The organism is Nocardia sp. NPDC004604, from assembly GCF_040609795.1.
GTDB lineage: Bacteria > Actinomycetota > Actinomycetes > Mycobacteriales > Mycobacteriaceae > Nocardia.
In genome coordinates this window covers 1-56,351 of record NZ_JBEXLC010000043.1, presented here as the reverse complement: position 1 = coordinate 56,351, position 56,351 = coordinate 1, and the positions used below count along the sequence as shown (strand labels likewise).

Sequence of the window (56,351 nt, the reverse complement as noted above, 5' to 3'; positions counted from 1 at the left end):
TGAAGCGCAGCATGGTGAACGCGCCGTCGGCCAATGCCGGTCCACCGACGTGGTCGGGCAGCACCTGCACGGTGATATGCGGCTCCTCCGCGATGCGCAGCACCTGTTCCAGTTGATCCCGCCACACCGTGGACCCGCCGATGGGCCGACGCAACGCTGCCTCTTCGACGATCAGCCACAGCTGCGGCGGGTTCGGGCGGCGCAGGATCTCCTGACGTCGCATGCGCAGCACGACCCGCCGCTCGATCCCCTCCGCCGATTCCGCCGGATGTGCGAGTGCAAGTAAAGCCCGCGCATAGTCGGCGGTCTGCAACAGCTCCGGCACCGCTCTCGGCTCGTAGCAGCGAATCAGCTTGGCGGCCTGTTCGAGTCCGAGATAGGTGTCGAACCACTTGGGCAGCCAGTCGCTGTCGCGATGCCACCAGCCGGAGGCATTCGCCTGGCGCGCGAGCTCCTTGAACTCCTCGCGCTCAACCGGATCGGTGACCCCGTAGAGCGTGAGCAGATCGACCAGATCGCGTTCCCGGAATCCGGTGCGGCCCAACTCGAGTCGGCTGATCTTGGAATGTGAACCGCGGATCGCCTCCCCCGCGTCCTCACGGGAGATGTCACGGGCCTCGCGCAGCCGTCGCATCCGACTGCCGAGCATCATCCGCAGGACGGTGGGCCCGCCGTCGGTGGCCGGGTTGTTACCGGAGAATGAATGTCGCACTTCCGAAGCACGCATGATGCGAGTCTGCCATGAATTCGCCATGACTCTCTAGAACCAAAATGCCCCATTTCCACAAACATTCGCACATCGGCAAGTACATCCGGCGACACTCAGCGCAGCAGCACCTCGGCCATGGCCCGCCCGAACAGCTTGCGCCCATCGCAGGTCGCGGTCAGCGCGATGGTCGCCGCGCGCCGCACCGGATCCAGCGCCTTGATCCGGCCGCGGAACTCGATCTCGCTATTGTGCGTGGCCGATACCGGTGCGAAGCCGGAGAACCGCACCCCATAGTCGATGATCGCGGCCGGATCGCCGAGCCAGTCCGTCAGATAGCTGGCGCCGAGGCCCATGGTGAGCAAGCCGTGCGATACCACATCGGGCAGCCCTGCCGCGTCCGCGACGCGGTCGCTGTAGTGAATCGGATTCGAATCACCCGATACCCCAGCGTAATTCACCAGATCACCGCGCGAGAGCGGGACGACTCGGGCAGGCAGTTCGGCGCCGACGGTGAGCTCGTCGAATTCCGGCATCGTGCACGGCACCCGAACCTGCGTCTCGTCCACCGCAAACCCGGACGGCTCCTCGTCGGAGCATTCGATCATGCCGCTCTCCACGGCCTGCGACTGCGAGTGCCCTGGCGCATTCCGCTCGGTCAGCGCCTGACCGGTCATGATGACACCGTCGACCGCCGTCACCAGCTCGGTTGCCATCCGTGTGCCGGTCTGCGCGACCACGGTGGCGTGCGCGGTCTGCAGCAGTTCCCGGTGCTGGTTGGTGAGGACAGTCCTGATGACCAGGAAGTCCATATCGCCGAACTGCCGGAACGATTCCAGATAGGAGTCGCAGCGCAGGCGGTCACCGGACATCAGCGGCCGGTGCACCCTGATGCTCTGCTCGGTATGCAGCATCTGGCTGATGTCGTAACCGGTCAACACCGAATCGAACATCTTGCGCTGGAGCAGCAGCCACACGATCGCGGAGAAGGTCGGCGGCGCGATCAACGCGTCGTAGCCGAGGTCCAACGCCGCGCCCTCGTTCCAATGCGCGGGGTGAAAATCCCGCACCGAGCGGGCGAATTCCCGAATTTTCTCGCGGCCGACCTCATAGTGATCGACCATTCGGTAGTGGCGCCCCACCAACGCACTTGCCTGTTCGGATCCGGTCAAAACCATCATGTGTGATAAATCGCTGACACGGCGGCCGGTGTAACGCGGGGCACCCCTTCGCCAGCAGATCCTTAGTTTTGACCATTGGCTCCGCATTCATCGGGCGCCGGCTGCCCCTGCAGACGCTCGTCCAGCCAGAGCATGGCCTCCGGATACCCGACACCACCTGCGATGATGTGCTCACCGAGCACACTGCGGTACACCGCAGCCACCCCAAGGCCGCACTGTTCCAGGTACAGGTTGCGAGCGCCCTCGGCCGGGATCCAGAATTCCTGTTCGCCGTTGTAGATATAGAGCGGTGTAGCCGACTTGATGCCCGCCATCCGCGTCACCGCATAGATATCCGCGGCGACCTCGGAGTGCAATGGATCGGGAATGTTCGCGGCGATATCGATGGGCAGCATGAGCACACCGACCGCGCCGAAGCCGCTCCCACACAGGTCTTTGAGCGGTGAGGTGGCGGCCCACCGCGCCAGATTGTTCATCCGGGCCAGGATCTCCGGGCGTTCCCGGCCCACACCGAAGGTCGCCGCCATGAAGACCCCGGAAGCCAGGTTGCCGTTCATACTGCGGGCGAGAATCTCGTAATCGGCGGGCACGCCACCCAGCGCCGCGCCGACGATCGATTCGGATAATTCCGGCGCGTAGCTATCGATCAGTTTCACCGCCCCGTGCGTGGCGATGGCGCCGCCGGAGTATCCGGTCATGGCGAAGCGACTGTCGCCGAATTCGTCCGGTCGCAGTTCGCGCACCGCCCGAATGGCGTCCAGCACGGCGTGTCCGGCGACATAGGGCTCGGCATAGGCCATCCAGGGCCCCTCATGATCCGGGATCAGCACGGCGTACCCGCGCAGTGCCGCCAATTGCGTCGTCGGCGGGATGAAGTCGGTCATGTTGGTATTGCGCGACCAGCCGTGGGCCAGGGTGTAGCCGGGCGTGCAGTCCCGGCCGAGGCCGTCGATCGGCAGATTGTTCACCACGACCGGTCTGGTACTGGGACCGGACCAGGTGCTGGCCGGAATGATCAAAGTCGCTGTCGCATAGGATGGCGCGCCACGCGAATCGGACGTGCGGTACTTCAGCAGCAGCGCCTGCCGGATCGGCACCAGCACCAGCGGCGCGGCCGTCGCGCTGATATCGCGGACCTCCACCACCTGCCCCGCGGCGAAGCTGTCCAGATCCACTGGCCAGGCGTCGAAGATCGGATCGCCGATGGCGCTGGGCAGCGCGGCCTGACGCAATGCCGCCAGCGCCGGGGAGACCGTCGTGGCCTCCACCATCGGGCCGGAAGGCAGCGGTGCCGCGGCGATCGGCGGTGGCGGGATGATGGCATCGATCCACTGTTGCAGATCGGGCAGGATCTGACCGGCATCCGCCGGGATCGGCAGTGCGGGTACGGCTGGTGGTTCGGCAGCTGCTTCCCCTGTCGCAGTCGAACACACCAGCAATAGCGCGAAGAGGATGACACGCAAACAACTCATTGACACACGTCCCAGGGTGCAACGTCGGGTTCCCTGGCACCCGGCTATATGGGTGCCTCCGACGCCGAAAGCCCCTGGCCCCGAGGCCAGACCGTCAGGCTAACCGACCATATTCGGCCGGAGACCCCACTGTGCCCGAGTTGTGTGTGACACGTCTCCGAATCGCAACAATCCGAGCCGAATCCGCTTGTCCAGCAAGACAGATCCGACTCCGTGGTGATCCGGCCGTCCGCCGGAGCACCAATTCATATGTGCATCAACAGTTGCTCGGTGCCGCCTCCCCTCGGAATCGCGCATCAAGCCATGTCAGCGCCGCGGGGATACCGAGCACCGCGGCGGTCAGATGATCGGGGACCGGAATCTGTTCGGACTGCACCCGGGCACCGGCCGCGCACCAGCGCTTATCGGTATGCACCACCGCATCGACCGGAATGAGTCCATCGATCGGCGAGTGCCATTCAAAGACGGGCGTTTTCGGCACACCGTCGTAGAGCTCGAGGCTGTTCTCCTCAACCACCGCGCGTGCGGTGGAATCGCTGATCATCGAGGTCGACTTCGCGAAGTCCAGGGCGCCGCGGCCCGCGCCCGCGGCCAGAATGTCATTGGTGCAGCTGTTGGCGATCTGGGCACGTGCGGCCAGGCCGCGGTCGTTGAGTTGATCGCTGATCGGGAAGCGGTCCGGATACTCCCGTTCCAGGCCGAGTCCGGCCGCCAAGGCGAGCCCGAAGACCGGATGCGAGTTCAGGCCGAGGGTCTCCAGCATCGTCACCAGATTCATTGGCACACCGCCCATCGCGGCTCCGGCGATATCCAGTTCCGGCGCGTACTTCGGCGCCAGCGCGGCCGCCCATGCGGTGGCCATGCCGCCGCCGGAGTAGCCGACCATGGCGACCGGACTCTTGCGCACCTGTAATTCGTTGACCTGTTTCGCCGCCCGGATACCGTCGAGGGTGATCATGCCGCCCAATTTGGCTGCGCCATAGGCGAAATTCGGACCGAGATGGTCCGGCAGCGCGACGCTCCAGCCGCGGGAGAGCAGCACATTCCAGCCCGGCGCCTCCCGGACGATGAGATTCGGATCGCCGGTGTAGAGCACCCGCGATACCGAACACTCGGCCCCGAGGCCGTTGATGATGTGCTGGTAGGAGAGCAGGGGTCCGTCGGCGGCATGCGCTTTCGGGGTGAGCACCGTGGTGGTTGCCGCGATCGGCTGCCCCTCGGAGCTGGTGGACCGGAACCGCACCACGGTCACGGTGGTGTCCGGGAAGATCGCCAGCGGCGGCATCACCCGCGTCGCGAGCACGTCACCGGGCTTCTTATCGGCCAGATCCGGCGACGTCGCGTAGAAGGGGTCGGGATCCGGGGTGGGATACAGGGGTGTGGTGTGGGCGGTCCCGGCCACCGCGATCACCATCAGCAGACCGGTCGCCAGCGCGGTGAACGCGCGCAACGGTCTACGTAGGGCCTGTCTCATCGACGCGTGCCTCCAGAGTGGGTCCAACGTTGCGAATATCCTCGACGGCCACGGCCGGGAAGGGTAGAGGCCGCGCCAATCCTATTGGTAAGTCACAAGTTCCGGGGGTGTGCGTTGTGATCGATGTGCAGTCGCATTCGTGACTGTCTCCCATAACTTGGTGTCGTGTCTGTGACATGTCCAGCTGATCGTCGGGAGCATAGCCCACACCATGGTCGGCGGCTTACCGTCAGTGCTATCGACACGACGGGTCGGGTCCGAAGGAGACGGTGGCATGGACGGCACTGCGCAGAACTCGACTGGACAGCGCGCGACCGAGCAGGACTCCGGTGCGCGAAATCCGGTGTATTCGACGAATATCCAGGAATCGCCGACGCGGCGGATCACCGTCTACTTCGACGGTCCGACGCCCGAGGACGCGCTCATCCTGGAGTACGCGGCCACCCGCGCCGAGGCCTGGGAATTCACTTCGGCAGCACTGCACGACGGCCTGACCGTGACGGTGGACGGCAAGGTACGACCGGGATTGCGCCGCCTGCCGTGCCGATCACTGTGGCACTGAAGGTATTACGCCAGCACACGGTGCAGGAAGGCGAGTGCGTCCGGTAGCGCCTCGGCCGCCGCGCTCAGATGATCACCCGGATAGACGCCGACCTGGAGATCGGCACCGGAGGATCGCAGATCGGCGATCAGCTCGAGGCTCAATGGAGCCGGGACCTCCAGATCGGTCAGCCCCTGACCGAGGAACAGGGGCACGGTCTGCCCCTCGGTCGGAATCCGCAGCATCGAGCGCACCGCCGATTCCAATGCCGGCCCCGCCAACTGCCTGCTCAGCATCTGTCCGATCGCGATATCGCGCACCAGCGCATCGGCGGCGTCGACACATTCGGACTCCACGATCCGCAGCACCTGCTCGCCGATCGGCGTCAGATAGCTGTCGATATCGAGTTCGGGTGCGGTAGCGCGCAATCCGGCCAGAAACAGCCCGAAATACGTGGTGGTCTTGCGCAATGGCAGCCGCGGCACCCACGGCCCGGCCGCGGTCAGCCCGTACTCCAGATTCGACGGTGCGCCGGTGGCCAACGCGCCGCGCAACGCCAACTCCGGAGCGTCGGCGGGTGCGAGCGCCGCGGTGAACAGCGCGGTCTGGCCGCCCTGCGACTGCCCGAAGACCGCCCAGCGGGCGCCGAGTGCCGGTGTCACCGCGCGCGCCGCCCGCACGCCGTCGATCACGCTGCGCGCCTGCGAGGGACCGTCCAGGTACGGATGCGTGCCGGGCGTGCCGAGTCCGACGTAGTCGGAGATCACCACGGCGAATCCGGCGGCCAGCAGTGCCGGATAGACCGTCGCCAGATAGAACTCGCGCGGCCGCAGCGTAAACGCGCACTGGTCGGCAATGCCGACGCTGCCGTGCGCATAGGCCACGATCGGCCAGCCGCCCGGGGGCGGTGGACCGGGCGGCAGGTAGATCGCGGCGGTGCTCTGCATCGGTCCGCGCGGCCCGCGTGACCAATACGTGATCCGCTGCGCCAGTGCCGCACCACGCACCCACAGCGCGCCGGATAACTCCGCGGTCTCGGTGACCACGCCGGGAGCGTCGCGCCCCTGCGCGATCGCCGACCCGGCCGAAGCCACCGTCATCGCGACCAATGCCGCACCGACCACCCTGCGAGCCCGCACCATCGACCGACTATCGCCAGCCCCGCCACCGCCGACAAGACACCACAATCGATGGCCCCGATCCCGGTACGGCTGTTGCGCCGCCGCGCTATGACTACGCTCGGTTGGCATACCACCATGCGGAAGGACCGACAGTGACCCAGCGCAAGGCCGATCGGATGCCAGCGGTGCGATCGGTCGCCGTGCTGCTGTGCTGCGGCACGCTCGCCAGCACCCTTGGCGCATGTGGTTCCGATGAATCACCGCCGGTCAGCGCAGCGGCCACACCGACAATGGTCACCACCGCGGCGGCGACGACCACTACCCTGGCCGCAGTGCCGAGTGTGGATCCCTACGCCGATATGCCGCTCATCGACCACACCACCTGGACCGAGGGCGTGGACGGACCACGCCTGCTGGTCTTCCCGACCCAGGCCGGGCGGCACGAAACCTTCCCCGATACCGAGGAACGGGCGTGGCAGGAGGTGCTCACGCTGGCCCCCGACGCCGATACTCCCGGCATGCGCGATCAGTTCGTCTGCCATTGGGTCTGGGCCCGCATGGTGCAGCCGAACAAGGAGAGCTGGAATCTGGAACCCTGGCGTCCGGTGGTGGGCTATCAGGCCACCGTCCAGGCCTCGTGCAATCCCGGTGGACCCGAACGATGAGAAAGGAACCAGCTATGCGCGTCGTCATCGCGGGCGGACACGGCAAGATCGCACTGCTGCTCGGTGAACTCCTCGCCGGGCGCGGCGACGAGGTCGACAGCCTGATCCGCAATCCCGAGCACGCGGCCGAGGTCGCCGCCACCGGCGCCCGACCGGTCGTCTTCGATCTCGAGCACAGCACCGTCTCCGAACTCGCCGCCGTCGTAAAGGATTCCGACGCTGTGGTTTTCGCGGCCGGTGCGGGCGCCGGCAGCGGTATCGCCCGCAAATACACGGTGGACAAGGGCGGTTCGGTCCTGTTGGCCGATGCCGCCGAAGCGGCCGGTATCCGCCGGTTCGTGCAGATCTCCAGCATGGGCGCCGGACAGCCGCCCGCGCCCGGCACCGATGAGGTCTGGGCCGCCTACATCGACGCCAAGACCCAGGCGGAGGACGATCTGCGCGCCCGCGATCTGGATTGGACGATTCTGCGGCCGGGCCGCCTGCTCGATACGGCGGCGACCGATCGGGTCACGCTGGGCCCGCCGCCGCTGCCCTACGGCAGCATCGCACGCGCCGATGTCGCCGCCGTACTCGCCGAGATTCTGCACGCGCCGTCGACCGCGCACGCCACGCTGGAGCTCATCGCGGGCGACACACCGGTGTCGTCAGCGATCTCCGCGACCGGTAGCCAGTCGGTCGCCGAAGGCGGTGCCGCAGTTACCGATTGACATTTTTCGCCGCTGGATTGGAGAACATTACCGTGTTCAGCCGCATCACTTCCCTGAAGCTTCGACCCGGATCTCGTGGTGAATTCCTCGCCGCAGTGAACCGCAGTGCCACCGCATCCGTGCGTGAGGAACCCGGTTGCCTGCGATTCGATGTATGCGCTGACCGCGTCGATCCGCACCGGTTTTTCCTCTACCAGGTCTATATCGATGAGGAGGCGGCCGAAGCGCACCGTTTCACCGAACATTTCCTGGCCTGGCGCTGCGCGGTGGAGCGATATGTGGAGCCTGGCACTCAGGTGCACTACAGCACCGATGTGGTGATCAATGCGAAATGATCGCGCGAAATTCGCTACCGTCCGCGTCGGTTCGCGGATGATTAGCAGATGCGAAAACCCAACTGCGAATGCACAATCGATCGTGCAGATGTGCTTGCATCTGAAAGGCACACCGACCTAAACTCAGTCCCGCAAGGCATTACAAGGGGACAACTAGGGGAGGCCGCGTGGGTGAACCAAGGGCCAATGTCGCCAGGGGTTTGCTGTCGCCAGACGTCAGGGGCGTTCTAATGGACCAACCACTTCCCGGCGGCCGGCTCGGAATCGCCGAAGCCGCACTGGCCGACCAGCCAGCGAACGGTATAACAACTATGAGCACACCGTCGACCCGAAGCGGACAGCGCAGTACCGCATACTCGCGCGAAACCGCAGTCGCTTTCGTCATCGATGCCGTCGAGTCCACCGGTGCGGCCACTCGACACGATTTCGATATCGACCGGATCGTCACCACCGCGCACGCGATGGCCGACGACTGGGATCTCGAGGCCCTGCAGCCCGCCACCTTCTGGCGCATCGCCTCCAGCTTCATCAAGCAGTGACCACACGGCATCCGAAGTTCTAGCGGCCCAATCGAATTACGTCACGGTTCGGGTGGCGATGCCCACTGCGAAGCATAGGCCCGCAGCGCAATCTTCGCCTCTCGCAACAGATTCGGGTCACCATCGGGATCGCATCGGAATGCTTCTTGCATGACCGCATCGCCCATCAGATGTGCGGCGCGGCACGCGATATCGAGTCCCTCGGTATCGGCGACGGCGCCCTGCGCGAGCATAACCTCGCGCAGTGTCACCGCCATTCGGCGTTTGTGCTCACGATCAGCGGCCCGTGCCGCCTCGTTGAAGTCCTTGCCGAACCACAGCGCACGGAAGCCGGGCTCGTCTCGGTACACCTGTGCGAACGCGTCCACCAGGACGCCGATCGGATCGGCCCACCGTTCGCGGCGCGCGATCTCGATCAGCAGCGCCGCCTTGGCCTCCAGCTGCTCGAGATACACCGCGGCGAGGGTTTCGATCACGGCCTCGCGATCCGGCAGGTACTGATACAGCGATCCGACCGAAATCCGTGCCTCCGCAGCCACTCTGATCATTGTCAACGCCCCGACGCCCTCGGTAGCGATCAGTCGATCGGCCACCTCCAGCACACGTGCCAGTCGCTCCCGGCTGCGCGCCTGAATCGGTACGCGGCGCAAGCCCGCTTCGGGTAGTGCCCGGACCGGCACTGTCACCTCCGAGATAATGTGAATCCAATTCAGGTTTCGGTAGGGTATCCGGATGACCACCCTTGCGCCAAACGAACGCGCCCAGGTCACCGCGGCCTGTCTGCGCCTGGCCGAGCACGGACTGCTGATCGGCACCGCGGGCAATGTGAGCCTGCGCTTCGGCGATCTGGTCGCCATTACCGCGACCGGCGCTGTACTCGCCCAGGCAACCGTCGACGATGTGACTGTGGTCGACCTGACGGGCACCGTGGTTGCGGGTCGCTATGCGCCGACCTCCGAATTGGGTTTGCACCTCGACATTTATCGCACCTATACGACGCAAGCGATCGTGCACACACATGCGCCGAAGGCCACCGCCATCGCCTGTGTGTTGGACGAACTGCCGGTCATCCACTACCAGCAGCTGCTGCTCGGCGGTTCGACACGAGTCGCGCCATTTCACCCCTTCGGCACCCCGGAACTCGCCGATGCGGTGCGAGAGGCGTTGCGGGGCAAGCAATCCGCATTGATGGCCAATCACGGCGCGGTCACCCTCGGCGGATCGCTGGACCAGGCGGTCGAATCCGCGCTGCTGCTGGAGTGGGTCTGTGCGCTGTATCTGGACGCCATGGCGATCGGCAAGCCGCGCGAGCTCTCCGAGCAGCAGCAGGCCGCGATCGTCGAGATAGCACTTCGCACCGGATACGGCACCCGCAAGCCACTGAAGAAGGATATCGAATGAAGGTAATCGCCTTGGGCACACAGGTTTTGGACATTCTCGTGCGCCCCGTCGCGGCCATACCGGAGGGACAGCAGACCGCACTGGTCGAGGATATTCGCATCACCGCGGCGGGCACGGCCGCAGGCACCGCGGTGACATTGGCCAAACTCGGCGCGAGCGTGCGGACCGCGGGTGCGATCGGCACCGACACCTCCGGCGATATTCTGCTCGCACTGCTCGCCAAGCCGGGTATCGACACGGAACTGTTGGTGCGCAAGGAAAGTCAGCGCACCTCCTCGTCGGTGCTGCCGATCCGGCCCGACGGCGCACGTCCGAGTCTGCATCTGCTCGGCGCCAACCCGTTGTTCACCCTCGACGACGTCGACTGGGACGCCCTCACCGCCACCGACCATCTGCACCTGGGCGGTCCGGAGCTGATCGGCGCGACCAATGCCGCGCGAATCCTGCAGTACGCCAAGGAGAACGGCGTGACCACGTCGGTCGATCTCATCGCGCCCGGTGCACTCGGCAGCCTCGAAGCCATTGCCGCCGCACTCCCCTACACCGACTACCTGCTACCGAATGACGAACAGGTACTCGGCTTCACCGGCAGTACCGATCTCCGGGCGGGCGCGACGGCGCTGCAGGACGCGGGCGCAACGGTTCTCGCGATCACTCGGGGCGCCGAGGGGACCCTGCTCGTCGATCCCGACGGGCATCAGGACATTCCCGCCTTCGCCATCGATGTTGTCGACACCACCGGTTGCGGCGACGCCTTCTCCGCCGGGTTCATCCGGGCCGTCGCATTGGGCCGCTCATTGCGAGATGCCGCGGTCCTCGGCAATGCGGTCGCCGCACTGGTAGCTCAGGGACTGGGCAGTGACCACGGCGATTTCGATCTCGCGGCCGCGGACGCGTTCGCAGCAGCGAACCCTACCCGCGCTACCGACCCGAGCCAGTCGGGTCGGTAGGCGAGGGTTCGTTCCGAATCACCACTGCCGCAAGGGCGGTCAAGCCTTCTTGGCGTACTCGGCGAGGATTTTCAGCGACTCACCCGGCGACTCGGCTTGGACACTCAAGCGGTCCATGACCGAGAGGTACAGCGCGAGATCCTGCCGTCGATCCAGGTACAGCGCGCTGGTCAGGTGTTCGAGGTAGACGATATCGGGCAGCTCGGATTCGGCGAAACGCAAGATGCTGAACGAACTTCCCGCAGCGGCATGCTCGCCCGCCGAATACGGCAACACCTGCACGGTGACATTCGGCAATTGCGCGAGCTCGATGAGGTGCTCCATCTGCTCGCGGTGCACCCGCGAACCACCGACCGGCCGATGCAGCGCGGCCTCATCGATGATCGCCCAGACCGTCGGCGGATCGACGCGTCGCAGCACCTCTTGCCGCTTGATGCGGACCTGGACCCGCCGATCCATATCGGCGTCCTCGTACCCGAGTGACATTACCGCCCTGGCATATTCGGGCGTCTGCAAGAGTCCGGGTACCAGATGCGCCTCATAGGTACGGATCTTGGTGGCCGCCTGCTCCAGGCCCAGGTAGGTGCCGAACCAGGACGGCAGCAGATCGCTGTAGCGATGCCACCAGCCTGGCTCGTTCGCCTGCCTGGCCAGATCGAGGAATCGCTCGCGTTCCTCGGGGTCGGACACGCCGTACAGGGTCAGTAGGTCGCGGATATCGCGTTCCTTGAAACCGGTGCGGCCCAACTCGAGACGACTGATCTTGGCGTGTGATCCGCGGATGGCGTCACCTGCGGCCTCTCGGGTGATGCCCTTCTTCACCCGGAGGTCACGCAACTGCCCGCCCAGCGCGATCCGCAATACGGTCGGACCACGTTCCACTACAACCGATTGCACACGACCGTCGTCATCGGGTTCTGCGATCATGAAGTCATCTCCGATACTCGGGTTTGACCACAGTGTGTCACAAACACCACGTTTAGAAACACACCGCACCGATCGCCAATGTTACCGCTCAGCTAGTCAGGTCGTCGAACTCCCCGGCCTTCGCGCCGCGCACGAATGCGTCGATCTCCGGTCGGGTATAGAACAGGATGCCACCTTCCGGGTCGCGTGAATTGCGAACGGCGATAGAACCATCGGATGCCTCCGCTACCTCGACGCAATTACCGCCGGACGGACCGCTGAAGGAGCTCTTGCGCCAAGCGCTCGTGATCTTGCGTGAACCGGTGTCCAACATCTTCCCCACTCCTCGGGCTACTTCCAGTGTGAGATGTGCGCTCGAGCGGCCTTACAGATGTGCGCTCAAACGTTCTTGCATTTGCACCTACATCTGCAAGATAGCACGGCCCTCCCGGTGGCGGGATGGCAGAATTCAGACCTGCCGGTCCGCTACGTGACCACTGTTCGGCGGGTTACGCGAGTGCCGTATGCGCCATTCAGCGGAGCGCCATCCGTCTACCCCCCGTGCCACGCCACGCGGATGGCAGGGACTCCTTGGTACGTAATGGATTCCGCGTGACACCGGACGCGGACCACGTCGGCGAACCACTCGAACCACCCGGTCGAGCAGACACGAATCTTGTACTGTCGCAGTGCACATCGGATGTGCCAGCCATGCGCGACACCCGCCCGCCGGAGCAATCCGGTCAACGCTTATCCGCTCGCCGAGGAGTCCACCCCATGCCCGAAGTTCACAATCCGCTCATCCGAACCGACATCCCGCATTCCGCGCGCATCTGGAACTACTGGATGGGCGGCAAGGACTACTACGAAATCGATCGGATCGCCGGTGACGCGGGCATCGAGGTGGATCCCGACATCACCACCATGGCGGTGCAGTCGCGCCAGTTCCTCATTCGCGCGGTCCGCTATCTGGCGAGCGTGGGCATCCGTCAGTTCCTCGATATCGGCACCGGGCTGCCGACCATGCAGAACACCCATGAGGTCGCCCAGAGCGTCGCGCCGGAATCGAAAGTCGTTTACGTCGATAACGATCCGCTGGTGCTGGCCACCGCGCGGGCGCTGCTCACCAGCACCACCCCAGAGGGCGTAACCACCTACGTCGACGCCGACTTCCACGATCCGGAGCTGATCGTCTCCGACGCCAGGAACGTGCTCAATTTCAATGAGCCGATCGCGGTGATGTTCATGGGCGTGCTCGGTCACGCCAAGAGCTACGAGGACCTGCTCCGCATCGTGCACACCGTGCTCGCCGCGGTGCCGTCGGGCAGTTTCCTGGTCATGTGGGACGGCACCGATGACAGCAAGGACTACGTCACGCTGTGTGAGAACTACACCGGCACCGGCGGCGTTCCCTATGTTCCCCGCCCCCAGGCCGAAATCCGTGCCGTATTCGACGGTTTGGAACTGGTGGAGCCCGGATTCGCCTCCATCACCCAGTGGCGTGCCGATGCCACCGAGGTCGGCGAGATCCGGCCGATCTCGGCCTATGGCGCGGTCGCCCGCAAGCCCTGAAGCACAAGTGGGACAACGGCGGTCGTCGGCCAACCAGCCGTCGACCGCCGTTCATATTTCTGTCGGTCGTTCGTACAAATGTACTTGCATCTGCAAGTGCTGACGGCCTAAACTCGGAGCCAGCATCGGGGAGGTACGCAGGGAGTTCGCGCCAGCGTCACCACATTCAACCTCCCCACCGGCAGACGCGAGGGGCGGTCGAGATGAGTACGCCATTCCGAACTCCCGACGGGGCTACGATCTCCGGCGGTGGGATCGACACCCTGCGGCAGTGCTCGGCGCCCGATTACGCGCCACTCGATTGTGCGGTCGAACCGCGCGGCCTCACCTACCGACAGGCCCGCGAGATCCTGCATTTGCACGAGGTCCACGGGCCGCAATGCCGCCAGTGGCTGGCCGCCGCCGCCTACCTCTCGGCCGGACTCGACGACGAATAGCCCTCGGCGCCCACAGCTCCGCAAACGGCCAGCCCCAAATCGCTTCACCCACAGCGATGTTCGTGCAGATGTACTTGCATCTGCACAACACATGACTCTAAACTCGTGCGCGACAAGGGAGTTTCGCACCCGGGAGCCCGTGCCGTAGTCGCCACCGGGACCTCCCGGCGTCAGAGGCACAGGGGCATTCGCATGAATCCACCACACGCTGCGGGTCGACTCGGGATCGCCGATGTCGCCGCCGCCTATGGCACCGAAGCGCTGCAACGGCGCATCGCCGAGCTACGCGCGAGCGGCAAGCACTATGCCGCCAGAGCAATCGAACGCGAAATCCGTAGCGGCGCAGTGGTAGACGAGCTGGCTCTGCACAACCACCAAGGCGCCGCTTAGATTTCGCGGGCCCGCCCTACAATCCGCCGCCCCCGCCGATGAACCAGGGGTTGAACGTGCACACCAGATCCGGATGCGCATCCGGATCGAGCGCTCGCAGGGCAATGGATGCCGCGCGCGGCGAGTACATCATCGTCAGATGATCCGACATGTCCTGCGCACAGCCATCCTGCAGCGTGATGTTGTGCACCGTGGCGTCGGGGCCCGCCGTCAGGAAGGTCAGCTCATAGGGATTGCTGACCTCGTCGTGCTGCGAGCCGACGACCGTGTACTCGACACCGGGCACAGTATCCCCCGCCTGATTCAGCTTGGCGTAGAACGGTGACCCGATCGCCTGCTCGATATTCGCGTGGCCGACGAACAGCTCGTTGAACCCCAGGATATCGACACCCAAATTATTGATCGCCCGTCCCAGGGTGGCCATTCCGAGCAGGGTGGTGCCGTGGTGGGTGGAGCCGAAGGTGACCATCCGTGCCACCTTGCCAACTCCCCCTTCGAATTTCAGATACTGATCGGCCACGGGGCCGCCCTGGGAGTGCGCGACGATATCGACCTGGTCGACCCCGGTCGCGGCCCGCACCCGATCGATGAATTCGCCGAGCTGCTTTGCCGAATCCTCCATGTAGCCAACGCCATTGCGCCCGGGCAGGATCGCACCGAACCCGCCGCCCTCGAGCAGATTCGCCTGTCCATAGTTCAGTGCGAAGACACAGAAGCCCGCACGCACCAGCTGTGGCGCCAGGTACGCGAAGCTGTCATAGGCGTTGAGCCAGGTGCCGTGCGCCAGCACCACCGGACGCGGATGTTGTTGTGTGGGATGGCAGCTCCAGTCGTTCGCACCCGGCGGCGAGGCATCCGGATGCAGGACCCCATAGCCGAATGCGGCGAGATAGACCGCGACCTCCGGCCCCGCGCTCACCGGAACCGACGCCCGGCTCCCCGCCGAACCCGAGCTGCTGCCGGTGCCAGCGAAAGCCACCGGGGTACGCCCACCCGCCGATGCGCCGGGCGCCGCACTGATGAAATCGGCGAGGGCCTGTTCGGTCGGCGCGATATCCGGATCGGCGCCAGCGGGGCCGGGGCCGAACCCGACCGCGAGGAGCGCGGCGCTCCCGATCACCGCGCACGACAGCGCCTTACGTCGCAATCTCCGATGGTTACGTCGTGTCATTGTTCGCACCTTCCATGGCTACCCGACACTGGGCACAGCGGCGCAGGCGAACCGTTCGCAAACACCGAGCCATGGGCAAACGTTAAGACGGCTGGTCACGGGATTTCAGCGACTCGGTGTGGTGCTGGAGCTTCCCACCACGGCACATGCTCCGCTTATGAGCAATGCACAACTACGCGGGCCGACAAGAGATCTCGCATATCCTTTCCCGGGTTCATAACCTTTTCGTATAGTGATGCAACGATTCGGGCGCAGATCTATCACGCCCGATGTGGCACTGGAGCGACGCCTATGACCTTCTCCGCGCTGGATCTGTCCGTCGAAGATGCGGACCCCGTCCTAGAGATCGGCGGGCAGCCCGCGTCGATTCCCCTGATGAATACCGACCGTGTTGCCTCGCGGATGGTCGGGTACTTCGCGACCTGCATGGCACCGTGTCGCACGCTGCCCGGCGAGCAGTTGCGCGGCGACGTCACCAAGCTGACCCGCAGCTGTCTGGCACTGGCCGCCGAAATGTTCGACAAGCGCATGGTTCCCGGCAACGAGCAGCTCGGGGAGGTGCGCGAGGCGGCGGCGCAGTGGGCCCGTGAGGCGGTGCCGCTCGGCACCATTTTGCGCGCCTATCACGAGGGACTGCGCATCGCGTTCGGGCTGGTGACCGCGCGCGCCAAGGCCGACGATATCGCGGAACTGCTCGTCGCCACCGACCTCATGCTCGAACTGCTCGAGGCGATCACCGTGGCGGTCTCGGATGCCTATGTCGAGGAACAGCATCTGGTCGCCAGGGAGCACCAGACCGCGACCCAGACCCTGGCCTCGGCACTGTTGAGTGGGCGCGGCAGTTCCGCGCTCGCCCGCCAGGCGGGTATCCCGATCGCCGACGCGTATCAGGTGGTGGCGCTATCAATTCCCGAACATCCCGACGAACGCGATCCACGGGTCGACAGCCAGGTCGCCGCCCGCAGGAAGCTACGCAGGCTGCAATCGGAACTTGCCGTCGCCTTCGATTCCCGCGTACTCGCCCTGCTGAGCACCAGGGGCGGCACGCTCCTCGTCCCGGTCGAGGACGACGCGACGGTTCTGACCGCCGAAACACTGGATCGACTGGCCAAATCTGCCGAGGTTCCGCTCACCGCCACCGTCGTCACCGGCCAGACCGATGAGATCCCGGAGGCCGCGGACCAGGCCCATGAGCTACTCAATCTGGTGCGGGTCGGCGGACGCAATCCGGGCCTGTATCAGATGACCGACCTGGCCGTGGAGTACCAACTCACCCGTGGCGGCCCCGCCACCCGGCGCATCGCCACCATTCTGGACCCGCTCGACGCCCATCCCGAACTCTTCGACACTATGCGCGCATACCTCGGTAACGATATGAACCGCCAGCTCACCGCGCGCCAGCTGTATGTCCACCCGAATACCGTCGACTACCGGCTGCGCCGCATCGCCCAGCTGACCTCCGTCGACCTGGCCACCTCCGCCGGGATCTCCCAGGCGGCTATCGCCCTGCTGGCCCGCGATCTCGACCGGAGCGTGGCCCGGCGGCTGTAAATCCCCGCCTGATGCGGATTCGTGCTGGTCACGAGATCACGAACGAGTCATCCTGATAGGTGCCACGACATCTGGATGGTGGATTATGCAAATAGCGGAGATCTTGCGCAGGAAGGGCAGCGACGTAGCCACCGTCGCGCCCGAAACCACCGTGCGAACCCTGCTCGGCACGCTCGCCGAACACAATATCGGGGCGGTGGTGGTATCGCCGGACGGCAGCCGGATCACCGGCATTGTCTCCGAGCGCGATGTGGTGCGCAGCTTGCACGCGCGTGGCGCCGCTCTGCTCGACACCCCGGTTTCGGAAATCATGACCGTCGATGTGCGCACCTGCGCGCCCGACGATCTGGTCGACGGGTTGCGCAGCACCATGACCGAGCACCGCGTCCGGCATCTGCCGGTGGTCCACGACGGCCGTCTCGTCGGCATCGTCAGCATCGGCGATGTCGTCAAGAGCGCGATCTCCGAACTGGCCACCGAACGCCAGCATCTGGTGGAGTACGTGCAGGGACAATACTGAAGGGCCGTGCGTACCTGCGACTTCCGAAAGGCGTTGGCTACGAGAAACATTCGAAGTCATCATCGAAAGTGCGTATCGTTGGTGGCGTCCAGCGCGGTTCTCGGAAGGGAGTGGCACGTTGCGGTCACCTGCGTCTGGGACGGACCTAACCCGACCATCCACCACCCGAGCGGTCTCCACCCCACCGATATCGGCACCACTGCCTCCCACTACCGCCGCCATGCGCGGACTCTTTCCGGCACTGGCCGAATCCACCGAGGTCTATCTCGATAGCGCGGCCACCACACAGAAGCCACTGCCGGTCATCGAGACCATCCACCGCTACCACACCTCTCGCACGGCCAATGCCGGTCGCGGTACCTACCCGTGGGCCACCAACCTGACCACCCGCCTGGCCCGCGTCCGCGACCACACGGCGGCCTTCCTCGGTGCGGCGACGCCCGATGAGGTGGTTTTCACCGGCGGCGCGACCGCCGCACTCAATGCGGTCGCGCTGTCCTGGGGCCTGGCCGAACTCGACGACGGCGACGAAATCCTCTACAGCCCACGCGATCACGCCTCGAACGTCCATCCGTGGCACCATCTGCGGCAGGTGCTCGCCCGCTTCGGGCGTCGCATCGAACTGGTCTCCTATCGGGTGACCGAACTGGGCGAAGCCGATACCGCCGACATCCTGGCCAAGATCACCCCGCGCACTCGGCTGATCACCACCAGCCATCTGCACCATGTCTTCGGCGGGCTCACCACACTGGAGGAATTGCGCGGTCTGATCGACCCCGAAATCCTGCTGTGCTTCGACTGCAGTCAGAGCGGCGGGCATCTGCCGGTGAACGTCGCCGAGCTCGGCGCGGACTTCGCGGTCTTCGCGGCGCACAAGATGTTCGGTGCGCCGGGTACCGGAATCCTGTACTGCCACCGCAGAGTTCACGATCGGCTATTGCCGTTCCTACCGGGCGGCAATTCCGGGGTCGACCTCACCGACACCGGATTGGCCTCGGCCGGAATGCCAGAACTGCTCGAGGGCGGTACCCAGAACATTCCGGGCATCCTGGCCCTCGGCAGCGCATTGGAGGTGCTGGAGTCGCTGGATGTCGGCGTCATCGCCGCGCACAATCGCGCACTGACATTGCGGCTGATCGACAATCTCCGTCCGGTACCGGGGCTGGAATTCCTGCCGGGGCCCGCGCACGCACCGTGCGCGATCGGCTACGGCATCGTGTCCTTCACACTCGCGGGCATTTCCGCGACGGATCTCGGATTCGTGTTGAGCGAGTTGGGTTTTCTGGTTCGCACCGGCCTACACTGCACGCCCGGGGTTGACGCCGACAGCACGGACTCGGTCCGAGTCAGCACGCACATCTACAACACCCTCGACGAGATCGACCGCTTCACGACATGCGTCACGACGATTGCCGAGGAGGTCATGTGAAAATGGACGACACCCCGCGCTATGACAGGCGGGCCGCGTCCCGGGTGCTGGCGGGACTCACCGAACCTGGGTTGTTCACTACCCCCATCTCGATTCCTTCCGTTCGACATATCGAATACACCTGCGCCGCACTGCATCCCGAGCCCAATAGCCACCTGACCTACTCACAGCGGCTGTACCTGCAGAACTTCATGCGCCCATGTCAGCCGCATCAGGTCACCAGTGCGACACACCGCATCGCCTGGACCGATAGCGACGGCATCCCCAATACCGGGCATTTCCGTGCCGACGGCCTCGGCCCGCTGGTACCGATCGCAATGCGCGAAGCGGTCCTGCTGCTGTGGCATACCCTGGCCGCGAATTCCGCACTGGCACAACGCGTCGACCGCCTCGGCCCGCGCGAGCACGCGGCGCTCGACGGCACCACCACCGATCACGATCCGATCGAGATCCTGCGGGTGGGCATCGAGGCCGCCGGGCGCGCGCTGGCACAGCATGCACTGGTCGCCCGCCAGACGCCGTATCGCAGTGCGAGCGAATTCGCCAGGGGCATACACGATTCCGGCATTTTTGCAGCGGTCGCCACGCGCTGGTATTGGGAGTTGCAGGCCTCCACCTACCGGCGCGGGATGATTCCGGTGACCCTGGCGGCCCAGCCCGACGGCACCGTGCGCTACACCGCCGACACCGCGGCCACGCTGCGCGCGATGAAGGACGCCACCATCGAGGATGCGCACACCGTCATGCGGCGCGCCACCCGGGTGGAGGGACTGAGTGTGTCGGCAGCCATCGCCAAGTACCACGACGACCTCGATTTGATTTCCCGGCAGTACGCGCTGCTGCCACCGAATACCCGGCCCGCATGTCTGGCCGCCATGCCCCACCATCTCGGTGGCGGGCACTACACCCTGCTTCCGGTCGTGGTCGACCAATTCGTCGCGATCTTCACACAGCTCGTCGATCAGATCCGGATCACCGAGGTGAGCGCCGATCTCGACGAACGCACCGCCGATGCGCCCGCGACCGCCGAGGATCAGATCTTTTATGTCCCGGATATGAGCTGCCAGCACTGTGTCCGCACCATCACCGGTGCGCTGGAGACGATGGGCGTCAAGGTGCTCGAGATCGATTTGCCCAGTAAACGGGTGGTCGCCGAATTCCGAAGTCCGCGCAATCGCGCCCGCGCGTTCGAATCGATCCGCGACGGCGGCTACAACCCGGTGGCCGAGAAGCCGACGCATGCCGCGTTGGATTCGTCGCGGTCGCAGCCCACGGAAACCGCGGTATGACGGCACCGCTACCGGCGCTACCCGCGAAGATCCATCCGCTGGTGCGCGCCTTTCTCGATACCCGCGAGGCCGTCGAAGAGACGCTGATTCGCTTCGGATCCCCGATCCACCTGGTATTTCCGCAGGTCTATGCGGAGAACCTGAAACGGTTGCGCGCCGTACTCGACCGCAGGGGTGCACGCTATCGAATCTGCTACGCGCACAAGGTGAATCAGTCCCGCGCCTTCGTGCGCACCGCCGAACACGCTGGCATCGCGATCGACGTCGCCTCCCCGCACGAACTCACCAGTGCCATCGGCGCCGGATTCGGGCCGATGCGCATCGAGGTGACCGGGCCGAAGGGTGAAGCGTTCCTGCGCGATCTGATCGATTGCGGGGTCACCATCAATGTCGACAACCTGTGGGAGCTGCGCCGAATCACCGAGTTGGCCGGTGACCGCGCGCGAGTTTCCGTGCTGCTGCGGGTTTCCGGCTTCGACGAATCATCGGTGAGCCGATTCGGTGTGCCGTTGGCGCATATGGATCGCGCATTCGATCTACTGTCGGCCAACCGCCGACGAATCGCGTTCCTGGGCTTCGCCTTTCATATCGATTCCGGCGAGCCCGCGGAACGTGTCCGTGCCATCGACGCCTGCCTGGCCCTGGTCGAACGCGCATACGAGCACGGGCTCGCCCCCTCGGTATTGAATATCGGCGGTGGCTTCCGGCAGGTGTTCACCGCCGACGCGGATCGGTTCGACGAGTATGTGCGCGCGCTGCGCGAATCGCTGCTCGGCCGTGGGGAACCGATGAGCTGGTCGAACAATACCTTCGGCTATCACGTCGATGACGGTGCGGTGCACGGGATTCCGGTCTTCCACAAGTATGCGAACACGGTACCCGCGACGCGGATGCTCGATGATCTGCTCGGCGCGCCGTTGGAGCGGCACGGCGGCCGCACCGTCGCCCAGGTGGCTGGGGACAATATGCTCGATATCTGGCTGGAGCCGGGTAAGGCGCTGGTGGACCATGCCGGGGTAACGGTGGCGCGGGTGGAGTTCGTCAAGGAACTTGCCGACGGCACGGTGCTGGTCAACCTCGATCTCAGCCGCGATCAGGTAACCCCGGCCGATCAGGAGGTCATGATCGATCCGCTGGTCCTGCCCAGCATCGCGCATATGCCGAGCAGTGCACCCGGTCGTGACGGCACCGTGGCGGGCGATGGTGTGACACCATTGCGCAGTGCCGCCGACACCACGCCCGCGCTGCGTCCCGCACCCGAATCCGGCCCTGTCGGTGTGTATTTCGCCGGACGCCTCTGTCTGGAGCGCGATCTGATCACCAACCACAAGGTGTGGCTGCCCGAGCGCCCGCGCCAAGGCGATCTCGTGGTGTTTCCGAATACCGCCGCCTACCACATGGATCTGTCCGCGGCATCGGCCTCGATGCATCCGCTGCCCGCGAAACTCGCTGTCGTACACCGCTCCGGCAGTTTCCAGGTGTACCGCGATGCCGACTACGAACCGCTCATCCCGGTCGGCCTACCACCGCCGCGCCGCACACCCCCGCGCGGTCCACGCCGTCCACCGCTGCCGCGCCGACCCTCCGGAGCGCCGTAATGCGCTATGACCACATCACCGATTTGATCGGCAATACGCCGCTGCTGCGCTTGGATCCGGCCGTGCACGGACTCGACAATGTCGAGCTGTACGCGAAACTGGAGTCGCACAATCCCTTCGGCTCGGTCAAGGACCGGGTGGCCTGGGGAATGATCCGCGACGATCTCGACGACATCCGCGCGAGCGGACAGACACTCATCGAGGCGTCCAGCGGCAATACCGCCAAGGCACTGCGGATACTCGGCGCGGTACACGGCATCGGCCTGCGCGCGGTGACCAACCGGATCAAGGTCGCCGAGGTGCGCGATCTCCTGCAGTTGTTCGGCACCGAGATCGTGGAATTGCCCGGCCTGTCCGAATGTCCGGATCCGACCACGCCCAATGACGTGTACTCGGCGATCGAGGCGACCATGGCCAGGGATCCGGACGCCTACTATCACCCCTCGCAGTACACCAACGAGAAGAATATCGAGGCACATCACCACGGCACCGGCCGCGAGATCCACGAGGACCTCGCCGCCGATGGCATCACCGGGGTCGACTATCTCATCGGCGGACTCGGCACCACCGGCTCCACCCGTGGCGCGGCCACCTACCTGCGCAAGCACAATCCCGAACTGCGCACCATCGCGGTCGTTTCCGATCGCTCGGACTTCATACCCGGCATCCGCTCGGAGAGCGAAATGTGGGATGTCGGGCTGTTCCAGCCCGACTTCTACGACCGTATCGTCACCATCGACTCGGCCCGCGCGGTGGACGCCACCCTCGCACTCGCCACCGGCCACGGCATCCTCGCCGGTCCGACCAGTGGCGCGAGCTATGCGGCCGCACTGGAAACCCTTGCTGGGCAAGCCGTTTCGGCGCGGGAGCCGGTGGTCGCGGTATTCATCGTCTGCGATCGGCTGGAACCGTACCTGTCCTACCTCAAGAAGCGCAGACCGGAACTGTTCGACCGCACCGACCGCCGCCACGCACCCAGCGCCGCCGACCTCGCCGCTACCCCGGCCCTGACCCCACACGAGCTGGCCGAACTGGATCGGACCGACCGTCCCACCCTCGTGGATACGCGTGGCGCGATGGCCTACCGCATCGGCCACGTGCCGGGTGCGATCAATATCCGCGACGATCAACTCGACGATATGTTCGCCCACGGCATACCGTTCCCCCGCTCGCGGCCGCTGGTCTTCGTCTGTCCGGTCGGCGAACTATCGCTGCGCTTCGCGGCGATCGCCCGGCAGGCCGGATTCGACGCCAGCAGTCTCGGCGGCGGCATTGTCGCATGGCGCGATGCCGGATTCGCCCTGGAACGCGGCGGCTGAACCCGGTCATGACGGTCAGGCATTAATGTGGGCGGGTGCAGACAGGCCAGGAATCAGACGACGATGCCGGTCCCCGGATCTGGGGTGGAACCACGCTCACCGAGCGCAGGGAGACCCGCCGCGCCGCACTGCTCGAGGCCGCGCTCGATCTGATCGGCGAATCCGGTGCGAGCGGGGTCACCATGCGCGCGGTATGTCGGCGCGCCAATCTCACCGACCGGTACTTCTACGAGAGCTTCGCCAGCCGCGACGAACTGCTGGACGTGCTCTATCGCCAGGTCGCCGACGAATTCCTGGAGCCGATGACCGCGTTCGCGGCCGCGGATCCCTCCCGCGACCGAGAACTGTCCGAGATCCTGGTCGACAAGGTGCTCGCCGATCCGCGCAAGTCGCGGCTGTTCCTGGTCGAGCCGTATTCGAGCACCGGCCTCGGCCAGACCACCATCGCGGTAATGCCGGTCTTCACCCGGCTCATGCAGGATCATCTCTTCGCCCATATCGAGGATCCGGTGCGGCGCAGATTGGCCGCCCTCACCATGGCCAGCGGTAATGCGGGCATGTTCTCGGCCTGGTTGAACGGCTCGCTGCGCGCCACGCGGGAACAGGTGATCGACCACTGCGTGGCGACCATCGCCGCCTACCGCAGCATCTATTGACGGCGGCTCGGCGAAAGGCTGGCCTCCTCTCGCCCCGCTGCCAGGATGCGGGCCAGATCCTCGGGAGTCGGCATGCGGGTCGTGATGCCGACGGCGGTGCGGCCGGTGTTGCCGAGTGGGGCGCGGTCGAGCATGCTGCCGAGCCCGGCGAGCAGCAGCCGCACCATCTGGCCCAGGGCCTCCGTCCGGTCACGACAGCGCACGGCGAGCCGCAGCATGTGCCAGTGCGCGCGAGTATGCGGCCAGGCCCACGCCTGCGACAGGATGTGGGCACGTTCCAGGGCGTGCCACATGGCATCGACGTCGGTGGCGGTGTGAGCGCGGTCGAGTTCGGCCTCGAAGGCAGCGCGGACGCTGGGCGGCATCGGTGACAAGGTTGTCCTCCATGGGTGATGTGTGCGCTGCCAGATTCCCGCGCGCGGACCTCGGTCGGCTTGTACAAACCTGCTGCGCATATGCTCAGCCGGGAAATTCGGTGATCCAGTGCAGGCGAGCGAATTCCGACGGAGCACCGCCGAATACGCTTCGGCACACCCGATTCAGATGCGAGCTGTCGGCGAATCCGGCACCGTGTGCGGCCTCGGTCAAAGTGCAGCCGGTCGCGACCAGTTCCACGGCGCACTGCATCCGCAGCCAGCGAACGTAGGACCGGAACGGAAGTCCCACCTCGGCCGTGAACAGGTGCAGCAGACGGCTTTCGGACAGTCCGACCGCACGTGCCAACTCCGCCGTCCGCACGGACCCGCCGTCGAGTCGATCCGGAAGGAGTGCGAGGACCCGGGTGATCGCGGGATGGCGAACCGAGTCCTCCGGTGGTAGCCCCGGATCGAGTATTCCTCGAAACCAGCCTGCCGCCGTGGACAATTCGGTGGCCGCCCGTGACCAACCGACCACGCTGTCGGCGGGGTCTACGAGCCGGGCCAACCGCACGCCCATCGTCGATTCCGAGTCCAGATGGCACAGATATCCCGCCGCGGCGCCCTGCACGATCGCGTGCGGAACATCGGGCGGAATTACGGCCGCACGGCATGCCAAACGGTCCCCTGTCGCGTCTTCCAGCACGATGTCCGCCGACGACAAGATCACGTGGACCGAATGGTGCGCATGCAGACCGGAAGTGCCGAGTTCACCGGTGACCGCCAACATCCCGGGCCGTAGCAACGCCGTCCCCGCCCAGCACCGATCGTCGTCACTCATGCCCGACAGTCTCCACCATCGCCGCTGACAGCGCGGTGGGCTCGGTCGCCGCATTTGCCAGATGAGCCGGGCGGGTGTTTACTAGCGGACGCAAGGTGCCGATCGTTCGCTGAGGCTCCTTCACGGATATAGGCCAGCGACCCCGAACGTCGAGAGACGCCCCGGGTCAGGACAGGTCTCCCCGGCTTAAGGGGTGACCCCGATTGGCTCCCGACGTGCTCGGGTTCACGCCGTGAAGTGCCAAAGGTCTTACGAGGAGGGGTACTCACCGGCATATTCGCCGGGTTCCCTGCAGGCTCCGTGACGATGACGTACCGCGCTCGGCTCTGCCGTGCGCCGGATCGGTGGAAGGAGGTGGGCCGGATGACCGGCAGTGATAGTCCCGAACCCCGATTAGCCAAATATTCACTCGGCGACACCTCCACGGCGGAATCCACCACGGGATGAGCCCGTAGCCTGCTGTTCGATGGTGCGCTCGACCTGATCAGGGAGGCGTGATGTCAACGGTAGAGATGATCCTGCGATTGCTGGCCGGTGTCGGTTTCGGCGCGGTGATCGGATTCGAACGGCAGTACCGGGCCAGGATGGCGGGGCTGCGCACCAATGCGCTCGTCGCCGCGGGCGCGACGCTATTCGTGCTGCTGTCGGCGCACGGCTTTCACGGCGGTGACGCCGACCCGACCCGGGTGGCCGCGCAGATCGTCTCCGGCATCGGTTTCCTCGGCGCCGGTGTGATCATCCGCGACGGTTTGAATGTGCGCGGGCTCAATACCGCTGCGACACTGTGGTGTTCAGCCGCGGTCGGCGCGCTCGCCGGTGCGGGCATGTTCACCACCGCGGCCGCGGGCACGATCGCGGTCATGCTGGTCAACATCGCGCTGCGGGCCGCCGGACGTGCGGTGGACCGTCAGCCCGATGCCGCCGCTGAACAACTCGCGTCCTATGTCTTCGTCGCGGTGACCAACGACGAGCAGGAGGCCCATGTGCGGGCGCTGCTCGTACAGGCCCTGACCCGCACCGACTTCCGGCTCGTCTCGGTGGCCAGCGCAAATACCGATACGTCCGGCCGGGTGGAGGTCCGCGCCGAACTGACCGGCGATCAGCGCGATGACCGCCAGATGGAATCGGCGGTGAGCAGGCTCAGCCTGGAACCGTCGGTCACCAGCGTCGGCTGGCATATCTCGGTCGACGACTCGGCGGAGGAGGCGCGGGCATGACCATATTGCGCGCCTACCCCTCGCGGGACGCTCTCGATCGGCCACGCAGTCGGGCGGCCGATGTGCTGGTGTTCGTCGGTGCGGCGGTGTTGATCTGGGCAGTCGTGCGGATCTCGACGACAATTGCGGTACCGTTCGACGAAACAACCGCTCCGGCAACGGTATCCACCGATGCGCACGAGCTGCCGTACTACGCGGCCCGATCACTGCTTCGGATGTTCGCCGCGCTCGCGCTGTCCATTGTCTTCACCTTCGGGTACGCAACCGCCGCGGCGCGGCTACGGCGCACCCGTGCGGTATTGCTGCCCGCGCTCGACATACTCCAGTCGGTGCCGATTCTCGGATTCCTGTCCATCACCGTCTCCGGGTTCATCGCCCTGTTCCCGGGATCGGAACTGGGTCTGGAAGCCGCCGCCATTTTCGCGATCTTCACCTCGCAGGCGTGGAATATGACCTTCGCGTTCTACCACAGCCTGGTATCGCAGCCGCGCGAGCTGGATGAGGCGTCGCGGAATCTGAGATTGTCACGCTGGCAACGGTTCTGGCGCGTCGATGTGCCCAGCGGCATGATCCCGCTGGTCTGGAACGGCATGATGAGTTTCGGCGGCGGATGGTTCTTCCTGGTCGCCGCCGAGGCGATCAGCGTGAACAACCGCCAGTACGCCCTGCCCGGCATCGGCTCATATGTGGCGACCGCGACCGCGGACAGCCAGCTCGGAAAGGTGTTCACCGCCATCGGCGTCATGATCGCCATGGTCGTCGGGGTGAACTTCTTCTTCTGGCGGCCATTGGTGGCCTGGGCCGAGCGCTTCCGGGTCGAAGACTCCGAGGCCGCCGAGGCGCCGCGCAGCATCGTGTTGAATCTGCTGCGGCGTTCGCAAATTCCAGGGCTGTTCGGCCGGGTCTTCGGACCGCTTGTCGCACCGCTGGATCGGGCGATGAGCAGCTTGGGGCTGGCCGAATATCCGCTGCACACTTCGGTTTCCCGACGCCGGGCCGGTGATGTGGTATTCGCGGCGGTGGTGCTGGCCGCGATCACCTACGGCGGGTATCGGGTGGTCGATTACATCGAATCCACCGCGGGTTTCGGCGAGGTGGCGCACGCGTTCGGCTTGGGCTTGCTCACCCTGTTGCGCGTCATCGTGCTGCTCGTCATCGCGACCGCGGTCTGGGTGCCGATCGGTGTCTGGATCGGCCTCAACCCCAAGGTGTCCCGGATCGCCCAGCCGATCGTGCAGGTGCTCGCCAGCTTCCCGGCCAACTTCCTGTTCCCGCTCTTCACGGCCGTGCTCGTGTGGAGCGGTGCGAGCCTGAACTGGGCGGGCACCATTCTGATGGCGCTCGGCGCTCAGTGGTACATCCTGTTCAATGTCATCGCCGGAGCCAGTGCGGTCCCTAACGACCTGCGCGAGGCGGCCGCGAATCTGCAACTGCCACGGGCACTCTGGTGGCGCAGGCTGATCCTGCCCGCCATCTTCCCGAGCTATGTGACCGGCGCGATCACCGCGGCGGGCGGGGCATGGAACGCGTCGATCGTCGCCGAGATGGTGCAGTACGGATCGACCACACTGTTCGCGGCCGGGCTCGGTTCGTATATCAAACAGGCGACCGAAGTCGGCGATTCACCGCGCATCCTGATCGGTGTGCTGGTCATGAGCATCTACGTCGTCGGCATCAACCGGCTGTTCTGGCGGCGACTGTACGCCCTTGCCGAACGGCGGTATTCGCTGTGACCTCTCGCCCGCTCGACCCGACAGGAGCTCGATCATGACCACGTCGACCAGCACCGGCGAAGTGCTGCTGGATATCTCGGGTGTCAGCAAGTACTTCACCGGCGCCGCAGGTGATGAGCTGCGCGTACTGGACGGCATCGATCTGCGGCTGTACAGCGGTGAGATCGTCGCACTGCTCGGCCGTTCCGGTTCGGGCAAGTCGACGCTGCTGCGTATCATCGCCGGACTCATCGCACCGACCAGCGGCCGCGTTCGGTACCGGGGCCGCGAACTCAATGGCGCCAATCCCGGTGCGGCACTGGTCTTCCAGTCCTTCGCGCTAATGCCATGGCTCACGGTGCAGGACAATGTGGAACTCGGGCTCGCCGCCCGCGATGTGGCTCCGGCCGAGCGCCACAGGCGGGCGCTGGCTGCCATCGATATGATCGGTCTGGACGGGTTCGAAACCGCCTATCCCAAGGAACTTTCCGGTGGTATGCGCCAACGCGTCGGGTTCGCCAGAGCCCTGGTCCTCGAACCCGACCTGCTGCTGATGGACGAACCCTTCTCGGCCCTGGACGTGCTGACCGCGGAAAACCTGCGCACTGAACTCGTAAACCTTTGGGCCACTGACGATTTCCCTACCAAATCGGTCTGCATCGTCACCCACAATATCGAAGAGGCGGTGCTGCTCGCCGACCGCGTCGTCGTGCTCGGCGCCAATCCGGGGCGCATCATCACCGAAATCTCGGTGCCCCAGCCGCGTCCCCGCGATCGGCGCACCGCGGGTTTCGAGACGCTGGTCGAGGAGATCTACGGCCTGCTCACCGGACGCGAGACCGAACCCGCCGTGCCAGCACCGGATATCGCAACACCCACCGCGCGCCCATTGCCCGATGCCTCGGTCGGCGGTCTCGCCGGTCTGGTGGAACTCGTCTACGCCAATAGCGGTCGCGCGGACCTGCCCGCTGTCGCCGATGAGCTCAACTTCGAAATCGATGACCTGCTCCCCCTCGTCGACGCCGCGACCATGCTCGGCTTCAGCACGGTCGAGTCCGGTGATGTCCTGCTCACCGATATCGGCAGCCGGTTCACCACCGCCGATATCCAGGAGAGCAAGCGGATCTTCGCCGATCAGGCCCGGCACCGCGCGCCGCTGGTGCGCACCATCTGCAAGGGGCTGGCGGGCAGTCGCGATGGCACCCTGCGCGCCGGATTCATTCTGGATCTGCTGCGCCGCGGCTTCGGTCCAGAAGACGCACGCCGCCAATTGGATATCGCCATCGACTGGGGTCGCTACGCCGAGTTGTACAACTACGACACCGATTCCGATCGGATCACCGCCGACCCGGCCGCACAGATCTTCACATCGCGGTCGGCATGATGCGTCGAATATGCTGCGGCACTGGCTCTTTCACTACTGCACCGGAGCGAAGACCAATTCGAACCCGCCGATGCGCGGGGGTTCCGGTAGTAATCGGACGAAAAACAACGACAATGGCTTGACCAGCGGTGATGGCCCTGGAGTGTTGTGGCTGGCTCGAGTCGCACGCGGCCGTTGCGGTCAGGCGGGTTCGAGGTGGCGGTAGATGGTTTTGCGAGAGACGCCGAAGGTTTCGACGATCTGGGCGACGGTGTATTTGCGGTTGCCGTGGTCACGTTCGTCGTACGTCTCGCGGGCCTCGAGCGCTTACTCTGTCACCCGAGCCCCCAGTACTTGACCCTGCCACCGTGTGAGGGTCAACACTCGAAAGAGTCATGTTCACCATCGGAGACTTCGCCAGGCATGGACGCGTTTCTATCCGCATGCTCAGGCACTACGACGCCATCGGTCTACTGCGCCCCGCGCACGTGGACCAGTCCAGCAGCTACCGCTTCTACGAGGCGGCGCAGCTGTCCCGGCTCAACCGGATCGTCGCGCTGAAGGACCTCGGCTTCACACTGCAGCAGGTGCAGAGGATCCTCGACGAGGACATCAGCACCGAAGAGTTGCGTGGGATGTTGCGACTGCGACGCGCCGAGCTGGAAGCGGCCCTGGCGGAGGCGGCGTCGGGCCTGGCCCAGGTCGAGGCGAGGCTCCGGTCGATCGAGAATGAGGGTTCCATGCCCCAGGAAGACGTCGTCATCAGGCAACTGCCCGCGGTCCGCCTGGCTGAGCTGAGCGCAACGGCCACGAGCTTCAGCCCTGACGAGACCGGCCCGCTTATCGGCCGACTCTTCGACGAGCTGCGCCGACGGCTCAACTCGGCCGGAGTCGCTCCGACCGGCCCCCGCACCGTCTACTTCGAGACCCCTGACGAAGGCGACTACGGGATCGTCGTGCACGTCGGCCTCCCTGTCCCGGCGGGAGTCACCGAGGACGCGGACCTCCAGATCGTCTCACTGCCCCCGGTGGAACGCGCCGCCACGATCGTGCACCGCGGCATGACGCACAGCTTTCTGAGCACCAGCCAGCTGCTCGTCCGCTGGGTCGATGCGCACGGCTACCGGTTCGACGGGCATGCGCGGGAGGTCACGCTCAACTCCTCGGAGAATCCGGACGAGTCGGTGGCCGAGCTGCAGGCACCAATCGTCACGACCTGACCTCGGCTGCTGCCATGTCGCCACCGTCAAGCTGGCTTGCCCAACCCGGCGCTAACCGGGCCCCGGAACGCTCCCGCAGATCACCTACGGTCACCATGCGACCTGGGCCTTGCGGGGAACTGGCCGACAGTTGAATAGGCGAGCCCAACCAGCGCGCACAACGCCACCGACAAACCCAGCCGCTCCGGCGGGCCACGCCCGCAGCCCGGCGTCAGAAAGCGATGTCAGCCGGAGTGAACTGAAGTGCCGGAACAACTCCACGCGGCTGATATCCGGGAACTCGCGCAGCCGCGCCAACCCCTCGGCCGCGAACACCTGCATCGCCACGAAACCCAACCTCCAGCACGCCGACCAACCTCATCGGCAGCCAAGCCGAGCACCAATCACGATGCCCCGCAGGACAAACCAGGAGCGCGCTATCTCAGCTGGTCAAGCCATTGTCGTTGTTTTTCGTCCGATTACTGCGAGGACCCCGCACAGCACCGCACCGTCGGTGAGCGCCACACTGTCGATGATGCGCTCGCCGCCGTGGACCGACCGGCCGCCAGATCTCGCAGCCCAGATTCTTTGCGCGTGCGGAACTGTTGCACGTCACAGACTCCGTCGGCCACCGCGATCCGGTAGCCAACGCCGACTTGGGCGAGTACCGACCGGGTAACGAGACCCCGTAACGCCAAAGCGCCCCGCTACCCGCCGGATCGAGCCCGCCAATACTCCAGGTTGCTGCGCGTGAGCAGGGTGTGCGGATGGTCGCGGCCCAGGACACGGATCTGATCGGCTAGCAGCGGCTCGTATTCGGCGATGGCCGCGCCGATATCGCCCGCCTCACCGTGACAGCCCGCCAGACAGTTGCGCGTGTGCAGGGTGTCCGGATGATCCGGTCCGAGAATGCGCAACTGATCGGTCAGTAGGGTCGCGTATTCGGTAATGGCCCTGGTTGTCTCGCCGCTTTCCCGGCGCCAGCGCGCCATGCTGATGCGGGTCCGCAGGGTCTGGGTATCATCCGGGCCGAGGATGCGGATCTGGTCGACGAGCAGCAGCTCGAATTCGGTGAAGGCGCGGACCAGTTCACCGGCCATGGCACGGGAACGCGCGAGATGCAGTCGGGTGCGCAGGGTTTGCGGATCGACCGGACCGAGAATGCGTTCCTGATCGGCGATCAGCAGTTCGAACTCGATGACCGCACGGCGCAGGCTGCCGCGTTCACTGCGCCAGTAGGCCAGGCTGTTTCGGGCGCGCAGCGTCCAGGGGTGGTCGGTGCCGAGGATGCGGGTGTGATCGATGACGAGTCGTTCGAATTCGGCGACGGCCCGCTCCAATTGGCCGATATGTCCACGCCAGTCGGCGATGTCATAGCGGGTGGTGACGGTATCGAGGTCATCGGCGCCGAGTATCCGAGTCTGGTCGCGGGCCAGCTCCTCCAGTTCGGCGACGGCGGCGGCGACGTCGCCACTGCGGCCTCGGCAATTCGCGAGATGGTTGCGCACCAGCAGCGTGACGCGATGATCGGGTCCCATGGCGGCGGTGAAGCTCGGCAGCCAGGCCGCCCAGAGATCCCGATTGTCCACCACGCGTGTGGTTTCCAATGATTCGAGATAGCCGAAGGCGGCGGCCGCATCGCCATAGGCCAGGTAGTGGCGGACCGCCGAGCCGCGGGCATATGCGGATACCCGATCGCTGGTGCCCGCTTCGATGGCCGCGATCACCGCCCGGTGCGCATCGTCGCTGTGTACGCCGAGCCGGTCGCATTCATCGGCGAGCCCCGGCATCAAGGCGGCGTGGGTTATGCCGAGCGATTCATCGTCGGTGCCCGGCAGACTCCGGATCACCAGCACACCCAAACCCGCTGTGAGATCACGGATTCCGGCGATACTCGCATCGGCCCCGAGTTCGCGCATGGCCGCGTCCAGCAGTTCCAGCGGCAGTACCGGTCCTACCCCCGCCGCGACGAGCACACCGAGCAGCGCGCCGATCGCCCAGGCATCGGTGGTATTCGGCGCGATATTCGGTTCGTCACCCGCGGCGGACCGCACGGCCGCCGCGACCCGCAGTGCGACCAGACCGTCGACGCCGATATCCTCCGCGACCACCCGATCGGTGACCTCCGTGGCGACTTCGGCCAGCAGCCCGGCCAATAGCCAGCCCGCCGCGGCTGGCGGGGAATCCGCACGCGCCGTCGGTGTTTCGGCCAGCCGTGCATCGATCCAGCCAACCCATTCCTGCTCGTCGACGGCAGCGCGCTCATATCCGGCCGATTCCACAATGGCGGCGATATCCTCGGCCACCGGCTCGGCCACCACGATCCGGTGCATATGCGCGAGATCCGGATCGTCTTCGAAGCCGAGGCCCGCCCGGATCCCGACGATCACCCGGACATGCACAAGCTCCGGACGCCGGGTCATAGCCGCGACGGCGGCGACGAGCAGCCGCCGCGTCCCCTCCTCCGGTTCGTTCAGTCCGTCCACGACGATGGTGACCCGGCCACCCCATCCGCCCAAATCCGCCAGCGGTTGCCGCACCTCGATATCGAAGACATCGAACTCCGCGGCGCCGTGTCGGGCCAGCCCCCGCGCGGCCGCGACCGCGGCACGAAATCCGGGCAGACGGGTGCTCAGCTGTGCGGACAGTTCCACGGCGACCGCCTCGATGGAACTGTTGACCGTCAGGAACACCGCGGCCGTGATGTATTCGGGCGCGAGCGGCAGTGTGTCGACCAGACTCGGCCGGATGAGCATTGCCAGCAGGGTCGATTTGCCGACACCGGGCGGTCCGATCACACCGCGCAACCGGTAGCTGCCGGAGCCGACGATATCGTCGAGCGTCTCGCGCACGGCCGGGGTCAGCAACAGCCTGCGGGTGAGGTGATCGACGAAACCCGCTGCCGGACGGCCGGTTACGGCATCGCGGCGGCGGGCGATATTCGGCACCAGCCACAGGCCGGGATCACCGCCCTCGGCGGCGGATACGGTGCCCGAGGTGAACGACAGATGTTCGGGCTGCTGACGGGTGCACGCGGCGGCGATCGGATCAAGGAGATCCGACGGCAGCAGATTCTCCCCGCGCGCGGGCAGTCCGACTTCGAAGGTGGACAACAGAGTTCGGGTGAAACATCCGGCGTACGCCGGTCCTTCTCCGGCGGCGACCAGCAACTCCATCCGGCCCGCCGCCCGCGACAGCAGATCGGTCCAGCGACGGGCCGCGCCGAGCACACCCTGTTCGGTCTCACATGCGTCGACCAATACCACCAGCCCGTCCAGCGCCGACTGGTTCAACCGCTCCCGAATCTCCTGGGTCAGATGGAATGCCGTATGCGAGTTCGGCACCGCGGGCGAATCATGGCCGAGCAGAAAGAAATCCTCCGCGCTCGTCGCGGTGCCGTGCCCGACGAAGCCGATCAATAGTGTCGCCTGCTCCCGCGCCGCCGCCTCGAAGGCCTCGTCCACCGCCGTAACCAGTTGCGCCACCGTAGGATTCAGTACCGGCCCGGATTCCGCCGTGGCCGCCCGCCACCCACCGGATCGGGTCAGACTCCCGTACAGCCCCGTTGCCAGCTCCCCGGTGAATCCCAGTTCCCCCAGCGCCCGGCATTCGGATCCGATAACAAGGGCGAACCTTCCTCCCATACCAGCACCACCATTCCCACCATCGACTCCCCAACGACCCTCGCCCGACACCGGTCGCGGCAACTGTTTGCCGGTCGCTCGAAAGGTTCGGCCGCGCGTGGTAGGAAAGTACCCGAACACCACATCGTGGCGAGCGACACGGGGGCGCGAAGATGGCAGCGATAGTGTTGGTGCACGGGATCGCACAGGAGCAGTACGGTGCGGATCTCTTGGAGGCGCAGTGGCTTCCGGCGCTGGCGGCGGGTGTCCGCACGGCCGGATACGGCGAACTGGCGGACCAGCTGTGGCGGGCATCGCGGCCGGACGCACTCGAGGTTCGAATGGCGTTCTACGGCAATGCTTTTCTGGCTCCCGGCGCACAAGGCGGTGGCGGCCCCATCGGCAATGAGGATGCCGAACTCACCGAGCGGATCGCCGAGGCCTGGTTGGCGACGGCGGCCGGACAGGCAGCCGATCAGCGTGATCGGCTCGAAGCACAGCGCTACCTGGACAATTCGATGCTCGGCGCCGAGGGCGCGCAGGGCATCGGCCGCAAGGCCAGGCCCGCGGCGAATGCGCTGACCAAGCTGAAGTGGTTCGCGCCCTTCGGTTTCGGCATGGCGGGCAAGTTCGTCAATCGGTCGTTGGACCAGGTCAGCCGGTATCTGTCCGAAGAGGCGGTGCGCGAGCACGCGCAGCGGCAGGTACTCGATCTGATCGGTCCGCAGACCCGACTGGTCATCGGGCATTCGCTCGGTTCGGTCGTCGCCTACGAGGCGCTGCATCGCACCCAGCAGCCCGTCGCGCTGATCACCCTCGGTTCGCCACTGGCGCTGCGGTCCATCATCTATCCGCTATTGCGACCGCAGCCGCCCACCGTCCCCGCCGCGCTCACCCGCTGGGAGAATTTGGCCGATCGCGACGATATCGTCGCGGCGCATCTGGACCTCGCACCGTATTTTCCACCCGCTCCCGGTCGCGACGTGGTGCCGACAACACATCCCGAACTCGACAATGGTGCGAGTCCGCACGATGCCGCGCACTATCTGACCAAGAAATCGGTCGGGCGCATCATCGCCGAGTCCCTCTCGTAACCAGAGGAATCCCCGATCGCGCGTACGCTGACAACTCTGGCACCGAGTGCGAGGAGTTCACCGCGATGACCGACCCCGTGCAAGGTTTGACGGGTACGCTCATCTCGCCGATCCGGGACACCGGAATGCTCGGCGAAGTATTGGTTGCGATTCGTGGGGGCACAGAGATATATATCGCGCGGGCGGCCGAGCCCATCTCGGCAGGGGAATCTGTCCTGATCATCGCGGTGCATCCGGGCCGCATCGTCGACGTGGTGCCCTGGATTCCGCTGGAGCCCGTGCAGACCGAGCAAATGTGACATCGCGACCGCGATCTACGAAGTACGAAACTGGGAGGCGCAGTGCTGGGTTATCACGTTCCGGATCCTGACGAGGCAATGCTGGTCAGCGGCGGCACGAGCAAGGACAACGCGCCATTCGGCGTGGTCATCGGGCGCGGCAAATGGGTGATGCCGTTCTTCCGCAAAGTGAGCTATCTGTCGCTGGCGATGTTCGAGGCCGAGATCAAGGAGCGGTGCGTCACCAAACAGGCCATCCAGCTCGAGGTGCGCGCGGTGATCGCGTTCAAGGTGGCCAATGACACCCAGTCGATTGTCAATGCGGCCCAACGCTTCCTGTCCGAACAGGAGCGGGAGATGTCGGTGCTGACCGGACGCATCTTCTCCGGACATCTGCGCTCGATCGTCGGCTCGATGACGGTCGAGGAGATCATCCGCGAGCGCCAGCGGCTGGCCGATGAGGTGCTGGTCGCCTCCAAGGTGGAGATGAGCAATATCGGCCTATGGGTTGATTCGTTCCAAATCCAGTCCATCGATGACGGCAATCTCGGGTACATCACCGCACTCGCCGCACCGCACAACGCGGCGGTGCAGCGCGATGCGCAGATCGCGCAATCGCAGGCCGCGCAGCACGCTGCAGAGGCCGAACAGGAATCGCTGCGCCGACAGGCCGAATATCAGCGCGAGACCGCCATTCTGCGGGCCCAATATCAGCAGGATATCGACAAGGCCAATGCCGAAGCGGCGCAGGCCGGGCCGCTCGCCGAGGCCATGGCGTTGCAAGAAGTGCTCACCGCACAGGCCGAACAGGCCCGCAAGGAAGCCGAACTGCGCGAGCAGCAACTGCAGGCCGAAGTCGTGAAACCCGCACTGGCCGAAGCGGAACGGGTGCGCATCCTGGCCGAGGCCGAGGCGGCCCGGACCCGGATCCAGGCCGAGGCGGCGGCCTCCAACAACCGGATCGCCTTGGACCAGTTGTTGATCGAGCAGCTGCCCGAAATCGTCAAGCAGGCATCCAACGGGCTGGCAAACGCCAACTTGACGGTGCTGAACGGACCGGACGGTGTCGGCGAATTGGTCAACGGAATGGTGGGCCAGGGCCTCACTGTATTCAACTCGTTACAAAAAGCGCTTTCATCCAACGACGAGGATAATGCGCGTTAAAGTGGCCGGGTAGAGACGGCGCGAGGAGCGGGTGTTGGTGTCCATCGGGAAATTGGTGTCGTTCGACAGTTCGCGGGGATTCGGGTTCATTCGGCCCGATGATGGTGGCCCGGATGTGTTCGTACATGTGAACGACATCGGACTGGACGAGGACGAGCTGCGCCAGGGGCGGGTGTTCGAATTCGATGTGACCGAGGGCGATCGTGGGCCCAAGGCGATCAATCTCGCCGTTGTCGGGGGCCAGCCGATCCCACCCGCTACTCGGCACAAAAAAGACAGATCCGGATCCAGCCAGCTCACCGCCACCGAACACAAACGCCTGATCACCGAACTGCTACTGGATGCGAGCCCGGCCCTCACCGCCGGTGAGATCCTCACCATCCGCGACCGTCTCACCGCCTTCGCCGATCAGCACGGTTGGCTCGACTGAGCTCCACTCCTCCGCCTCCCACCTGCGGTGAGCGCGGCGAGCATCCCTGCCGCCCGTGGGTCGCCCACCGCCTCGATGACTGGGACAACTCGGACGCGCCGTCGGCCACCTCCGCGAGGAAGCCGACGGCGCCGAGGAACATCGAGCCGAGGACTTCCGCCTCCACCGGATCGGCGATCTGGTCTTTGCCCCGACGGCGCAGTTCCACAGCGAGTTCGGTCCGGGGACTCGATCTGTTCCCAATACCATTGCGGCAGATAGGGAAGCCCGACGTGCACCCCGGCGGCCGTAGGTCCAGCCCGCTTACGGCTCTGCGCTTACGAAGGTGTCGACGGTGCGGCTGTCGAGCCGGGGGATGATCTGTCCCAGCCCGATGCGCTGGAAATGCTCCTGGTCGCGATGCGCCGCGAATCCGGCGGCGTCGGTGTACCGCTCGAGGATCACGATGTGTGCGGGGTCGTCCACCTCCTGGAAGAATTCGTAGGAGAGGTTGGCCGCCTCGTTGCGGCTGGCTGCTGCCAGCTCGTGCAAGTGCCGGATCACGGCGTCGACGGACTCCGGCCGCGCCCGGTAGTGCGCGATCACCTGGAAGTACTTCGCGGTCATGCTGCTCCTTGATGAAATGTGGTGGTTGTGCCGGGCCGGCGGCGCCGCCGGCCCGGCATCAGCGGCCCGCCGCATCCCACAACGACGCCGCACTGGTCGAGACGGCGCGCGCACCCTCGCGCAGCGCAGCCGACACATCGGCGGCGCTGCGCACGAACCCGGCGGCGACGAACGGGCTGAGTCCTTCGATCTCCGGCGGCCGGAGATGGGAGAGCACCGGCCAGGGCATCGCCTGCACCAGGTGCGGTCGGTTCTGCCGCACGGAGTTGATGGCGCGCGGCAGGTTGGACCGATCCGTGACGAAGACCTTCTGCATGGTCACCATCCCCGCTGCCGTCGTGCGCTGGATCAGCGCGCCCTTGGTACTGACGACGCCGGGCGCACCGATCGACTGCAGGTACTCCACGGCACCACGGTCCTGCCCGAGCCCGGAGCAGGCATCGGCGTTGACGAAGGTGAACCGACCAGCCTCCGATAGCGCCCGGACCAGGCCCGCCAACTCGTGCAGAGCCACGTGCGCGAGGATGTTCACCCGGCATTCGGACCGTAGGAACGCCGGGACCGACTCGGCGCCGAACACCGCGGCGATCACCGGGTTCCGGGTCAGCCACAGGTCGAGTTCGCCGGGTAGTGGGGGCATCGGCTTCGACATCCTTTCCTGCGAACCATTCGGCTCAACTGACGGTACCTAGAGACCCAGTTTGCCCGGGTTGAGCAAATTCTCGGGGTCGAGCGCGGACTTGACCGCCCGGAGCACCTCGAACCCGGCGCCCAGCGACCGCTCCAGGTACGGCGAGCGCAGCAGTCCGACGCCGTGGTGATGACTGAGCGTGGCTCCATGCCGGAGGATCACCTCGTTGGCCGCATCCCATGCAGACCGGTACCAGGCCGCTCGATCCGCGACCTCTACGCTGCCGCGCAGCGAGAAATACAGGCACGCGCCGTCGACGTAGGCGTGGGACTGGTGCGCCGAGCCGGCCAGCGTGCCGGGCACGGCGGCAATCGCGGCGACGACCTCGTGGTAGATCGCCGGCAGGTCCTTCCACTTGCCGATCATCTCCAGGGTGTCGGCGACGAACCCGGCGCTGCGGGTGAAGCCCTCGGCGCTCTTGCCGGTCAGATACCTGGTGTCGAGCCAACGCTCGTAGATCGCGTTTCCGTCGAGTTCGGTCCCGGTCTCGGCGCAGACCCGACGGCTGATCTGCATTGTGGCGTCGACCAGCTCCCGGCTGCCCTCGTCGGCGATCAGCAGCACATTGGTGTCGGGCAGGCCGAACTGCACCCCGCTCTCGAGAGTGTCGTAAAGGCGCAGCGCGGCCGGGGTCGCGCCCTGCTGGACGATCTGGCGACAGGCCTCGAGCCCCTCGGCGAAACTCTGGAAACCATAGGCCTGCGCCAACGCGTAGTCCGGCAGCCGGTGCACCTCGAGTCGGATCTTGGTGATCACACCGAGGGTTCCCTCAGAGCCGATGAACAGCTGCAACAGGTCTGGACCGACCGCGGCACGGGCGCTGTCGCCGACGCTGACGAGCTCCCCGTTCGGCAGGACCACATCCAGCCCGTAGACCATATCCTCGATCTTCCCGTACCGGGTCGAGAGCTGGCCGGCGCCGCGACAGGCCACCCATCCGCCGACGGTGCTGATCGCGTACGAGGAGGGCCAGTGCCCCATCGTCATCCCGTACTCGGATTGGATCTTCTCCTCGAAAAGATCGCCGAACATGCCGGGCTCGACCTCGACGATCTGGCTCTGCTCGTCGAAGCCGAGGAACCGGTTCAGTCCGCACACATCCAATACGATGCCGCCGCGGACGGGGAGGGCCGCGCCGGTGACATTGCTGCGGCCGGCCGAGACCGTCACGGGAATCGTTGCGGCAGCGGCTATCCGGATCACCCGCTGCACCTGTTCGGCGCTCGACACATGCACTATTACCGCCGGCGGTGTGGCTGGGCGGCCGCCGGTCTCGGCGATCATTGTGCCGGCCCACCAGTCCCGGGTGCCCTCCCGCACCGCCGCCGGCTCGGTATCGACTCGGTCGGCGACTGCGGTCAGGGCCTCGATGACGGCCCCCGGAACCGACACCGGGTCATCGGCGAAGCAGGGTTCCCCGTCGACCGGGCCAACGTGCTGCGCGAAGTGCGGCTGGGACGGTGCGCCCACCGTGTAATTGCCCCGGTTGTATCCGCGCTTCAGTGCTTCCTTGCTGATCATGTCTACTTGTCTCCCATCAGGATTGCGCGTTCGTGTGCGGTCTGCAGTCGGTAATGGGCGACCTGGTCGGCCACCTCCGAGCGTGGGAGGTCGAGCTCCTTCATCAGCAGCTCGCCGACCCGCTCAGCCGAGGCGGCCGAGGCATCGCGGGCCATGATCCGCGCCCGCGTCCGACGCGAGAGGATGTCGTCGACGCTGCGGGCCAGCTCATGCCGTGCCGCGTAGACGACCTCGGCCTCCAGATAGGGGAGGCCGTCGACAATCGGGCGGCCGAGGCCGGGGTCCTCGGCAAGAATGTCGGTGACGAAACGGGCCTCGGTGCCGTAGCGTTCCCCGAGGTGGGAGGCGATCCCCCCGGATGCGACGATCGCCTCCGGATCGTAACCGGCGGCGCCGAGCAGGTACGCCGACTTGGTGCGGCAGCGGCTGCTTCGCCCGAGTACGGCCTGTGCCGCGTCGACGGTCTGCTCCGCCATGTGGCGAGCGGTGGTCAGCTTCCCGCCCACCACCGTGACCAGGCCGTCGGGATCGGTGCGGATCTCATGGTTTCGCTTGAGTTCCACCGTCTTTCCGCCCGGGGGCGCCACCAGCGGCCGGCAGCCCGCGATACTGCCCAGCACGTCCTCCGGCTCGATGTCGATATTGAGGGCGGTCCGGGCACCGTCGAGCAGGAAGTCGCGTTCCTCGCGGGTGCAGTTGACGTCGTCGAGGTCGCCGCGGTAGTCCTCGTCCGTGGTCCCGAGGTAAGCCGTGTTGCCCCAACGGGTGATGGTGGCGCGACGGCTGCGGCCCGGGACCGGGATGGTCACGGTGCAGTCGTTGCGGATCTTCGACCAGGGCACCGCGATGTGCACCCCCTTGGCCGGGCGAATGTTGGGGACCTCGACGTCCGGGCCCGCCCCGCTCCAATCACGCAGCCACACGCCGGTCGCGAGCACGACGACGCCGGCGCGGGCCCGGACCTGTCTGCTGCCCACCTCGGCGACGACGCCGCTGACCTTGCCGCCGCGGCGGGTCACCTCGGCGACCCGGGCTCCGTTGAGGACGGTGGCGCCATGGAACGCCGCGGTGCGGGCCAGGGCCAGCGTCAACCGCGCGTCATCGGCGCGCGCGTCGTAGTACAGAAAGCCGCTGTCGAGGTGCTCGGCCTTGAAAGTTGGGCAGTGCGACAGCACTTCGTTCTTGGTCAGTTTCTGGTGCAAGATCCCCTCGCGCCAGCCACCGGCCAGATCGTAGGTCCACAACAGGCTCTCGAAACCCGCTGCGAGGCGGCGGTCGAACACCCCGTTGTGCGAGAGCACCGGGAACAGGAACGGCAGTCGCTGCACCAGGTGTCGCGCGTTCTTCCGCAGGCGCTGCCGCTCGAGCAGTGAATGCCGCACCAACGACAGATTGCCCTGCTCGATGTAGCGCAGTCCGCCGTGGATCATCTTGGAGGACTTCGATGACGTGCCCGAGGCGAAGTCGTCCTTCTCCAGCAGCGCCACCCGAAATCCACGCAGCGCCGCATCCATCGCCGTGTAGGCGCCGGTGACCCCGCCACCGACGACGATGATGTCGAAGTCCCCGCCATCGAGGCGGGCAAGCTGTTCGGCGCGATCGAGCCGCAACGGCGAATCCGAGACCATCCGCGCCCGCGCCGACGCCGGCCGGCGCGCGGGCATAGCTACCGAACGTAGCGAAACCATGGTGTTCATCCCTCCGAAAGTTGTTTGTGGACAGGGTCGTTGGCAGATTGCAGCGGTGCGCCCCCGGATTCGACGAGCTCGAGTTCTGCGGCTATCCGCGCCTTCCACGCGGCCCGTCGGCGGCGTCGACAGTCGTCGGCGACCCTCGGTTCGAAGACCTCCGCGGCAGCGAGCGTGGACGCCGCCTCGGCCAGCGAATTCCACAGCAGTCCGTCGGCACCGGCCATGAACGCGGCCCCCCGAAGACTTGCCACACCGGAGTCCGGCAGGCGTCGCATCGCAATCCCGGTCAGGTCGGCCTGCATCTGGATGAGCGGATCGCTCGACGACAAGCCGCCGCCGACCACGATGTGCGTCACGTCGAGCCCCGCGACCTCCGCGTTGGCCTCCGCGGAGTCAGCCACGGATTGCGCGATACCCTCCAGAACCGCGTACGCCACCTCCGCGCGCGTGCTCGACATGGAGAACCCGGTCAGCGACGCCCTGACCCGTGATTCCACCATCGGTGTCCGAATCCCCGCCAACGCGGGAACAAACACGATCCCATTCGACGTGGTGGTCGAGGCCGCGAGCTTGCTGATCGACTGCGCGGAATCGAACCAGCCCAGCGTGTTGCACACCCAGTCGAGGGCGGATCCCGAGGTGGCGGTGAACGTCTCGACCGCATAGACGGTCTCCTGTTTTCTGCGCCACCCGGTCACCGTGAGCGTCCCGGGACGGAGCACGGACCGGACGGGCGGCTCGGTTCCGGTGATCAGGTCCACGAAGCTGCCCGTGCCGTGCACGCACATCGCCTGCCCCTGCTCCCGACAGCCGAGGCCGACCGCACCGGCGTGCTGGTCGCCCATGGCCGCGAGGATGGGGGCCGAGACCCCGATTTTGGCCGGGTCGGTGTGCCCCAGGAAGTCCGCGTCTTGCCGCAGCTCCGGCAAGAGCTCGAGCGGGAATCCGAGCGCGGCGATCCAGTCCCGGTGGTAGGCGTGCTCGGCCAGCACGTATCCCCCGGCCGAGGTGACATTGGTGGCGGTAGCCGCGTAGGTGCGCTCGACCGCGAGATTCCACAGCAGCCAGGTCTCGATGGTTCCGAATCCGAGCCGACCCGCCCGATGGGCTTGTGCCACCCCAGGGTCTTCGCGCACCTTGTGCGCGGCCCACAGGTAGGGCGACCGCACGCCGGTCGGGCGGCCCACCTCGGCCATCAACGCGCGGTCCCACTCCGGGCCGAGGGCCGCGAGTTCGTCCGCGTGTCGGCAGTCCTGCCAGACCATCGCGGGAGCCAGAGCTCGCCCGGTAGCGGTGTCCCACAGCACAGCCGTCGCCCGCTGGGTGGCCAGCGCCACCGCTGCGATACTCACACCGGCCGCCGCTGCGCGGGCGGCAGCAGTTCTGCACACCTCGAATGTCTTTTCCAGAATCTCGCCGGCGTCTTGTTCGACCACACCGAATCGCGGTGTCGATACTGCGAGCCGACGGTATTCCAGATCGTGCACGATGCCGTCGGCGGTGACCCAGGCCGCGCGGGTTCCCGTTGTCCCCTCGTCGATTGCGAGAATGGCGGTCGAACTCATACTCGAACCCCGTTCTGCACGGCCGCGCCGTCGGCGCCCGGCTCGTAGTCCTCGGATCGGGCGAACCTGGGTGCGTCCTGCTCTTCGTCAGGGCTGAGTGCGGCTCGGGTCGGATCCCACGTGATCACGCAGCACACGATGCACGCGAGCAGCGGAGCCACGGAGAGGATGAGGAACGTCGGTCCGAGCCCCAGGTGCGAGCGCAGGATCGGGAAGATCAGCAGTCCGAGTGCGGCGCTGGCGCTTCCGATCGCGCCGATCACTCCGTTGGCCCCGGCGCGCAGTTCAGAGCGGAACGAGAGTGAGGACAGTGTCTTGCCATTGGCCCCTGGGCCTGCCGAGTGGAACAGGATGAACAACGACGGGATGAGGAAGCCGAGCACCAGCGGTAGATGCGCATGCCAGATACCCAAAACCACCAGCATGACGAATACTGCGCCGAACCCGAGCGCGGACGCTCGACGCAACCCGAGCCGCTCGCCGATCTTCGGGGACAGGAAACCGCCGATAATTCCGAACACATTGAAGACGAGCGCACCGATGGTCGCCACGGTAAAGCTCTGCCCGAAGAGCGCAAGGCCGATAATCGGCAAGTACCATCCGACGGCAAAATACTGAATGGACTGCCCCATCTGCACGGTGCCCGCCAAGATCGTGCGGCGCAGATAGATCCCCCGGAATATCAGGGCCACGTTCGCCAATCCCCGATCGGCCCGGTTGCGAATCGGGGTCCGATCGCGCGCCGGCGCCGCCGTGAATTCCTCGCCGTAGATCTTGGTCATCGACTCGGCCGCCTGTTCCAGGCGTCCCTTGCGGGCAGCCCACATGGGGCTCTCGACCATGTACCGCGCCTGTGCGACCAGCAGCGCCAGCGCCACCACACCCGCCGAGCCGACCGCGTACCGCCAGATCGCGTCGCCGACACCGAGATTGTAGAACCCGATCGTCAGAATCAGGTTGCTGCAGACCGCGGTGTACCAGATGCCCTGCCACGTGTTCAACCGACTCTTGAAGCGTGCCGGAGTGAATTCGGCCAGCAGCGCCATCGCAATCGCGAAGTCGATCCCATAGGCGGCGCCGACGAAGAACCGCCCTATGAGCACAACCTCGAAGCTGGGTGCAAAGGCGCAACAGGCCGCGCCGACGACCGACAGGAACTTCGCCAGGATCAGCGGCCGCACTCGGCCCGACCGATCCGCCATCCAGCCACCGAGCGGATTGAAGGCGACGGCAACCCACGATGCGAATGACGTCAGAACCGCTACCTGGGTGGCGCCGAGGTGCATATCCCGCGTCATGGGGCCGAGTCCCGCGCTCAGCGCCGAGTTGGCGAACGCATCGAGGAACAGCCCGCCGAGAGCCAGCCACCAGATGACGCCTGCGCGGCCCGCGATCCGAGGTTGTTCGTCGATATAGGACACGACGTCGTGAACGCCACGAAGTACTTTGTTGGACACGATGCCCGGCCTCTCTGCCGGGAGACCGTTCTGTCGCAGGCTATACCGCAAAAAAGGGCAGACTGAAGCCTCCAACAGGAGGTCTCCATTCTTACCCTGGTGCTGAGATGCTAATCACACGAGGGCAGAGATTGCAAGGGGTCGGTGACCGCTGTGTTCGCCCGGCTCGGCGGTCCGCAGGGGCTGGTAGCCCGCATCGGACGCCACCTTCCTCGGCGCACCGCGAAGTTCACGACCTTGTCGGACCGGCGACTTACGATCGAGCTCGAGCCCGCACCGATGAATCCGCGTCGCCCGCGACGTCGATAGAGGTGGGGACCGAACCGAGGAGGATCGCGTGGACCTACCGGTCATGCCACCCGTGCGGCCGATGCTGGCGAAAACGGCGCCGTCGGTGCCACGAGAGCCGGGCCTGAGTTATGAACCGAAATGGGATGGTTTTCGCTGCGTCGTGTTCCGTGACGGCGATGAGGTGGAACTCGGTTCACGCAATGACCGGCCACTGACCCGCTATTTTCCGGAGGTCGCCGAACTCCTGAAGGCGGCGCTGCCGGATAAATGCGTGGTGGACGGGGAAATCGTGGTGGTCACCGACCAGGGACTCGATTTCGATACCCTGCAGAACCGGCTGCATCCGGCGGCCTCACGCGTCAACAAGCTGGCCAAGGAAACACCGGCCAGCTTTGTCGCCTTCGATCTGCTCGCCCTCGGCGATAAGGATCTGACCGGCGAACCGTTCGTCGAACGCCGGCGGTTGCTCGAGTCCATTCTCGACACCGAACTCGCCCGGGTGCATCTGACCCCGATCACCCAGGATCCCGATATCGCCGAGGACTGGTTCACCCGCTTCGAGGGCGCCGGATTCGACGGCGTCATGGTCAAGGCCGACGATCTGGCGTATCTGCAGGACAAGCGGGTGATGCTCAAGGTCAAGCATGAGCGCACCGCGGACTGTGTGGTGGCCGGTTTCCGCTGGCACAAGGATGGCGAAGGCATCGGATCGCTGCTGCTCGGACTGTTCGACGATGAGGGCAATCTGCACCACGTCGGGGTGGCGAGCAGTTTCACGGCGGCCAAGCGCAAGTCACTGGTGGAAGAGCTGAAACCGTTGCGGGACAACGCATTGGCGAACCACCCGTGGCGCGAATGGGCGGATGCGGCGGCGCAGGCCAAGGCCGACGGCAAGATGCCCGGCGGGGTGAGCCGGTGGACCGGCGGCAAGGATCTGTCCTGGGAAGCACTGCGCCCGGAACTGGTCGCCGAGGTTCGCTACGAACATGTGCAGTCGGGCCGATTGCGCCACGGCGGCAGGCTCGTTCGCTTCCGCGCCGACCGCACCCCTGAATCGTGTACCTACGCCCAGCTCGACGAGGTCGCACCGGCCGAGTTGGGTGCCATTTTCAGCGCAGCCCGGGGGCAGTGATGGGCGAATCGATCGATATCGAGGTGGATGGCAGATCCGTCGCCATCAGCAATCCCGGCAAGGTCTATTTCACCAAACGCGGTGAGACGAAACTCGATCTCATCCGGTACTACCAGGCCGTCGCCGAGCCGTTTCTGAAAGTGGTCCGCGATCGGCCGTTACTGCTCGAGCGGTATCCCGACGGGGCCTCGGGTAAGTCGTGGTTTCAGAAGCGGGTGCCGAAATCCGCGCCGGATTGGCTGCACACGGTCGAAGTCGCCACGCCCAATGGCACCACCAGCGATGCCCTGGTGGCACACGATCTCGCACATATTCTGTGGGCGGTCAATCAGGGCTGCCTCGGCTTCCACGTCTGGCCCAATCACATCGGCGATCTGAATATCGCCGATGAACTGCGCATCGATCTGGATCCCTCCCCCGGCATCACCTTCGACGATCTCAAATACGCCGCGGTGCTGACCCGTGAGCTGTTCACCGAACTCGGCATCGATTCCCGGATCAAAACCTCCGGCTCGCGTGGACTGCATATTTACGTTGCGCTGGAACCGAAATGGGACGGCTATCAGGTGCGCGCCGCGGCGGTCGCGCTGGCCAGGGAACTGGAGCGGCGGCATCCGGACCGGATCACCGCGCAGTGGTGGAAGGAGGAGCGCGGCACCCGCGTCTTCATCGACTTCAACCAGAATGCCCCGCACAAAACGGTTTTCGGTGCGTGGTGTGTGCGGCCGAAGGTCGGTGCGCAGGTGTCCACCCCGATCTCCTGGTCCGATCTGGATACCGTCGTCCCCGAGGAATTGACCATCGCCACGGTGCCTGCGCGGCTGGCCGAATTCGGTGACCCGTGGGCGGACCGCCCGGCGCAATCCATCGAGCCGCTGCTGAAAATGTCGGAGCGGGATATGGCCTCGGGGCTCATGGACGCGCCATGGCCGCCGCAATATCCGAAGATGCCCAACGAGCCGCCGCGGGTGCAGCCCAGCCGGGCCAAGAAGGTCGATCCGGAAGGCTAGTTACCGAAGGGCTATTCGGTCCAGAGCACCCACGCCTTGCTCTCACAGGTGAGTGCACGCCCGTCCGCCGTGCGGGCACTCTTCGTTGATCCATCGCATTTCGTTCCGGCCTCCGCGACGGTGCCCCCGATGGTGTACGGACCGTTCCATTGGTAGACACCGCCGCTGGCCAGGCATAGCAGGGTGGAGCCGTCCGCCCCGGTGCCGATGCGGCCCGGCTCGGTGCACACCGTGCCCTTCTTCGGAGTCGCCGTCGACGGAGCGGTCGTCGTGACCGGGGGCGCGACCACGGTCGGCGCCACCGTGGGCTGTGGGACGGCGGTCTGGGCGATGGTCGAGGGCAGCGCGACACTCGACACGGTAGGCGTACGGTTCGCCCCGGACAGCGCATCGGAGAAGTTGCCGCCGGACAGCACGACATATCCCGCGATGCCGACCACCTCGATCACACCCAGCAGCAGCGCACACACCGCCATGGTCTTGCCGCGCGGATGGCTGAAGGCGATGAATCCGAAGACGATCGCGACCGGGAACAGGCCGAGCAGGGCGGCAACCAACGCAACGACCGCGTACGGATTGACGATGGGCGGAACCTCGACCCGTAGTCGACCGGCCCGGCGGCTCCGGTTCGCCGGCTCGGTCTCGGGCCAGCGCTCAGTGGGGTCCGGATCCGGCCACCGGCCGACCGGTCCCATCTCCTGCTCGTACTCCTCCGGCTGCGCCTCCGGCCAGCGCTCGTGCTCACGGTTATCCGTCCGTGCCATCCAGGTCCCTCTTCCACACCACCAAACCGCGCAGGAACCACGAACTGCCCGGACCCGCCCCGATACCGACAAAGGATAGGGGCCATTGGCCGCAGCATCATCCGAAACGGCCCATCAATCGTCATCAAACCGTAATCGCGAATGCCGCCATGTCAAACCGGACCGTACTCCCACCCGGGAAGTCGGATTCGACATGACCCGCCCGTCAGCCGGAGTAACAAACCGGCAAACACCACTCGCGAATGGCGAAATGAGGTGGATCCTGGTTACACGGCGAGCGGCATGCTGTGAATTCCAGTTCAGGAGGATCCATGCGCGGTGAAACGGATTCGACCGGAGACCGAACCCGGCCGTGGCATTCCCACGCGGGCGATCTACTCGGTGACGACTACAACGTTCCCGGCATCATTCTTTGTGCCCTGGGCGTCGTCGCCATGGCGTGCACCCTCACCGCGGCCGGTTCCGGCTTCACCGGATGGACGCAGATCGGCGCGATAGCGACGGCGAGTTTGTGGATCACGGGCATCGGCGCGTTACTGGTGGAACATCACCGGGAGCAAGTCATCGAGTTGAAGTACGGACGGCGCGGACACGCGCCGGGACATATGCGGCCGCTGCGCTACAGCGGCACCGAGCGCCGGATCTCGGCGGGTGAAACCAAGTCCGAGTTGACGAGTCGGCAGTAGCGACCGCTCGCTGGGTCATTCGAGACCCACACCCGACGCCGAAGGCTGATCGCGGCTCAGCGCCCGCCGTCCACCTTCGGCATTGTTTCGGTCATCAGCGTCATCAGCATGTCCGCCAGTAGGACGTGCACCTGTTCGCGGGTGAGCGTGCCGCGGGTGATCCATTCCCGGCCCGCGACCTTCACCAGACCACCGAATGCGCGGACCATGGCCCGTAATTCGGCACTGTGCGCCGATTCCGCGCGCCCGACCATCAGCAGCATCCGCTCGGCGGCCGCGTCATCGGCCTGATCCAGGATGTGCTGCACCTCCGGATCGTCGCCGACCCCCTCATGGCTGGTCACCTTGACCCAGGTGCTGCCGTGTTCGGAGATCACATCCAGCAGCCAGTGCACACTCGCGTCGACGCGCTCGCGATCGGTGCCGGTCGGCGCGACCATATCGTCGAGGCGCGGCAGGGTGACCATCCGCCGCACCACCGCGAGATATAGGTCGCGCTTATTGCCGAAGTAGTGGTTGATCAGACCGCGCGCGACCCCGGCGCGTTGTGCGAGTTCCGCGGTGGACACCGCCGCATACGGCCGTTCGCCGAACATGTCGATCGCGCATTCGAGGATCTGCGCGCGGCGTTCGTCCGGCTCCAGCCTGCGTCTGCGCGGCTGCGCCTCGGTGTTGTTTCGAGCGATCCGCAAGCGATCGCCTGCGGCGATCTCAGAGTGACCTGGCAATGAGATCCTTCATCACCTCGTTGCTGCCCGCGAGGATGCGCAGTACGCGGGCACCGGTGTAGAGCTGGGAAATCGGATACTCCGTCATGTAGCCGTAGCCGCCGAACAGTTGCAGGCAGCGATCGACCACAATACCGAGTTGATCGGTGAGCCAATACTTCGACATCGCAGCAGTGGGAATATCGAGTTCGCCGCGCAGATGCTGCACGATGCAGTCGTCCAGGAAGATCCGGCTCACCTTGGCGATGGTCGCGCATTCGGCCATCTCGAATTTGGTGTTCTGCATCGCGAACAGCGGCTTGCCGAAGGCCTCACGTCCCTTGGTGTAGTCGACGGTCAGCCGCACGGCCTGCTCCATCATGGCGACCGCGATGATGCCGGTCACCAGTCGCTCCTGGGCCAGCAGCTGCATCATCTGATAAAAGCCCTGGCCTTCGGCCTCGCCGAGGAGGTTCGAGACGGGCACGCGCAAGCCGTCGAAGAACAGTTCGGCGGTGTCCTGGGCCTTGCCGCCGATCTTGTTGAGGATGCGGCCGCGCTCGAAGCCCGGGGTGTCGTCGCCGACCTCGGCGAAGATCAGGGATACGCCCGCCGCGCCCTTGGTGGGGTCGGTCTTGGCGGCGATGATGATGCCATCGCAGAGCCAGCCGTTGGTAATGAAGATCTTCGAGCCGGTGATGACGTATTCATCGCCCGCACGGACCGCGCGGGTCTTGATGTTCTGCAGATCCGAGCCGGTGCCCGGTTCGGTCATGCCGATGGACAGCACCATTTCACCGGTCGCGGCCTTGGGCAGCACCCGCTGCTTGAGGTCCTCGGTGCCGAAGCGGTGGATATAGGGCGCGATGATCGAGCTGTGCACCGGCATGCCGAGCGAGCCGTCACCCGCGAATGCCTGTTCCTCGATGATGGCGGCCTCGTGCGCGAAAGTGCCACCGCCACCGCCGTATTCGGCCGGGATGGCGGTGCACAGCAGGCCGAGTTCACCGGCCCGGTTGTACAGCGCGCGGTCTGGATGTCCCTGCGCGACGAACTTCTCCTCATGCGGGACGACCTCCCTCTCGAAGAAGGTTCTCGCTAGTTCCCGGACCGCCTCGACCTCGTCGTCACTCCACGCGGCGCGTGCCATCGCATAAATCCTTTGCTCATGCGCGCAGGCCTGCTCGCCTGCGTCTCGCCATCAGATTCGCGCACTATTGGCATGATGTCAACAAAGCGGGCACGCGACAGGTACGGGCGGGTGTACGAGGATGGAATGCGGATCAGCCGGTCGGGCGCTGCGCCTGGTTGACGGCCGCGAGCGAGGTGAAGATCGGGGTATCGGGATCGGCCGAAATGCCCTGCCGACGCAGGAATCCGTCGATCAGGCCCCAGACGAATTCGGTGGCCTGCTCGACGAATTCGGCCGTACCGCCGGGACGCTCGGAATCGGCTTCGCCGAGCCACAGGTCGGTGACCGCGACGACGACACCGACGACCGCGCGAGCGAGATAGTCGATGCCGGTGGCATCGATCGGGATGGACTCGGCGACTTCGCGCGCCTGCCCGGCGAATCGGCCCGCGGCCGCGCGACCGAGATCGAATTGCAGTACCGAACCGTCCGAATGCTGGGTGACATGCGCCTGGCCCAGAAACCGAAAGACATTGGGGTGCTGGAGGATACTGTCGGCATAGCCGGTGAGCACGCGACGCAGCGCGACCCGCGGCGGTAGCAGCATCAGTGTCAGATCATTGCCCGCGGCGGCTCCAGCCGATTTCGCCATCCGGTTGCCGATCTCGGTGTAGAGGTCGGCCTTATCGGCGAACTGGCGGTACAGGCGCGGCTTGGTAATCCTGGCCTCGCGGGCAATGTCGTCCATGCTCGGGTGCGGGCCGTCGCGGTCGATCACCCGAATGGCCGCGTCGACGATCTCCTCGCGGGTGATCGTCCGCGGCACGGATCTATCCGAACGGGCCATGGTCCGGAGCATACACGTACCGACGGTACGCACTTTTGAGCCGCGCAAATCCCTGGTCGACAGCGCGATATGGGTGACCGACTTCATAGTCGATGCAGGTTTCAACCCATTGCTTCAGGTGCATTCGTACTGTCAGTATCGGCTCACGTACCGGCGGTACACAGGCAGCACCCAGCGCATCGATCGAGGCAACAAGATGACCGAACAGCTCGACTCAGCCGACCCGACCGGCGCCCGGCAGCCACACCGACAATCGACTGTGGACGGCGCACACGGTGCACTTGCCGTCTTCGAATGGGGCGCGGTCGACGCCGAACCTCTGGTACTGGTGCACGGCCTGTCCGACACACACCTGGTGTGGTCGGCGGTGGCGGCGCTGCTCGCCGACGGATTCCGGGTCATCGCCTATGACGTGCGCGGGCACGGTCGATCGGCGAAACCCGGTGCGCCGCACGACTATCGACTCGATTCGCTGGCCGAGGACTTCTTCGCGCTGATCGATGCGGTCAGCCCGAAGCGGGCGGTGCACGTCTGCGGACACGGCTGGGGTGCAGTGCAGGCCTGGGAGGCGGTCTGCGATCCGCGCGCCAATACCCGCATTGCCTCGTTCACCGCGGTCGCTGGTCCGAATCTCGATCACGTCGGCCTGACACTGCGCGAATTGGCGGCGCAGCCGGGTCGCGCGCTGCGACTGATCGCCGACCCGAAGTTCCGGCGACACGGGGCCGGATCGGCCCGGACCGCGGCGCAGCGGATCGCCTATCCGCCCCGGGTGCGCACCTGGTTGATCGACCAGCTCGGTGGCATCGCCCGCGCGTACGCGCCCCTCGCCCCGACCTGGCGCGCGGATCTGGCGGCGGGCGCGTGGATCGCCGCGGCCAATCTCGCACACCGTTTGCTGTGGCCGCGCGAGCGCACCACCGCGGTGCCGGTACAACTGGTCGTCGACACCACCGATGTACTCGTGCCACCGTTCCTCTACTACGGCAGTGCACGCTGGGTGGACCGGCTGTGGCGCTGCCCGATTCCGGCCGATCACTGGCTGCCGGTGACCGAACCGCTGCTCGTGGCCGAGGCCATCGCCAATTTTGTCGAGGATCTGCGCGCCGCGAGTACCAGCATTCCGCACCAGTGACACCGAAATCCATGAGTGGAGCGCAATCTTCGTGCTCGACGCGGCCAGCACACCCACCAGTGGCGGTCGGTCGGGATCGCCGGGCAAATGAACGAGATGGTACTTTGCGCGCATGACCGGACCGGGGGAACAGCAGAATCAGCCCAACGACGCCTGGTGGGCGCAGGAGCAGCCACCGCAGGCGCCGCAGTATTCACAATCGGATCCGACGATGGTCGGGCAGCCCGGTTTGCAAGTGCCACCGCAGCCCGTGGCTCCGCCGGCGGGGCAACAGCCCGGCGGCGCCGAGCAGCGGCCCGCTGATCCGACACTGTTGCGGCAGTCGTTCGACCAGCCAGGGGCCGCGCCCGCCGGATATCAATCGGGCACGGGCTATCAGCAGCCGGGATATCACCAGTCCACACCCGGATATCCGCAGCCGGGATTCCAGCAGGCGCCGAGCACGCCCGGATTCCCGCAGGCCGCACCGGGTTTCCAGCAGCCGATGCCCGGATTCCAGCAGGGGGCACCAGGATTCGAGCCGCCCGCTCCCGGATTCCAGCAGAGCGCACCGGGATTCCAACAGCCCGGCGCCGGATTCCAGCCCGCGCCGGGATTCCCGCAGCAGGCGCCCGGATACCCACAGCCACCCAAATCCGGTGGTAAAGGCTGGCTTTGGGCGCTCGGCGCGATCGTAGTCACCTCCGCGGTCTGGGCGGTCGCCATGTTCGCGATCGGCGCCTTCGACGCGGGCAAGGCCGATATCAGCAAGGACGCCGACCTGCGCGGCTACAAGTACATCGAGAATCTCTGCGATATCACCGACACCTCGCCGTACACCAGCGCTGGCTTCACCCTGTCGAAGTCCGATTCCTCGGGCGAGACCTACCCGAAGCACGAAGGCTCCAAGCACGCGGCGGTCGATTCAATGGGCTGCGATGTTCGCTTCACCCCGTCCGGATCGAGTGAGAAATACGACTACGCCGCGATCTATACCAGCGCGCAAGTGCACAAGCAGTCCAACCCGGGGCCGGAATTCACCGCATCGTACGAGACCTGGACGCAGAGTGAATACGGCAAGGACTCGAAGGTCGAGAAGGTCTCCGGGCTCGGCGACGAGGCGTATGTGATCACCGGCAAGCACAAGTCCGACGATCCGACCGCCGATGTCTCCGTGGCCGTGCGCGACGGCTGGACCACCTACCACATCAGCTGGTCGCAGTATGCGTCGAGTACTTCGAAGTCCTCGGGCAAGATCCTCAGTACCGCCGAGGCCACCGAACTGCTGAAGAAGACGGCGAACTCGACAATGAGCAAGCTGCGCAAATAGCTGGCGTCCGGTCGGTGCGGGACCGCCGTGCCGACCGGTCGAAACCGCGAATGCGACAATGAGTGGGTCAACCCCCATGTTCACGAAGGACAAATCCGCATTCCGATGGCCGAGTACACCGCGTCGACGTCTACCCAACCAGCGCCGAGCGGCACTGCCATCGCCCCCGATGAGCTGGCGATCTGCCTGCGGGTGCTGGAACAGGCCGGGCAATTGGACAAGGACGATCCGGATTCGATCGCGGTGCAGCGCGCCGTCGGCCATATGTTCAAGAAGCTCAAGCAGCGCCGCCGGACCGAGGCCAGAGATGCGGTCGCCGAGGCGGACCGCGTGGTGGTCGCCGCGACGGCGACCGGCTCCCCGAACCGGATCGATGACGAGACCGCGGGCATTCCGTTGACCTCGAATACGGCGGGCGCGAGTGCGGGCACCCTGATCCGGCCGCGGCCCTGCTATATCTGCAAACAGCGCTACACCCGGGTCGACGCGTTCTACCACCAGCTGTGCCCGGACTGCGCGGCGAGCAGCCACGCAAAACGGGACGCCCGTACCGATCTCACCGGGCGGCGCGCCCTGCTGACCGGCGGTCGCGCCAAGATCGGCATGTACATCGCGCTGCGGCTACTGCGCGACGGTGCGCACACCACCATCACCACCCGTTTCCCCAATGACGCCATCCGCCGCTTCGCCGCCATGGACGACAGCGCCGACTGGCTGCACCGACTGCGCATCGTCGGCATCGATCTCCGGGATCCGGCCCAGGTCGTCGCGCTCGCCGACGATGTCGCGGCACAGGGGCCGCTGGACATTCTGATCAACAATGCCGCCCAGACCGTGCGCCGCTCCCCCGGCGCCTACAGCGCACTGGTCGATGCCGAATCCGGTCCGCTGCCCGCTGGCGCGCTGCCGGATGTGGTCACCTTCGGCAAGACCATGCAGGCGCACCCCACCGCTCTCACCGCCTCCCTGACGCCGACGCTGTCCTCCGCCGATGTCGCCGAACTGGCGCTGGTCGCGGGATCGGCCACGCCGGAACGCATTTCGCGCGGCATCGCGATCGACGCCGGTGGTCTGGTGCCGGATCTGGCGCATACCAACAGCTGGGTGCAGACCGTCGGCGAGGTGAATCCGACCGAACTGCTCGAGGTCCAGCTGTGCAATTCGGTGGCACCGTTCATCCTGGTCTCCCGGCTGCGCCCGGCCATGGCGGCCGCCGCGGCCCGCCGCAAGTATGTGGTGAACGTCTCGGCCATGGAGGGCCAGTTCTCCCGCGCGTACAAGGGTGCGGGCCATCCGCACACCAATATGGCCAAGGCCGCGCTGAATATGCTGACCCGCACCAGCGCCCGGGAGATGTTCGAGGAGGACGCGATCCTCATGACCGCCGTGGATACCGGCTGGATCACCGACGAACGCCCGCACTACACCAAGATCCGCCTCGCCGAAGAGGGCTTCCATGCTCCCCTCGACCTGGTCGACGGCGCGGCCCGCGTCTACGACCCGATCGTCCAGGGCGAGACCGGTAACGATCTGTACGGCTGCTTCCTCAAGGACTATCAACCCTCGCCCTGGTGATCAGATCCTCGCCAGACGATCGACCCAGCGGACACTCGAGCCGTCATATCGCACGGATTACGGGACTACGCTGGGCATATGCTTTATCGGCTGCTGGCCGATGCCACCGCCGCGGTGCATTTCGTGTTCGTGGCGTATGTGGTGGTCGGTGGGTTCATGGCGTGGCGCTGGCCCCGCACCATCTGGCTGCATCTGCTCGCGTTCGGGTGGGGGTTCAGCACGGTTCTGTTCGGATTCGTCTGTCCGCTTACGAATTTGGAGAATTGGGCGCGGCATCGGGCCGGTGTGGCCGGGCTGCCGCCGAGCGGGTTCATCGACCACTATCTGACCGGGGTGATCTATCCGGAAAGCGCGTTGGGGTTGGTGCGCGGGTTGGTCGCGGTGTGCGTGGTGGTGTCCTGGGTCGGCTACGTCCGGAGGGTGCGGGCGATGAGGTCGGCGACCTCGGAGACCTTGTCGTCCAAGTAGAAGTGTCCGCCGGGGAAGACGTTGTGCGCGAAGGAGCCGCGGGTGTGCTCGCGCCAGTCCTGGGCCTGCTCCGGTGTCATGGTCGGATCGTCGGTACTGACCAGGGCCGAGACATCGCAGGACAGTGGGGCGCCCTCGCGGTAGCGGTAGGTCTCGATGGCCTGGTAGTCGCTGCGCACAGCGGGTAGCACCAGTTCCGCCAGGCTCGGTTCCTCGCGCAGAATCCGGACCGACGCCGGATCGGTTGCCAGGCGCTCCAGATCGCCGATCAGATCGTCATTCGAGCCGAGGTGCAGGCGACCCCGCTCGATGAAAGTCGGGGCGGGGCGGCCGGATACGAACAGCGTCGTCAACGGTTGTCCCTTGCGCTCGAGGCGGCGCGCGGCTTCGAAGGCAACGGTCGCGCCCATGCTGTGACCGAACAGCGAAAGTTGCTGCACCGGGCCCTGATTCAGGACCTCCTCCACGATCCGGTCGACGAGGGTGTCCAAATCGTCAATGGCGGGCTCACCGAGCCGGTCCTGCCGACCCGGGTACTGCACGGCCACGACGGC

General features: G+C 65.8%; 55 protein-coding genes, 1 pseudogene and 1 riboswitch (1 of these 57 running past the window's edge). Of the genes and pseudogenes, 32 read left to right on the top strand and 24 right to left on the bottom strand.

What is annotated here, in order from left to right:
* From ABZW16_RS17720 to ABZW16_RS17705, 4 genes are all read right to left on the bottom strand, one after another.
* Window positions 1-727, bottom strand: the 5' portion of a protein-coding gene (locus ABZW16_RS17720; RefSeq protein ID WP_354956975.1) for a helix-turn-helix transcriptional regulator. The gene continues 206 nt to the left of window position 1, outside the view; the window shows 727 of its 933 coding nt (coding positions 1-727); it begins with the start codon at window positions 725-727; the stop codon falls past the left edge of the window.
* 95 nt (window positions 728-822) lie between these two features.
* Entirely contained in the window at window positions 823-1,887 is a 1,065-nt protein-coding gene (locus ABZW16_RS17715; protein WP_354956974.1) for a fused (3R)-hydroxyacyl-ACP dehydratase subunits HadA/HadB, read from the bottom strand.
* A gap of 62 nt (window positions 1,888-1,949) precedes the next feature.
* Window positions 1,950-3,359: a lipase family protein gene (locus ABZW16_RS17710; protein ID WP_354956973.1), complete on the bottom strand. Its 1,410-nt coding sequence runs from the start codon at window positions 3,357-3,359 to the stop codon at window positions 1,950-1,952.
* Window positions 3,360-3,615: 256 nt separating this feature from the next.
* A complete protein-coding gene (locus ABZW16_RS17705) occupies window positions 3,616-4,773 on the bottom strand; it encodes a lipase family protein (RefSeq protein WP_354956981.1) in 1,158 nt (385 codons plus the stop codon).
* A 334-nt stretch (window positions 4,774-5,107) separates the two neighbouring features.
* On the opposite strand from ABZW16_RS17705, the gene ABZW16_RS17700 reads away from it, so the two are divergent.
* Window positions 5,108-5,395 carry a hypothetical protein gene (locus ABZW16_RS17700; RefSeq protein WP_354956972.1) on the top strand — a complete coding sequence of 96 codons (288 nt, stop codon included), beginning with the start codon at window positions 5,108-5,110 and terminating at the stop codon, window positions 5,393-5,395.
* A 5-nt stretch (window positions 5,396-5,400) separates the two neighbouring features.
* Here ABZW16_RS17700 and ABZW16_RS17695 read toward each other — a convergent pair whose 3' ends face one another.
* Window positions 5,401-6,516, bottom strand: a complete 1,116-nt coding sequence (locus ABZW16_RS17695; protein WP_354956971.1) for a lipase family protein — start codon at window positions 6,514-6,516, stop codon at window positions 5,401-5,403.
* Window positions 6,517-6,647: 131 nt separating this feature from the next.
* On the opposite strand from ABZW16_RS17695, the gene ABZW16_RS17690 reads away from it, so the two are divergent.
* The 4 genes from ABZW16_RS17690 (at window position 6,648) to ABZW16_RS17675 (ending at window position 8,744) form a co-directional block, all read left to right on the top strand.
* Window positions 6,648-7,160, top strand: coding sequence for a DUF2599 domain-containing protein (locus ABZW16_RS17690; RefSeq protein ID WP_354956970.1), 513 nt, complete (start codon window positions 6,648-6,650; stop codon window positions 7,158-7,160).
* Window positions 7,161-7,174: 14 nt separating this feature from the next.
* Complete coding sequence (locus ABZW16_RS17685; RefSeq protein ID WP_354956969.1) at window positions 7,175-7,870, top strand: SDR family oxidoreductase; 696 nt, start codon at window positions 7,175-7,177, stop codon at window positions 7,868-7,870.
* 32 nt (window positions 7,871-7,902) lie between these two features.
* The gene (locus ABZW16_RS17680; RefSeq protein WP_354956968.1) at window positions 7,903-8,205 is read left to right on the top strand and encodes a putative quinol monooxygenase; all 303 of its coding nucleotides are present in this window, start codon (window positions 7,903-7,905) and stop codon (window positions 8,203-8,205) included.
* A gap of 311 nt (window positions 8,206-8,516) precedes the next feature.
* Window positions 8,517-8,744, top strand: coding sequence for a hypothetical protein (locus tag ABZW16_RS17675; protein ID WP_354956967.1), 228 nt, complete (start codon window positions 8,517-8,519; stop codon window positions 8,742-8,744).
* A gap of 41 nt (window positions 8,745-8,785) precedes the next feature.
* Here the strand turns inward: ABZW16_RS17675 and ABZW16_RS17670 are convergent, their stop codons facing one another.
* Complete coding sequence (locus ABZW16_RS17670) at window positions 8,786-9,430, bottom strand: TetR family transcriptional regulator (RefSeq protein ID WP_354956966.1); 645 nt, start codon at window positions 9,428-9,430, stop codon at window positions 8,786-8,788.
* Window positions 9,431-9,476: 46 nt separating this feature from the next.
* On the opposite strand from ABZW16_RS17670, the gene ABZW16_RS17665 reads away from it, so the two are divergent.
* Window positions 9,477-10,145, top strand: a complete 669-nt coding sequence (locus ABZW16_RS17665) for a class II aldolase/adducin family protein (protein WP_354956965.1) — start codon at window positions 9,477-9,479, stop codon at window positions 10,143-10,145.
* Window positions 10,142-11,095 (top strand): carbohydrate kinase family protein, encoded by a 954-nt coding sequence (locus ABZW16_RS17660; protein WP_354956964.1) that lies wholly within the window; start codon window positions 10,142-10,144, stop codon window positions 11,093-11,095. Before ABZW16_RS17665 ends, ABZW16_RS17660 begins: the two co-directional genes overlap by 4 nt.
* A gap of 39 nt (window positions 11,096-11,134) precedes the next feature.
* Here ABZW16_RS17660 and ABZW16_RS17655 read toward each other — a convergent pair whose 3' ends face one another.
* Together ABZW16_RS17655 and ABZW16_RS17650 are read right to left on the bottom strand one after the other, a co-directional pair.
* Window positions 11,135-12,022, bottom strand: a complete 888-nt coding sequence (locus ABZW16_RS17655; RefSeq protein ID WP_354956963.1) for a helix-turn-helix transcriptional regulator — start codon at window positions 12,020-12,022, stop codon at window positions 11,135-11,137.
* Between the two features lie 88 nt (window positions 12,023-12,110).
* A complete protein-coding gene (locus tag ABZW16_RS17650) occupies window positions 12,111-12,335 on the bottom strand; it encodes a DUF397 domain-containing protein (protein ID WP_354956962.1) in 225 nt (74 codons plus the stop codon).
* A 443-nt stretch (window positions 12,336-12,778) separates the two neighbouring features.
* Between ABZW16_RS17650 and ABZW16_RS17645 the strand changes: the two genes are divergently transcribed.
* The 3 genes from ABZW16_RS17645 (at window position 12,779) to ABZW16_RS17635 (ending at window position 14,400) form a co-directional block, all read left to right on the top strand.
* A complete protein-coding gene (locus tag ABZW16_RS17645) occupies window positions 12,779-13,573 on the top strand; it encodes an SAM-dependent methyltransferase (RefSeq protein WP_354956961.1) in 795 nt (264 codons plus the stop codon).
* A 203-nt stretch (window positions 13,574-13,776) separates the two neighbouring features.
* The gene (locus ABZW16_RS17640; protein WP_354956960.1) at window positions 13,777-14,010 is read left to right on the top strand and encodes a hypothetical protein; all 234 of its coding nucleotides are present in this window, start codon (window positions 13,777-13,779) and stop codon (window positions 14,008-14,010) included.
* 192 nt (window positions 14,011-14,202) lie between these two features.
* On the top strand, window positions 14,203-14,400 hold the full coding sequence (locus ABZW16_RS17635; protein ID WP_354956959.1) for a hypothetical protein: 198 nt from the start codon (window positions 14,203-14,205) through the stop codon (window positions 14,398-14,400).
* A gap of 16 nt (window positions 14,401-14,416) precedes the next feature.
* Here ABZW16_RS17635 and ABZW16_RS17630 read toward each other — a convergent pair whose 3' ends face one another.
* Window positions 14,417-15,571 (bottom strand): alpha/beta fold hydrolase, encoded by a 1,155-nt coding sequence (locus ABZW16_RS17630; protein ID WP_354956958.1) that lies wholly within the window; start codon window positions 15,569-15,571, stop codon window positions 14,417-14,419.
* Window positions 15,572-15,862: 291 nt separating this feature from the next.
* Between ABZW16_RS17630 and ABZW16_RS17625 the strand changes: the two genes are divergently transcribed.
* From ABZW16_RS17625 to ABZW16_RS17595, 7 genes are all read left to right on the top strand, one after another.
* Entirely contained in the window at window positions 15,863-17,122 is a 1,260-nt protein-coding gene (locus ABZW16_RS17625; RefSeq protein ID WP_354956957.1) for a helix-turn-helix domain-containing protein, read from the top strand.
* A gap of 85 nt (window positions 17,123-17,207) precedes the next feature.
* Window positions 17,208-17,642 carry a CBS domain-containing protein gene (locus tag ABZW16_RS17620; protein ID WP_354956956.1) on the top strand — a complete coding sequence of 145 codons (435 nt, stop codon included), beginning with the start codon at window positions 17,208-17,210 and terminating at the stop codon, window positions 17,640-17,642.
* Between the two features lie 220 nt (window positions 17,643-17,862).
* On the top strand, window positions 17,863-19,071 hold the full coding sequence (locus tag ABZW16_RS17615; protein WP_354956955.1) for an aminotransferase class V-fold PLP-dependent enzyme: 1,209 nt from the start codon (window positions 17,863-17,865) through the stop codon (window positions 19,069-19,071).
* A gap of 2 nt (window positions 19,072-19,073) precedes the next feature.
* Window positions 19,074-20,360, top strand: coding sequence for a heavy-metal-associated domain-containing protein (locus ABZW16_RS17610; RefSeq protein WP_354956980.1), 1,287 nt, complete (start codon window positions 19,074-19,076; stop codon window positions 20,358-20,360).
* On the top strand, window positions 20,357-21,958 hold the full coding sequence (locus ABZW16_RS17605; protein WP_354956954.1) for a decarboxylase: 1,602 nt from the start codon (window positions 20,357-20,359) through the stop codon (window positions 21,956-21,958). The genes ABZW16_RS17610 and ABZW16_RS17605 overlap by 4 nt, the downstream gene beginning before the upstream one ends.
* On the top strand, window positions 21,958-23,277 hold the full coding sequence (locus tag ABZW16_RS17600) for a pyridoxal-phosphate dependent enzyme (protein ID WP_354956953.1): 1,320 nt from the start codon (window positions 21,958-21,960) through the stop codon (window positions 23,275-23,277). Before ABZW16_RS17605 ends, ABZW16_RS17600 begins: the two co-directional genes overlap by 1 nt.
* 35 nt (window positions 23,278-23,312) lie before the next feature.
* On the top strand, window positions 23,313-23,933 hold the full coding sequence (locus tag ABZW16_RS17595; protein WP_354956952.1) for a TetR/AcrR family transcriptional regulator: 621 nt from the start codon (window positions 23,313-23,315) through the stop codon (window positions 23,931-23,933).
* Here ABZW16_RS17595 and ABZW16_RS17590 read toward each other — a convergent pair.
* Both ABZW16_RS17590 and ABZW16_RS17585 read right to left on the bottom strand, forming a co-directional pair.
* Window positions 23,927-24,298, bottom strand: a complete 372-nt coding sequence (locus ABZW16_RS17590; protein ID WP_354956951.1) for a DUF3703 domain-containing protein — start codon at window positions 24,296-24,298, stop codon at window positions 23,927-23,929. The two genes, ABZW16_RS17595 and ABZW16_RS17590, sit on opposite strands and share 7 nt — an antisense overlap.
* A 94-nt stretch (window positions 24,299-24,392) precedes the next feature.
* Complete coding sequence (locus tag ABZW16_RS17585; protein ID WP_354956950.1) at window positions 24,393-25,130, bottom strand: helix-turn-helix transcriptional regulator; 738 nt, start codon at window positions 25,128-25,130, stop codon at window positions 24,393-24,395.
* A 94-nt stretch (window positions 25,131-25,224) separates the two neighbouring features.
* A riboswitch (M-box (ykoK) riboswitch) is annotated at window positions 25,225-25,396 on the top strand.
* 231 nt (window positions 25,397-25,627) lie between these two features.
* Here ABZW16_RS17585 and ABZW16_RS17580 point away from each other — a divergent pair.
* Genes ABZW16_RS17580 through ABZW16_RS17570 form a run of 3 tightly spaced genes read left to right on the top strand, consistent with a single transcriptional unit; the run spans window position 25,628 to window position 29,443 of the window.
* Complete coding sequence (locus ABZW16_RS17580; protein ID WP_354956949.1) at window positions 25,628-26,347, top strand: MgtC/SapB family protein; 720 nt, start codon at window positions 25,628-25,630, stop codon at window positions 26,345-26,347.
* Window positions 26,344-28,080, top strand: coding sequence for an ABC transporter permease subunit (locus tag ABZW16_RS17575; protein ID WP_354956948.1), 1,737 nt, complete (start codon window positions 26,344-26,346; stop codon window positions 28,078-28,080). Before ABZW16_RS17580 ends, ABZW16_RS17575 begins: the two co-directional genes overlap by 4 nt.
* 34 nt (window positions 28,081-28,114) lie before the next feature.
* Window positions 28,115-29,443: a nitrate/sulfonate/bicarbonate ABC transporter ATP-binding protein gene (locus tag ABZW16_RS17570; protein ID WP_354956947.1), complete on the top strand. Its 1,329-nt coding sequence runs from the start codon at window positions 28,115-28,117 to the stop codon at window positions 29,441-29,443.
* A 180-nt stretch (window positions 29,444-29,623) separates the two neighbouring features.
* On the opposite strand, the pseudogene ABZW16_RS17565 reads toward ABZW16_RS17570, so the two are convergent.
* Window positions 29,624-29,695: pseudogene (locus ABZW16_RS17565) on the bottom strand (helix-turn-helix domain-containing protein); the annotation flags it as partial.
* Between the two features lie 122 nt (window positions 29,696-29,817).
* Here ABZW16_RS17565 and ABZW16_RS17560 point away from each other — a divergent pair.
* Window positions 29,818-30,642, top strand: coding sequence for a MerR family transcriptional regulator (locus tag ABZW16_RS17560; RefSeq protein WP_354956946.1), 825 nt, complete (start codon window positions 29,818-29,820; stop codon window positions 30,640-30,642).
* Window positions 30,643-31,328: 686 nt separating this feature from the next.
* On the opposite strand, the gene ABZW16_RS17555 is transcribed toward ABZW16_RS17560, so the two are convergent.
* Complete coding sequence (locus tag ABZW16_RS17555; protein ID WP_354956945.1) at window positions 31,329-34,265, bottom strand: tetratricopeptide repeat protein; 2,937 nt, start codon at window positions 34,263-34,265, stop codon at window positions 31,329-31,331.
* A gap of 152 nt (window positions 34,266-34,417) precedes the next feature.
* Between ABZW16_RS17555 and ABZW16_RS17550 the strand changes: the two genes are divergently transcribed.
* The 4 genes from ABZW16_RS17550 (at window position 34,418) to ABZW16_RS17535 (ending at window position 37,210) form a co-directional block, all read left to right on the top strand.
* Window positions 34,418-35,338 (top strand): hypothetical protein, encoded by a 921-nt coding sequence (locus tag ABZW16_RS17550; protein ID WP_354956944.1) that lies wholly within the window; start codon window positions 34,418-34,420, stop codon window positions 35,336-35,338.
* Between the two features lie 65 nt (window positions 35,339-35,403).
* Window positions 35,404-35,637, top strand: a complete 234-nt coding sequence (locus tag ABZW16_RS17545) for a hypothetical protein (protein WP_354956943.1) — start codon at window positions 35,404-35,406, stop codon at window positions 35,635-35,637.
* Between the two features lie 42 nt (window positions 35,638-35,679).
* Window positions 35,680-36,780, top strand: coding sequence for an SPFH domain-containing protein (locus ABZW16_RS17540; RefSeq protein WP_354956942.1), 1,101 nt, complete (start codon window positions 35,680-35,682; stop codon window positions 36,778-36,780).
* Between the two features lie 31 nt (window positions 36,781-36,811).
* The gene (locus ABZW16_RS17535; RefSeq protein WP_354956941.1) at window positions 36,812-37,210 is read left to right on the top strand and encodes a cold shock domain-containing protein; all 399 of its coding nucleotides are present in this window, start codon (window positions 36,812-36,814) and stop codon (window positions 37,208-37,210) included.
* A gap of 303 nt (window positions 37,211-37,513) precedes the next feature.
* Here the strand turns inward: ABZW16_RS17535 and ABZW16_RS17530 are convergent, their stop codons facing one another.
* From ABZW16_RS17530 to ABZW16_RS17505, 6 genes are read right to left on the bottom strand one after another with little or no spacing between them, the layout of a single operon-like run.
* Window positions 37,514-37,816: a putative quinol monooxygenase gene (locus tag ABZW16_RS17530; protein ID WP_354956940.1), complete on the bottom strand. Its 303-nt coding sequence runs from the start codon at window positions 37,814-37,816 to the stop codon at window positions 37,514-37,516.
* 58 nt (window positions 37,817-37,874) lie between these two features.
* The gene (locus ABZW16_RS17525; protein WP_354956939.1) at window positions 37,875-38,456 is read right to left on the bottom strand and encodes a glycerol-3-phosphate responsive antiterminator; all 582 of its coding nucleotides are present in this window, start codon (window positions 38,454-38,456) and stop codon (window positions 37,875-37,877) included.
* 48 nt (window positions 38,457-38,504) lie between these two features.
* Window positions 38,505-40,028, bottom strand: a complete 1,524-nt coding sequence (locus ABZW16_RS17520; RefSeq protein WP_354956938.1) for an FAD-binding oxidoreductase — start codon at window positions 40,026-40,028, stop codon at window positions 38,505-38,507.
* A gap of 2 nt (window positions 40,029-40,030) precedes the next feature.
* A complete protein-coding gene (locus ABZW16_RS17515) occupies window positions 40,031-41,692 on the bottom strand; it encodes a glycerol-3-phosphate dehydrogenase/oxidase (RefSeq protein WP_354956937.1) in 1,662 nt (553 codons plus the stop codon).
* 29 nt (window positions 41,693-41,721) lie between these two features.
* Window positions 41,722-43,284: an FGGY-family carbohydrate kinase gene (locus ABZW16_RS17510; protein WP_354956936.1), complete on the bottom strand. Its 1,563-nt coding sequence runs from the start codon at window positions 43,282-43,284 to the stop codon at window positions 41,722-41,724.
* Entirely contained in the window at window positions 43,281-44,741 is a 1,461-nt protein-coding gene (locus ABZW16_RS17505) for an MFS transporter (protein WP_354956935.1), read from the bottom strand. The genes ABZW16_RS17510 and ABZW16_RS17505 overlap by 4 nt, the downstream gene beginning before the upstream one ends.
* Before the next feature lie 337 nt (window positions 44,742-45,078).
* On the opposite strand from ABZW16_RS17505, the gene ABZW16_RS17500 reads away from it, so the two are divergent.
* Together ABZW16_RS17500 and ligD are read left to right on the top strand one after the other, a co-directional pair.
* Entirely contained in the window at window positions 45,079-46,164 is a 1,086-nt protein-coding gene (locus ABZW16_RS17500; RefSeq protein ID WP_354956934.1) for an ATP-dependent DNA ligase, read from the top strand.
* Window positions 46,164-47,174, top strand: a complete 1,011-nt coding sequence (gene ligD / locus ABZW16_RS17495; protein ID WP_354956933.1) for a non-homologous end-joining DNA ligase — start codon at window positions 46,164-46,166, stop codon at window positions 47,172-47,174. The genes ABZW16_RS17500 and ligD overlap by 1 nt, the downstream gene beginning before the upstream one ends.
* An 11-nt stretch (window positions 47,175-47,185) precedes the next feature.
* Here ligD and ABZW16_RS17490 read toward each other — a convergent pair whose 3' ends face one another.
* Window positions 47,186-47,938 carry a hypothetical protein gene (locus ABZW16_RS17490; RefSeq protein WP_354956932.1) on the bottom strand — a complete coding sequence of 251 codons (753 nt, stop codon included), beginning with the start codon at window positions 47,936-47,938 and terminating at the stop codon, window positions 47,186-47,188.
* A gap of 311 nt (window positions 47,939-48,249) precedes the next feature.
* Between ABZW16_RS17490 and ABZW16_RS17485 the strand changes: the two genes are divergently transcribed.
* Entirely contained in the window at window positions 48,250-48,624 is a 375-nt protein-coding gene (locus ABZW16_RS17485) for a hypothetical protein (RefSeq protein ID WP_354956930.1), read from the top strand.
* A gap of 56 nt (window positions 48,625-48,680) precedes the next feature.
* On the opposite strand, the gene ABZW16_RS17480 is transcribed toward ABZW16_RS17485, so the two are convergent.
* From ABZW16_RS17480 to ABZW16_RS17470, 3 genes are all read right to left on the bottom strand, one after another.
* Window positions 48,681-49,316 (bottom strand): helix-turn-helix domain-containing protein, encoded by a 636-nt coding sequence (locus ABZW16_RS17480; RefSeq protein ID WP_354956929.1) that lies wholly within the window; start codon window positions 49,314-49,316, stop codon window positions 48,681-48,683.
* 19 nt (window positions 49,317-49,335) lie between these two features.
* Window positions 49,336-50,481: an acyl-CoA dehydrogenase family protein gene (locus tag ABZW16_RS17475; RefSeq protein ID WP_354956928.1), complete on the bottom strand. Its 1,146-nt coding sequence runs from the start codon at window positions 50,479-50,481 to the stop codon at window positions 49,336-49,338.
* 133 nt (window positions 50,482-50,614) lie between these two features.
* Window positions 50,615-51,310, bottom strand: coding sequence for a TetR/AcrR family transcriptional regulator (locus tag ABZW16_RS17470; RefSeq protein ID WP_354956927.1), 696 nt, complete (start codon window positions 51,308-51,310; stop codon window positions 50,615-50,617).
* A 196-nt stretch (window positions 51,311-51,506) separates the two neighbouring features.
* Here ABZW16_RS17470 and ABZW16_RS17465 point away from each other — a divergent pair, with 196 nt between their 5' ends.
* The 4 genes from ABZW16_RS17465 to ABZW16_RS17450 all read left to right on the top strand — a co-directional run bounded on the left by ABZW16_RS17465 (window position 51,507) and on the right by ABZW16_RS17450 (window position 55,797).
* Window positions 51,507-52,445 (top strand): alpha/beta fold hydrolase, encoded by a 939-nt coding sequence (locus ABZW16_RS17465; RefSeq protein WP_354956926.1) that lies wholly within the window; start codon window positions 51,507-51,509, stop codon window positions 52,443-52,445.
* A gap of 112 nt (window positions 52,446-52,557) precedes the next feature.
* On the top strand, window positions 52,558-53,754 hold the full coding sequence (locus ABZW16_RS17460) for a hypothetical protein (protein ID WP_354956925.1): 1,197 nt from the start codon (window positions 52,558-52,560) through the stop codon (window positions 53,752-53,754).
* A 105-nt stretch (window positions 53,755-53,859) separates the two neighbouring features.
* The gene (locus tag ABZW16_RS17455; RefSeq protein WP_354956924.1) at window positions 53,860-55,329 is read left to right on the top strand and encodes an SDR family NAD(P)-dependent oxidoreductase; all 1,470 of its coding nucleotides are present in this window, start codon (window positions 53,860-53,862) and stop codon (window positions 55,327-55,329) included.
* A 78-nt stretch (window positions 55,330-55,407) separates the two neighbouring features.
* A complete protein-coding gene (locus ABZW16_RS17450) occupies window positions 55,408-55,797 on the top strand; it encodes a DUF2784 domain-containing protein (RefSeq protein ID WP_354956923.1) in 390 nt (129 codons plus the stop codon).
* On the opposite strand, the gene ABZW16_RS17445 is transcribed toward ABZW16_RS17450, so the two are convergent.
* Window positions 55,737-56,351, bottom strand: a 615-nt coding sequence (locus tag ABZW16_RS17445; protein WP_354956922.1) for an alpha/beta fold hydrolase, incomplete at its 5' end; no start/stop codon positions are given. The genes ABZW16_RS17450 and ABZW16_RS17445 overlap by 61 nt on opposite strands.

Excerpts from the sequence above, each read along its gene's own strand:
- ABZW16_RS17715 (WP_354956974.1), bottom strand. The coding sequence starts at position 1,887 with ATGATGGTTTTGACCGGATCCGAACAGGCAAGTGCGTTGGTGGGGCGC.
- ABZW16_RS17710 (WP_354956973.1), bottom strand. The coding sequence starts at position 3,359 with ATGAGTTGTTTGCGTGTCATCCTCTTCGCGCTATTGCTGGTGTGTTCG.
- ABZW16_RS17705 (WP_354956981.1), bottom strand. The coding sequence starts at position 4,773 with ATGGTGATCGCGGTGGCCGGGACCGCCCACACCACACCCCTGTATCCC.
- ABZW16_RS17700 (WP_354956972.1), top strand. The coding sequence starts at position 5,108 with ATGGACGGCACTGCGCAGAACTCGACTGGACAGCGCGCGACCGAGCAG.
- ABZW16_RS17695 (WP_354956971.1), bottom strand. The coding sequence starts at position 6,516 with ATGGTGCGGGCTCGCAGGGTGGTCGGTGCGGCATTGGTCGCGATGACG.
- ABZW16_RS17685 (WP_354956969.1), top strand. The coding sequence starts at position 7,175 with ATGCGCGTCGTCATCGCGGGCGGACACGGCAAGATCGCACTGCTGCTC.
- ABZW16_RS17675 (WP_354956967.1), top strand. The coding sequence starts at position 8,517 with ATGAGCACACCGTCGACCCGAAGCGGACAGCGCAGTACCGCATACTCG.
- ABZW16_RS17665 (WP_354956965.1), top strand. The coding sequence starts at position 9,477 with ATGACCACCCTTGCGCCAAACGAACGCGCCCAGGTCACCGCGGCCTGT.
- ABZW16_RS17660 (WP_354956964.1), top strand. The coding sequence starts at position 10,142 with ATGAAGGTAATCGCCTTGGGCACACAGGTTTTGGACATTCTCGTGCGC.
- ABZW16_RS17655 (WP_354956963.1), bottom strand. The coding sequence starts at position 12,022 with ATGATCGCAGAACCCGATGACGACGGTCGTGTGCAATCGGTTGTAGTG.
- ABZW16_RS17650 (WP_354956962.1), bottom strand. The coding sequence starts at position 12,335 with ATGTTGGACACCGGTTCACGCAAGATCACGAGCGCTTGGCGCAAGAGC.
- ABZW16_RS17645 (WP_354956961.1), top strand. The coding sequence starts at position 12,779 with ATGCCCGAAGTTCACAATCCGCTCATCCGAACCGACATCCCGCATTCC.
- ABZW16_RS17640 (WP_354956960.1), top strand. The coding sequence starts at position 13,777 with ATGAGTACGCCATTCCGAACTCCCGACGGGGCTACGATCTCCGGCGGT.
- ABZW16_RS17635 (WP_354956959.1), top strand. The coding sequence starts at position 14,203 with ATGAATCCACCACACGCTGCGGGTCGACTCGGGATCGCCGATGTCGCC.
- ABZW16_RS17630 (WP_354956958.1), bottom strand. The coding sequence starts at position 15,571 with ATGACACGACGTAACCATCGGAGATTGCGACGTAAGGCGCTGTCGTGC.
- ABZW16_RS17625 (WP_354956957.1), top strand. The coding sequence starts at position 15,863 with ATGACCTTCTCCGCGCTGGATCTGTCCGTCGAAGATGCGGACCCCGTC.
- ABZW16_RS17620 (WP_354956956.1), top strand. The coding sequence starts at position 17,208 with ATGCAAATAGCGGAGATCTTGCGCAGGAAGGGCAGCGACGTAGCCACC.
- ABZW16_RS17615 (WP_354956955.1), top strand. The coding sequence starts at position 17,863 with ATGCGCGGACTCTTTCCGGCACTGGCCGAATCCACCGAGGTCTATCTC.
- ABZW16_RS17610 (WP_354956980.1), top strand. The coding sequence starts at position 19,074 with ATGGACGACACCCCGCGCTATGACAGGCGGGCCGCGTCCCGGGTGCTG.
- ABZW16_RS17605 (WP_354956954.1), top strand. The coding sequence starts at position 20,357 with ATGACGGCACCGCTACCGGCGCTACCCGCGAAGATCCATCCGCTGGTG.
- ABZW16_RS17600 (WP_354956953.1), top strand. The coding sequence starts at position 21,958 with ATGCGCTATGACCACATCACCGATTTGATCGGCAATACGCCGCTGCTG.
- ABZW16_RS17590 (WP_354956951.1), bottom strand. The coding sequence starts at position 24,298 with ATGCCGCCCAGCGTCCGCGCTGCCTTCGAGGCCGAACTCGACCGCGCT.
- ABZW16_RS17585 (WP_354956950.1), bottom strand. The coding sequence starts at position 25,130 with ATGAGTGACGACGATCGGTGCTGGGCGGGGACGGCGTTGCTACGGCCC.
- ABZW16_RS17580 (WP_354956949.1), top strand. The coding sequence starts at position 25,628 with ATGTCAACGGTAGAGATGATCCTGCGATTGCTGGCCGGTGTCGGTTTC.
- ABZW16_RS17575 (WP_354956948.1), top strand. The coding sequence starts at position 26,344 with ATGACCATATTGCGCGCCTACCCCTCGCGGGACGCTCTCGATCGGCCA.
- ABZW16_RS17570 (WP_354956947.1), top strand. The coding sequence starts at position 28,115 with ATGACCACGTCGACCAGCACCGGCGAAGTGCTGCTGGATATCTCGGGT.
- ABZW16_RS17560 (WP_354956946.1), top strand. The coding sequence starts at position 29,818 with ATGTTCACCATCGGAGACTTCGCCAGGCATGGACGCGTTTCTATCCGC.
- ABZW16_RS17555 (WP_354956945.1), bottom strand. The coding sequence starts at position 34,265 with ATGGGAGGAAGGTTCGCCCTTGTTATCGGATCCGAATGCCGGGCGCTG.
- ABZW16_RS17550 (WP_354956944.1), top strand. The coding sequence starts at position 34,418 with ATGGCAGCGATAGTGTTGGTGCACGGGATCGCACAGGAGCAGTACGGT.
- ABZW16_RS17545 (WP_354956943.1), top strand. The coding sequence starts at position 35,404 with ATGACCGACCCCGTGCAAGGTTTGACGGGTACGCTCATCTCGCCGATC.
- ABZW16_RS17530 (WP_354956940.1), bottom strand. The coding sequence starts at position 37,816 with ATGACCGCGAAGTACTTCCAGGTGATCGCGCACTACCGGGCGCGGCCG.
- ABZW16_RS17525 (WP_354956939.1), bottom strand. The coding sequence starts at position 38,456 with ATGCCCCCACTACCCGGCGAACTCGACCTGTGGCTGACCCGGAACCCG.
- ABZW16_RS17520 (WP_354956938.1), bottom strand. The coding sequence starts at position 40,028 with ATGATCAGCAAGGAAGCACTGAAGCGCGGATACAACCGGGGCAATTAC.
- ABZW16_RS17515 (WP_354956937.1), bottom strand. The coding sequence starts at position 41,692 with ATGCCCGCGCGCCGGCCGGCGTCGGCGCGGGCGCGGATGGTCTCGGAT.
- ABZW16_RS17510 (WP_354956936.1), bottom strand. The coding sequence starts at position 43,284 with ATGAGTTCGACCGCCATTCTCGCAATCGACGAGGGGACAACGGGAACC.
- ligD (WP_354956933.1), top strand. The coding sequence starts at position 46,164 with ATGGGCGAATCGATCGATATCGAGGTGGATGGCAGATCCGTCGCCATC.
- ABZW16_RS17490 (WP_354956932.1), bottom strand. The coding sequence starts at position 47,938 with ATGGCACGGACGGATAACCGTGAGCACGAGCGCTGGCCGGAGGCGCAG.
- ABZW16_RS17485 (WP_354956930.1), top strand. The coding sequence starts at position 48,250 with ATGCGCGGTGAAACGGATTCGACCGGAGACCGAACCCGGCCGTGGCAT.
- ABZW16_RS17475 (WP_354956928.1), bottom strand. The coding sequence starts at position 50,481 with ATGGCACGCGCCGCGTGGAGTGACGACGAGGTCGAGGCGGTCCGGGAA.
- ABZW16_RS17470 (WP_354956927.1), bottom strand. The coding sequence starts at position 51,310 with ATGGCCCGTTCGGATAGATCCGTGCCGCGGACGATCACCCGCGAGGAG.
- ABZW16_RS17465 (WP_354956926.1), top strand. The coding sequence starts at position 51,507 with ATGACCGAACAGCTCGACTCAGCCGACCCGACCGGCGCCCGGCAGCCA.
- ABZW16_RS17460 (WP_354956925.1), top strand. The coding sequence starts at position 52,558 with ATGACCGGACCGGGGGAACAGCAGAATCAGCCCAACGACGCCTGGTGG.
- ABZW16_RS17455 (WP_354956924.1), top strand. The coding sequence starts at position 53,860 with ATGGCCGAGTACACCGCGTCGACGTCTACCCAACCAGCGCCGAGCGGC.
- ABZW16_RS17450 (WP_354956923.1), top strand. The coding sequence starts at position 55,408 with ATGCTTTATCGGCTGCTGGCCGATGCCACCGCCGCGGTGCATTTCGTG.